68 protein-coding genes and 2 pseudogenes (1 of these 70 running past the window's edge) are annotated in these 52,784 nt (G+C 69.6%); 18 read left to right on the forward strand and 52 right to left on the reverse strand.

Going from position 1 to position 52,784, the window contains the following annotated elements; translation table 11 throughout:
• Positions 1 to 115 precede the first annotated feature (115 nt).
• Positions 116 to 1,324, reverse strand: coding sequence for an RNA-guided endonuclease InsQ/TnpB family protein (locus ACFV3E_RS36575; protein WP_500539416.1), 1,209 nt, complete (start codon positions 1,322 to 1,324; stop codon positions 116 to 118).
• Between the two features lie 25 nt (positions 1,325 to 1,349).
• On the opposite strand from ACFV3E_RS36575, the pseudogene ACFV3E_RS36580 reads away from it, so the two are divergent.
• Positions 1,350 to 1,547, forward strand: a pseudogene (locus ACFV3E_RS36580) (transposase); the annotation flags it as partial.
• An 80-nt stretch (positions 1,548 to 1,627) separates the two neighbouring features.
• Here ACFV3E_RS36580 and ACFV3E_RS36585 read toward each other — a convergent pair.
• From ACFV3E_RS36585 to ACFV3E_RS36645, 13 genes and pseudogenes are all read right to left on the reverse strand, one after another.
• Positions 1,628 to 2,134, reverse strand: a pseudogene (locus ACFV3E_RS36585) (DNA polymerase III subunit beta family protein); the annotation flags it as partial.
• Between the two features lie 96 nt (positions 2,135 to 2,230).
• Positions 2,231 to 2,974 (reverse strand): hypothetical protein, encoded by a 744-nt coding sequence (locus tag ACFV3E_RS36590; protein ID WP_500539257.1) that lies wholly within the window; start codon positions 2,972 to 2,974, stop codon positions 2,231 to 2,233.
• Positions 2,975 to 3,059: 85 nt separating this feature from the next.
• The gene (locus ACFV3E_RS36595) at positions 3,060 to 3,446 is read right to left on the reverse strand and encodes a DUF6205 family protein (protein ID WP_500539259.1); all 387 of its coding nucleotides are present in this window, start codon (positions 3,444 to 3,446) and stop codon (positions 3,060 to 3,062) included.
• Between the two features lie 39 nt (positions 3,447 to 3,485).
• Positions 3,486 to 3,743 carry a hypothetical protein gene (locus tag ACFV3E_RS36600; protein ID WP_500539261.1) on the reverse strand — a complete coding sequence of 86 codons (258 nt, stop codon included), beginning with the start codon at positions 3,741 to 3,743 and terminating at the stop codon, positions 3,486 to 3,488.
• Positions 3,740 to 3,919, reverse strand: coding sequence for a hypothetical protein (locus tag ACFV3E_RS36605; protein WP_500539263.1), 180 nt, complete (start codon positions 3,917 to 3,919; stop codon positions 3,740 to 3,742). The genes ACFV3E_RS36600 and ACFV3E_RS36605 overlap by 4 nt, the downstream gene beginning before the upstream one ends.
• Entirely contained in the window at positions 3,919 to 4,239 is a 321-nt protein-coding gene (locus tag ACFV3E_RS36610; RefSeq protein WP_500539265.1) for a hypothetical protein, read from the reverse strand. The genes ACFV3E_RS36605 and ACFV3E_RS36610 overlap by 1 nt, the downstream gene beginning before the upstream one ends.
• A 117-nt stretch (positions 4,240 to 4,356) precedes the next feature.
• Entirely contained in the window at positions 4,357 to 5,166 is an 810-nt protein-coding gene (locus ACFV3E_RS36615) for a hypothetical protein (protein WP_500539267.1), read from the reverse strand.
• Positions 5,163 to 5,651: a hypothetical protein gene (locus ACFV3E_RS36620; RefSeq protein WP_500539269.1), complete on the reverse strand. Its 489-nt coding sequence runs from the start codon at positions 5,649 to 5,651 to the stop codon at positions 5,163 to 5,165. The genes ACFV3E_RS36615 and ACFV3E_RS36620 overlap by 4 nt, the downstream gene beginning before the upstream one ends.
• Positions 5,651 to 6,052: a hypothetical protein gene (locus tag ACFV3E_RS36625; RefSeq protein ID WP_500539271.1), complete on the reverse strand. Its 402-nt coding sequence runs from the start codon at positions 6,050 to 6,052 to the stop codon at positions 5,651 to 5,653. Before ACFV3E_RS36625 ends, ACFV3E_RS36620 begins: the two co-directional genes overlap by 1 nt.
• A complete protein-coding gene (locus ACFV3E_RS36630) occupies positions 6,049 to 6,729 on the reverse strand; it encodes an ASCH domain-containing protein (protein ID WP_500539273.1) in 681 nt (226 codons plus the stop codon). The genes ACFV3E_RS36625 and ACFV3E_RS36630 overlap by 4 nt, the downstream gene beginning before the upstream one ends.
• Entirely contained in the window at positions 6,726 to 7,235 is a 510-nt protein-coding gene (locus ACFV3E_RS36635; RefSeq protein WP_500539275.1) for a hypothetical protein, read from the reverse strand. Before ACFV3E_RS36635 ends, ACFV3E_RS36630 begins: the two co-directional genes overlap by 4 nt.
• Positions 7,214 to 7,486 carry a hypothetical protein gene (locus tag ACFV3E_RS36640; protein ID WP_500539277.1) on the reverse strand — a complete coding sequence of 91 codons (273 nt, stop codon included), beginning with the start codon at positions 7,484 to 7,486 and terminating at the stop codon, positions 7,214 to 7,216. The genes ACFV3E_RS36635 and ACFV3E_RS36640 overlap by 22 nt, the downstream gene beginning before the upstream one ends.
• A 204-nt stretch (positions 7,487 to 7,690) precedes the next feature.
• Positions 7,691 to 8,365 carry a GGDEF domain-containing protein gene (locus tag ACFV3E_RS36645; protein ID WP_500539279.1) on the reverse strand — a complete coding sequence of 225 codons (675 nt, stop codon included), beginning with the start codon at positions 8,363 to 8,365 and terminating at the stop codon, positions 7,691 to 7,693.
• Positions 8,366 to 8,864: 499 nt separating this feature from the next.
• On the opposite strand from ACFV3E_RS36645, the gene ACFV3E_RS36650 reads away from it, so the two are divergent.
• Positions 8,865 to 9,263 carry a hypothetical protein gene (locus tag ACFV3E_RS36650; protein WP_500539281.1) on the forward strand — a complete coding sequence of 133 codons (399 nt, stop codon included), beginning with the start codon at positions 8,865 to 8,867 and terminating at the stop codon, positions 9,261 to 9,263.
• Here ACFV3E_RS36650 and ACFV3E_RS36655 read toward each other — a convergent pair.
• The 5 genes from ACFV3E_RS36655 to ACFV3E_RS36675 all read right to left on the reverse strand — a co-directional run bounded on the left by ACFV3E_RS36655 (position 9,245) and on the right by ACFV3E_RS36675 (position 12,245).
• On the reverse strand, positions 9,245 to 9,700 hold the full coding sequence (locus ACFV3E_RS36655; protein WP_500539283.1) for a hypothetical protein: 456 nt from the start codon (positions 9,698 to 9,700) through the stop codon (positions 9,245 to 9,247). The two genes, ACFV3E_RS36650 and ACFV3E_RS36655, sit on opposite strands and share 19 nt — an antisense overlap.
• Before the next feature lie 96 nt (positions 9,701 to 9,796).
• Positions 9,797 to 10,594 carry a hypothetical protein gene (locus ACFV3E_RS36660; protein WP_500539285.1) on the reverse strand — a complete coding sequence of 266 codons (798 nt, stop codon included), beginning with the start codon at positions 10,592 to 10,594 and terminating at the stop codon, positions 9,797 to 9,799.
• Between the two features lie 94 nt (positions 10,595 to 10,688).
• Positions 10,689 to 11,045 (reverse strand): hypothetical protein, encoded by a 357-nt coding sequence (locus ACFV3E_RS36665; protein ID WP_500539287.1) that lies wholly within the window; start codon positions 11,043 to 11,045, stop codon positions 10,689 to 10,691.
• A gap of 436 nt (positions 11,046 to 11,481) precedes the next feature.
• Positions 11,482 to 11,895: a hypothetical protein gene (locus ACFV3E_RS36670; RefSeq protein ID WP_500539289.1), complete on the reverse strand. Its 414-nt coding sequence runs from the start codon at positions 11,893 to 11,895 to the stop codon at positions 11,482 to 11,484.
• Between the two features lie 179 nt (positions 11,896 to 12,074).
• A complete protein-coding gene (locus ACFV3E_RS36675; RefSeq protein ID WP_500539291.1) occupies positions 12,075 to 12,245 on the reverse strand; it encodes a hypothetical protein in 171 nt (56 codons plus the stop codon).
• 86 nt (positions 12,246 to 12,331) lie between these two features.
• On the opposite strand from ACFV3E_RS36675, the gene ACFV3E_RS36680 reads away from it, so the two are divergent.
• Positions 12,332 to 13,423 (forward strand): IS630 family transposase, encoded by a 1,092-nt coding sequence (locus tag ACFV3E_RS36680; protein ID WP_500539418.1) that lies wholly within the window; start codon positions 12,332 to 12,334, stop codon positions 13,421 to 13,423.
• Positions 13,424 to 13,550: 127 nt separating this feature from the next.
• Here ACFV3E_RS36680 and ACFV3E_RS36685 read toward each other — a convergent pair whose 3' ends face one another.
• The 4 genes from ACFV3E_RS36685 to ACFV3E_RS36700 form a co-directional block, all read right to left on the reverse strand.
• Positions 13,551 to 14,147, reverse strand: coding sequence for a hypothetical protein (locus ACFV3E_RS36685; RefSeq protein ID WP_500539293.1), 597 nt, complete (start codon positions 14,145 to 14,147; stop codon positions 13,551 to 13,553).
• 189 nt (positions 14,148 to 14,336) lie between these two features.
• Positions 14,337 to 14,927, reverse strand: a complete 591-nt coding sequence (locus ACFV3E_RS36690; protein ID WP_500539295.1) for a hypothetical protein — start codon at positions 14,925 to 14,927, stop codon at positions 14,337 to 14,339.
• A 30-nt stretch (positions 14,928 to 14,957) separates the two neighbouring features.
• A complete protein-coding gene (locus ACFV3E_RS36695; protein WP_500539297.1) occupies positions 14,958 to 15,566 on the reverse strand; it encodes a DUF6919 domain-containing protein in 609 nt (202 codons plus the stop codon).
• Positions 15,567 to 15,661: 95 nt separating this feature from the next.
• A complete protein-coding gene (locus ACFV3E_RS36700; RefSeq protein WP_500539420.1) occupies positions 15,662 to 16,030 on the reverse strand; it encodes an RRQRL motif-containing zinc-binding protein in 369 nt (122 codons plus the stop codon).
• 288 nt (positions 16,031 to 16,318) lie between these two features.
• Here ACFV3E_RS36700 and ACFV3E_RS36705 point away from each other — a divergent pair, with 288 nt between their 5' ends.
• The gene (locus tag ACFV3E_RS36705; RefSeq protein ID WP_500539299.1) at positions 16,319 to 16,546 is read left to right on the forward strand and encodes a hypothetical protein; all 228 of its coding nucleotides are present in this window, start codon (positions 16,319 to 16,321) and stop codon (positions 16,544 to 16,546) included.
• Positions 16,547 to 16,560: 14 nt separating this feature from the next.
• Here ACFV3E_RS36705 and ACFV3E_RS36710 read toward each other — a convergent pair whose 3' ends face one another.
• From ACFV3E_RS36710 to ACFV3E_RS36780, 15 genes are all read right to left on the reverse strand, one after another.
• Positions 16,561 to 17,283, reverse strand: coding sequence for a hypothetical protein (locus ACFV3E_RS36710; protein WP_500539301.1), 723 nt, complete (start codon positions 17,281 to 17,283; stop codon positions 16,561 to 16,563).
• A 118-nt stretch (positions 17,284 to 17,401) separates the two neighbouring features.
• Positions 17,402 to 17,743, reverse strand: coding sequence for a hypothetical protein (locus ACFV3E_RS36715; protein WP_500539303.1), 342 nt, complete (start codon positions 17,741 to 17,743; stop codon positions 17,402 to 17,404).
• Positions 17,744 to 17,830: 87 nt separating this feature from the next.
• Positions 17,831 to 19,234 (reverse strand): P-loop NTPase family protein, encoded by a 1,404-nt coding sequence (locus ACFV3E_RS36720; protein WP_500539305.1) that lies wholly within the window; start codon positions 19,232 to 19,234, stop codon positions 17,831 to 17,833.
• The gene (locus tag ACFV3E_RS36725) at positions 19,231 to 20,055 is read right to left on the reverse strand and encodes a hypothetical protein (RefSeq protein WP_500539307.1); all 825 of its coding nucleotides are present in this window, start codon (positions 20,053 to 20,055) and stop codon (positions 19,231 to 19,233) included. The genes ACFV3E_RS36720 and ACFV3E_RS36725 overlap by 4 nt, the downstream gene beginning before the upstream one ends.
• Before the next feature lie 101 nt (positions 20,056 to 20,156).
• Positions 20,157 to 20,690, reverse strand: coding sequence for a hypothetical protein (locus ACFV3E_RS36730; RefSeq protein ID WP_500539309.1), 534 nt, complete (start codon positions 20,688 to 20,690; stop codon positions 20,157 to 20,159).
• An 11-nt stretch (positions 20,691 to 20,701) separates the two neighbouring features.
• Positions 20,702 to 21,727 (reverse strand): hypothetical protein, encoded by a 1,026-nt coding sequence (locus ACFV3E_RS36735; RefSeq protein ID WP_500539311.1) that lies wholly within the window; start codon positions 21,725 to 21,727, stop codon positions 20,702 to 20,704.
• Positions 21,728 to 22,635: 908 nt separating this feature from the next.
• Positions 22,636 to 22,992 (reverse strand): hypothetical protein, encoded by a 357-nt coding sequence (locus ACFV3E_RS36740; RefSeq protein ID WP_500539313.1) that lies wholly within the window; start codon positions 22,990 to 22,992, stop codon positions 22,636 to 22,638.
• Between the two features lies 1 nt (position 22,993).
• The gene (locus ACFV3E_RS36745) at positions 22,994 to 23,500 is read right to left on the reverse strand and encodes a hypothetical protein (protein ID WP_500539315.1); all 507 of its coding nucleotides are present in this window, start codon (positions 23,498 to 23,500) and stop codon (positions 22,994 to 22,996) included.
• Positions 23,501 to 23,667: 167 nt separating this feature from the next.
• The gene (locus tag ACFV3E_RS36750; protein ID WP_500539317.1) at positions 23,668 to 25,344 is read right to left on the reverse strand and encodes a DUF2637 domain-containing protein; all 1,677 of its coding nucleotides are present in this window, start codon (positions 25,342 to 25,344) and stop codon (positions 23,668 to 23,670) included.
• 231 nt (positions 25,345 to 25,575) lie between these two features.
• On the reverse strand, positions 25,576 to 25,845 hold the full coding sequence (locus ACFV3E_RS36755; protein WP_500539319.1) for a hypothetical protein: 270 nt from the start codon (positions 25,843 to 25,845) through the stop codon (positions 25,576 to 25,578).
• Positions 25,846 to 26,036: 191 nt separating this feature from the next.
• The gene (locus ACFV3E_RS36760) at positions 26,037 to 26,174 is read right to left on the reverse strand and encodes a hypothetical protein (RefSeq protein WP_500539321.1); all 138 of its coding nucleotides are present in this window, start codon (positions 26,172 to 26,174) and stop codon (positions 26,037 to 26,039) included.
• 162 nt (positions 26,175 to 26,336) lie between these two features.
• On the reverse strand, positions 26,337 to 26,594 hold the full coding sequence (locus tag ACFV3E_RS36765) for a WhiB family transcriptional regulator (RefSeq protein WP_500539323.1): 258 nt from the start codon (positions 26,592 to 26,594) through the stop codon (positions 26,337 to 26,339).
• Positions 26,595 to 26,650: 56 nt separating this feature from the next.
• On the reverse strand, positions 26,651 to 26,872 hold the full coding sequence (locus ACFV3E_RS36770) for a DUF5999 family protein (RefSeq protein WP_500539325.1): 222 nt from the start codon (positions 26,870 to 26,872) through the stop codon (positions 26,651 to 26,653).
• Positions 26,873 to 26,978: 106 nt separating this feature from the next.
• A complete protein-coding gene (locus ACFV3E_RS36775) occupies positions 26,979 to 27,152 on the reverse strand; it encodes a hypothetical protein (protein WP_500539327.1) in 174 nt (57 codons plus the stop codon).
• A 578-nt stretch (positions 27,153 to 27,730) separates the two neighbouring features.
• Positions 27,731 to 28,108, reverse strand: coding sequence for a hypothetical protein (locus tag ACFV3E_RS36780; protein ID WP_500539329.1), 378 nt, complete (start codon positions 28,106 to 28,108; stop codon positions 27,731 to 27,733).
• Positions 28,109 to 28,252: 144 nt separating this feature from the next.
• On the opposite strand from ACFV3E_RS36780, the gene ACFV3E_RS36785 reads away from it, so the two are divergent.
• The 11 genes from ACFV3E_RS36785 to ACFV3E_RS36835 all read left to right on the forward strand — a co-directional run bounded on the left by ACFV3E_RS36785 (position 28,253) and on the right by ACFV3E_RS36835 (position 37,457).
• Positions 28,253 to 28,591: a GntR family transcriptional regulator gene (locus tag ACFV3E_RS36785; protein WP_500539331.1), complete on the forward strand. Its 339-nt coding sequence runs from the start codon at positions 28,253 to 28,255 to the stop codon at positions 28,589 to 28,591.
• 613 nt (positions 28,592 to 29,204) lie between these two features.
• Positions 29,205 to 29,948 carry a hypothetical protein gene (locus tag ACFV3E_RS36790; protein ID WP_500539334.1) on the forward strand — a complete coding sequence of 248 codons (744 nt, stop codon included), beginning with the start codon at positions 29,205 to 29,207 and terminating at the stop codon, positions 29,946 to 29,948.
• Positions 29,935 to 30,534, forward strand: a complete 600-nt coding sequence (locus tag ACFV3E_RS36795) for a cysteine hydrolase family protein (RefSeq protein WP_500539336.1) — start codon at positions 29,935 to 29,937, stop codon at positions 30,532 to 30,534. The genes ACFV3E_RS36790 and ACFV3E_RS36795 overlap by 14 nt, the downstream gene beginning before the upstream one ends.
• Positions 30,531 to 31,442 carry an NAD(P)/FAD-dependent oxidoreductase gene (locus ACFV3E_RS36800; RefSeq protein WP_500539338.1) on the forward strand — a complete coding sequence of 304 codons (912 nt, stop codon included), beginning with the start codon at positions 30,531 to 30,533 and terminating at the stop codon, positions 31,440 to 31,442. The genes ACFV3E_RS36795 and ACFV3E_RS36800 overlap by 4 nt, the downstream gene beginning before the upstream one ends.
• 1,604 nt (positions 31,443 to 33,046) lie before the next feature.
• Positions 33,047 to 33,706 (forward strand): hypothetical protein, encoded by a 660-nt coding sequence (locus ACFV3E_RS36805; RefSeq protein ID WP_500539340.1) that lies wholly within the window; start codon positions 33,047 to 33,049, stop codon positions 33,704 to 33,706.
• Positions 33,703 to 34,533: a DciA family protein gene (locus tag ACFV3E_RS36810; protein WP_500539342.1), complete on the forward strand. Its 831-nt coding sequence runs from the start codon at positions 33,703 to 33,705 to the stop codon at positions 34,531 to 34,533. Before ACFV3E_RS36805 ends, ACFV3E_RS36810 begins: the two co-directional genes overlap by 4 nt.
• Positions 34,534 to 35,105: 572 nt before the next feature.
• Positions 35,106 to 36,215, forward strand: coding sequence for a restriction endonuclease (locus tag ACFV3E_RS36815; protein ID WP_500539344.1), 1,110 nt, complete (start codon positions 35,106 to 35,108; stop codon positions 36,213 to 36,215).
• Positions 36,216 to 36,308: 93 nt separating this feature from the next.
• The gene (locus ACFV3E_RS36820) at positions 36,309 to 36,563 is read left to right on the forward strand and encodes a hypothetical protein (protein ID WP_500539346.1); all 255 of its coding nucleotides are present in this window, start codon (positions 36,309 to 36,311) and stop codon (positions 36,561 to 36,563) included.
• Positions 36,564 to 36,573: 10 nt separating this feature from the next.
• On the forward strand, positions 36,574 to 36,828 hold the full coding sequence (locus tag ACFV3E_RS36825) for a hypothetical protein (RefSeq protein WP_500539348.1): 255 nt from the start codon (positions 36,574 to 36,576) through the stop codon (positions 36,826 to 36,828).
• Positions 36,829 to 36,979: 151 nt separating this feature from the next.
• On the forward strand, positions 36,980 to 37,204 hold the full coding sequence (locus ACFV3E_RS36830) for a hypothetical protein (protein WP_500539350.1): 225 nt from the start codon (positions 36,980 to 36,982) through the stop codon (positions 37,202 to 37,204).
• Positions 37,194 to 37,457, forward strand: a complete 264-nt coding sequence (locus ACFV3E_RS36835) for a hypothetical protein (RefSeq protein ID WP_500439620.1) — start codon at positions 37,194 to 37,196, stop codon at positions 37,455 to 37,457. The genes ACFV3E_RS36830 and ACFV3E_RS36835 overlap by 11 nt, the downstream gene beginning before the upstream one ends.
• A gap of 21 nt (positions 37,458 to 37,478) precedes the next feature.
• Here the strand turns inward: ACFV3E_RS36835 and lexA are convergent, their stop codons facing one another.
• Positions 37,479 to 38,189 carry a transcriptional repressor LexA gene (gene lexA / locus ACFV3E_RS36840; protein WP_500539352.1) on the reverse strand — a complete coding sequence of 237 codons (711 nt, stop codon included), beginning with the start codon at positions 38,187 to 38,189 and terminating at the stop codon, positions 37,479 to 37,481.
• Positions 38,190 to 38,451: 262 nt separating this feature from the next.
• Here lexA and ACFV3E_RS36845 point away from each other — a divergent pair, with 262 nt between their 5' ends.
• Positions 38,452 to 38,766: a hypothetical protein gene (locus ACFV3E_RS36845; RefSeq protein ID WP_500539354.1), complete on the forward strand. Its 315-nt coding sequence runs from the start codon at positions 38,452 to 38,454 to the stop codon at positions 38,764 to 38,766.
• A gap of 433 nt (positions 38,767 to 39,199) precedes the next feature.
• On the opposite strand, the gene ACFV3E_RS36850 is transcribed toward ACFV3E_RS36845, so the two are convergent.
• Together ACFV3E_RS36850 and ACFV3E_RS36855 are read right to left on the reverse strand one after the other, a co-directional pair.
• Positions 39,200 to 39,340: a hypothetical protein gene (locus ACFV3E_RS36850; RefSeq protein ID WP_500539356.1), complete on the reverse strand. Its 141-nt coding sequence runs from the start codon at positions 39,338 to 39,340 to the stop codon at positions 39,200 to 39,202.
• A 393-nt stretch (positions 39,341 to 39,733) separates the two neighbouring features.
• Positions 39,734 to 40,189, reverse strand: coding sequence for a hypothetical protein (locus ACFV3E_RS36855; protein ID WP_500539358.1), 456 nt, complete (start codon positions 40,187 to 40,189; stop codon positions 39,734 to 39,736).
• A 202-nt stretch (positions 40,190 to 40,391) separates the two neighbouring features.
• Here ACFV3E_RS36855 and ACFV3E_RS36860 point away from each other — a divergent pair, with 202 nt between their 5' ends.
• Together ACFV3E_RS36860 and ACFV3E_RS36865 are read left to right on the forward strand one after the other, a co-directional pair.
• Positions 40,392 to 41,768, forward strand: a complete 1,377-nt coding sequence (locus tag ACFV3E_RS36860; protein WP_500539360.1) for a DUF2637 domain-containing protein — start codon at positions 40,392 to 40,394, stop codon at positions 41,766 to 41,768.
• A gap of 77 nt (positions 41,769 to 41,845) precedes the next feature.
• Positions 41,846 to 42,091: a hypothetical protein gene (locus ACFV3E_RS36865; protein WP_500539362.1), complete on the forward strand. Its 246-nt coding sequence runs from the start codon at positions 41,846 to 41,848 to the stop codon at positions 42,089 to 42,091.
• A 239-nt stretch (positions 42,092 to 42,330) separates the two neighbouring features.
• Here the strand turns inward: ACFV3E_RS36865 and ACFV3E_RS36870 are convergent, their stop codons facing one another.
• From ACFV3E_RS36870 to ACFV3E_RS36920, 11 genes are all read right to left on the reverse strand, one after another.
• A complete protein-coding gene (locus ACFV3E_RS36870) occupies positions 42,331 to 42,792 on the reverse strand; it encodes a hypothetical protein (protein ID WP_500539364.1) in 462 nt (153 codons plus the stop codon).
• Between the two features lie 93 nt (positions 42,793 to 42,885).
• Positions 42,886 to 46,371, reverse strand: coding sequence for a LysM peptidoglycan-binding domain-containing protein (locus ACFV3E_RS36875; protein ID WP_500539366.1), 3,486 nt, complete (start codon positions 46,369 to 46,371; stop codon positions 42,886 to 42,888).
• Positions 46,372 to 46,393: 22 nt separating this feature from the next.
• Positions 46,394 to 46,834, reverse strand: a complete 441-nt coding sequence (locus tag ACFV3E_RS36880; RefSeq protein WP_500539368.1) for a TadE/TadG family type IV pilus assembly protein — start codon at positions 46,832 to 46,834, stop codon at positions 46,394 to 46,396.
• An 8-nt stretch (positions 46,835 to 46,842) separates the two neighbouring features.
• On the reverse strand, positions 46,843 to 47,295 hold the full coding sequence (locus ACFV3E_RS36885) for a TadE/TadG family type IV pilus assembly protein (protein ID WP_500539370.1): 453 nt from the start codon (positions 47,293 to 47,295) through the stop codon (positions 46,843 to 46,845).
• A complete protein-coding gene (locus tag ACFV3E_RS36890) occupies positions 47,292 to 47,738 on the reverse strand; it encodes a TadE family protein (protein WP_500539372.1) in 447 nt (148 codons plus the stop codon). The genes ACFV3E_RS36885 and ACFV3E_RS36890 overlap by 4 nt, the downstream gene beginning before the upstream one ends.
• 7 nt (positions 47,739 to 47,745) lie before the next feature.
• Positions 47,746 to 47,952, reverse strand: coding sequence for a hypothetical protein (locus tag ACFV3E_RS36895; protein ID WP_500539374.1), 207 nt, complete (start codon positions 47,950 to 47,952; stop codon positions 47,746 to 47,748).
• Positions 47,953 to 47,977: 25 nt separating this feature from the next.
• Positions 47,978 to 48,859: a type II secretion system F family protein gene (locus ACFV3E_RS36900; RefSeq protein ID WP_500539422.1), complete on the reverse strand. Its 882-nt coding sequence runs from the start codon at positions 48,857 to 48,859 to the stop codon at positions 47,978 to 47,980.
• Positions 48,856 to 49,833: a type II secretion system F family protein gene (locus ACFV3E_RS36905; RefSeq protein ID WP_500539376.1), complete on the reverse strand. Its 978-nt coding sequence runs from the start codon at positions 49,831 to 49,833 to the stop codon at positions 48,856 to 48,858. Before ACFV3E_RS36905 ends, ACFV3E_RS36900 begins: the two co-directional genes overlap by 4 nt.
• Positions 49,830 to 51,215 carry a TadA family conjugal transfer-associated ATPase gene (locus tag ACFV3E_RS36910; protein WP_500539378.1) on the reverse strand — a complete coding sequence of 462 codons (1,386 nt, stop codon included), beginning with the start codon at positions 51,213 to 51,215 and terminating at the stop codon, positions 49,830 to 49,832. The genes ACFV3E_RS36905 and ACFV3E_RS36910 overlap by 4 nt, the downstream gene beginning before the upstream one ends.
• Before the next feature lie 85 nt (positions 51,216 to 51,300).
• Entirely contained in the window at positions 51,301 to 52,122 is an 822-nt protein-coding gene (locus tag ACFV3E_RS36915; protein ID WP_500539379.1) for a CpaE/TadZ family protein, read from the reverse strand.
• Positions 52,122 to 52,784: the 3' portion of an SAF domain-containing protein gene (locus ACFV3E_RS36920; RefSeq protein ID WP_500539380.1), read on the reverse strand. It continues 84 nt past the right edge of the window; 663 of the gene's 747 nt are visible here — the last part of the coding sequence; the start codon falls outside the window, past its right edge; it ends in the stop codon at positions 52,122 to 52,124. Before ACFV3E_RS36920 ends, ACFV3E_RS36915 begins: the two co-directional genes overlap by 1 nt.

Here is a 52,784-nt window from a genome sequence, read left to right on the forward strand (position 1 = left end):
CACTCGGCACCACTCGCGTCTCCCATCTCGCACGCCTCACCCTTGCGGCATGACCCGCTCCCGAGAGCCGATTTACGACTTTCCCAACGGAGTCCCTGAGGGGGGAGATTCCCGCCTACCGCGCCGTTGAAGGCTGCGGTGTCGGGTGGGTTCCCGCTTCGCTGCGCGGTGCCGGGAGGATTCCGGGTCTTACCTGCGCTCCACGGGCTGACACGGCCAGTCCGGCCGCCTTGGCGACGTTGACCGCCGCGTTGATGTCCCGGTCCAGGACCGCCCCACACGCCCCGCACGTCCACACACGGAGGTGCAGGGACTTGGGGCCGTCCTTCACACCGCACCGCGAGCACACCTGGGAGGTCGGCTCGAAGCGGCCGATCTTCACCAGCGTGCGCCCGTACCGGGCGGCCTTGTACTCCAGCATGCTCACGAACGCCGACCATCCGGCGTCGTGGACGGACTTGGCCAGGCGCGTGCGGGCGAGTCCCTTGACCGCCAGGTCCTCCACGGCGACCGCTTGGTTCTCGCGGATCAGCCTGGTGGAGAGCTGGTGGTGGAACTCGCGGCGCGCGTCCGCGACACGGGCGTGTGCCCGAGCGACCTTCAGCCGGGCCTTGTCCCTGTTCCTGCTGCCCTTCTCCTTGCGGGACAGGTCCCGCTGCGCCTTCTTCAGACGCTTCTCCGCCCGGCGCAGGAAGCGCGGGCTGTCGATCTTCGTGCCGTCCGAGAGGACCGCGAAGTGCCCGAGCCCGAGGTCGATGCCCGCCTCGGGCGTCGTCTCCGGCAGCATTTCGGACGCGTCGGTCTCCACGACGAAGCTCGCGAAGTACCGGCCCGCCGAATCCTTGACCACGGTCACCGTGGACGGCGTCGAGGGCAGCGTGCGGGACCACTTCACCTTGAGATCGCCGATCTTCGGCAGGCGCAGCTTCTTCCCAGGGGTGATCGACCAGCGGGCGTTCGCCGTGAAGCGAACGGCCTGCCGCGTGTCCCGCTTCGACTTGTACCGGGGTGCGCCCATGCGCGGGCGCTTGCCCTTCAGCCCGTCGAAGAAGTTCCGGTACGCGGTGTCCAGGTCGCGGAGGGACTGCTGGAGGACGACCGCGGAGACCTCGCCGAGCCAGGCCCGTTCCGGGGTGTTCTTCGCCCCGGTGATGAGCTGCTTCGACAGGTCCCCGGCTTTCGGGAACGGCATTCCTTCGCTGCGGGCGGTCTCCCGAGCGCGAAGCGCGTCGTTGTAGACCACCCGCGCACACCCGAACGCCCTCGCCAACGCGGCGCGCTGACCGGCGCCCGGGTACAGGCGAAAGCTGTACCGAAGCTGCACGCGGATCACGATACATATTTGACTTATGGCTATCGATGGGAACATTCGTACGAGTCGTCGCTGTGTTTTCCGCATGCATGTCCACTTGGTTTTCGTGACGAAGTACCGGCACTCCGTTCTCGCCGACCGACATCTGACACGCTGTGAGGAGATCATGCGAGCCGTGTACGAGAACTTCGAGGCCGAGCTGGTCGAGTTCAACGGCGAAAACCACCACGTGCACACAGCTGAGGTCGAAGCAGCTCTCAGATTCGCTTCACCACCGGGCTGAAGCCCGGTGCACTGCGAATAGACCCGGTAGCGGTCGGTGGCGACCAGCGTGAGCTGACCGTCGGCGACGGCAAGCCCGATGCCGGTCAGGATCGGCACCGTGTCGTCGGTGCCTGCGGCGAGTGCGACCTTGGCGACAGCCGCGGCGAATTCAGCCGCGTCGACCGTCCCTGACGCGGCGGGCGGCGCCGGCAGTGACGGGTACTCGTCGAGGGGGAGTGTCGGAAGAGCGAAGCGGCAGTTGCCGTACTCCACAGTGAGATTGCTGTCGTCGGCGTGGAGCGTGACCGTACCGCGGGCCCGTTTGGCGATGTCGGCGAGCAGCCGGCCGGGCACCAGGATTTTCCCTGGTTCGGCGAGGTCCACGGGGGTGGCGACCTTCAGGGAGGTCTCGTAGTCGAAGGCCGAGACGGTCAGTTGCCCGCCGGTCGCTTCGAGCTGTAACCCTGCGAGTACGGGCACGGGCGGGTGTGTGGGCAGGACGCGGGCGGCGACGCCGACCACGTCACCGAGGGCGCCGTGGGGGATGGTGAGTTTCACTCGGGACCTGGTCCTGTTCTGCCGCTTGGGCGGCGTGGACGAGCTGAGGCCCCGGACCGTGTGCGGTCCGGGGCCTCAGTGGAGTGGGGGAGTGCGTCAGCGTTCCTGCGTGCCGGCCGGGGCGGCGTTGGCGTGGGAGATTTCGAAGGCGGCGGCCTGCTCGGCGGCGTCCAGCGCCGCTGCGATGTCGTAGGCGTGGGCGGCGGTGAGACCGGTCTCGCTCATCGGGACCCAGCAGCCGTCCAGCCATACCTGGGCGTTGGTGTTCGCGCCGTCGGTGACGCACCACGCATCGCGGGCGAGGCTCTCGCGGCGGATGACGACCTCGCCGTATCCTCCGCTGCGGTATCCGACCGGGACGCGCACCTCGACCGCGTGCCGCCGCAGGGCGTCCAGCTCAGTCTGGTCGCGGGTCGTGGGGGAGGAGCCCTGCGCCGCGGTGGCGTCGGGGAAGGATTGGTGGGTGTTGGGAGTGGCGGCCTCGGCGAGGACCGCGCTGCCCCGGGCCACCTGAATCAGGTCCTCGAAGGTGGTGTTGTGGGGGAGCGGGACGTGCTTCTCCAGCCAGCACGTTTCGAACTGCAGGTCGCCGCGGCGGTACATGTGGTCGAAGTGCTGGGCGAGCGCGGCGGCCGCCGCGGGGTCGGCGGACTGCAGGGACAGCAGCAGGCGGGCCGCGTAGGCGGCGAGGTTCGCGGTGCTGGACCGCCAGGCCTGGGCGCCGGGATCGCGGGGTTGGGGCGTCACCGCGGCGTCGAGGTGCATCTGCGTGAGGTCGAGGAGGACCTCGGCTGGCGTCGAGGCACCGGCGGGGACGGCGGCCGTGCGGGTGTCGGTCACGTGCTGTTCCTTTCGGTGGGCAAGCGAAGGAGGGAGCGCTGGTTGCCCGGTGCCTTGTCGGTGCGCCGGGCAGCCGTGGCGTGGGTCAGTCGGCGTCGTCAGGCCAGACAATGCGGGGCTCGACTCGGACGGCCTGGCCGTCGCGGACGTACACGCGCCACATGTCGGGGCCGTACTCGCCCTGGCAGTCGAGACGTCCGGCCCACTCGTGGCCGGGGAAGTCGTCGACCGCCTTCTGCACCTGGGCCAGGAGCTTGTCGGCGCGGTATTCGTCGATCTCCCGCATGACCAGGGCGGCAGACGTACGGCGTAGGAGCGTCCCGTCGGCGGTGTCGACGGTCTCCTCATCGATGACGAGCTGGAGGTCGGAGTCGCGCCGGTTGTCCGACGCGAAGGGGCTGCCATTGATCTCAGCCCAGGACAGGGGCGGGTCGATGGTGAACCGCCCCGTGACGCGGGTGGAGTTGCTCACGGAGGTGCCTTCCAGTGGGGTGCGGTGCCGGCCGGGGAGTCAGTGGGGGGCGTGACCGGCGGGCGCCGGGACGCGGCCGGTCGTCACGTGGCTGGTCAGGTGGGTGTCCCGGAGGACTTCCAGCACGGACCGCACGGGGTGCTTCTGGTCCCACCTGCAGTTGCCGCCGCTGCAGGTCGCCCGGAATGACGTCCGGCCGGTGCAGTCCTGCTGCGTGGGCTTGCCGCCGCGCGCGGTCCGGTGGTCGCATTCGGTGCCGTCGCCGTGGACAGGCATGATCGTGGCCACGTACCTCATCGGTGGCTTCCTTCCTTGCGGGGGCCGGTGACGGTGGTGTGCGCGGTGATCGGGAACTCCTGGATGCGGAGGTCGGCGGGCAGCAGTTCGAGGTCGTGGACCTTGTCGCTGCGGCCGAACTGCCGGGCGCGCAAAGTGCCGGTCTGCTCTCCGAAGAGGGCGGTGAGGCCTCCCATCAGCTCGCCTCACCGGCTGCGGTGACGAGCCCGCTCGAAGACGCGGCGGGTATGCGGGGGCCGGGCATGCCGAGATCCTCGGCCAGGGCCTGGCGGGCGGCCAGGTCGTAGACCGGGTTGTTGATGAAGGCCGCGACCTTCCGACGGTCTTCGCGGCGTTCGGCGAGTTCGCTCTCGGCGGACGTCAGGTTCGCCTTCAGCACCGTCGGGTTCTCGGACGGGGGCTTGACGGTGGGCCGTGTCGTCGCGGCGGTGGGGTGCCGTTCCGGGGACATCGTGGGTAACGGCGAGGCAGCGGCGGGTTGGGCGCTGTGCAGCATGGACGGTGCTCCTGGCGTGTGTTGTCGCGGGCTGGCATGGCTGCTGCCCCGGCCCGATTGGGCGGGCCGGGGCAGCAGGCGGCACGGAGGCCGCTGCGGGGGAGGGAGGTCAGCACGTCAGCTGTCGCGGGTAAGTTTCTGCTCGTACTCCGCGATCTTTGTGTCGACTTCACCGGGCCCGAAGGCGTATCCCACCCAGTAGCCGGATGGGCTCCAGACCGAAAGGTGGCTGCCTCCGAGGTCCGCCACGACGTACGAGCGGTCACGGGTGCCGTGGATGTGGTGCCAGTACAGGGACGCCGGACCATCGCCGATCACGCACAGGGCGGGTGCGTCGAGGACTTCCGTGCCGGTGGCTTCCAGCCACAGGGTGTCGCCGCTGGGCGACAGGCACAGGTGCCCCGTCAGCCGCAGGTGATGGCCTTCCTGCAGTTCCGTGAGGTCCTGTGCCAGCGCGGGGTCGCTGATCGCTACGGGCATGACGAGTTCATCGACGGGGTCGTCGGTCCAGGAGACGATCAGCCCCATGTGGGCGGCCGCTCCGGTGCCAGCGTGGACTTCACCGGTGACGTAGCCCTCCCAGGCAACACACGGCCCGCGTTGGGGTAGGCCCTGTCCGCTGGTGAAGTCCGGCACCGGCACGGTCAGGAGGCGTTCGACGCTGGTGACGTCGAGCCAGAACCCGTCGTCGGAGTTCGGAATGCGCAGAGTCCCCGTGACGCGAACGATGCAGCCGGACGTCAGTTCGCTTAGCACGACGCGGGCGAGGACCGGATCTTTGACGGAGCAGGGAATGATGAGCTGGGTGGCCGACTCCCCGGCGGACAGGACGACCAGGCGCAGCCGCGCCGTGCTGCCTGCATCGTCGCCTGCGGCGACCTCGCGGTAGACGATGCCGGTCCAGCAGACGGTCGGAAGCAGACTCATGTGGTGACCTCCTGTCGCGAGACGTGGGACGCGGAACCGTGCTGGCCGTCCGTCGCTGTGGTGTGCTCGCCGGACACGGGCATCAGGCCGGGTGTGTCCTCGCCGGTGATGCTGCTGTGGGCGACGATGTGCTTGGCTTCGTCGCTGCCGGCGTTGTCATCACTCGCGAGGTGCAGTGTTGCTGCTCGGGCGGCCGTATCGGTGGGGTACACCGGCGCGGTGTCGAGGCGATGGATCTTGAAGACGTGGAGCCAGAGACCGCCGTCTCCCGTGCCGTGCAGGTGCCCGGTGACCTGGACCAGGTCGTCGACTCGGAACGCGGCGGCGAAGAACTCGGCAGCCATCGCGGCGTCGTCGATGCGGCACGGCATGATCAGTTCGTCGACGCCGTTACTGGTCGGCGACACGATGACGCGGAACCGCACGCTTCGGCGCTCGGCGCCGCCGGTGATCCGCTCGTCCAGGTATCCCAGCATGGTCGTCATCAGGCCCTCCCGGACGGGACGGGACGACCACTGCCCGCGCGGCGGCTGCCGGTCGCGGCCGTGGCACCGCGCCTGCGCGGGCCGCGTACGAGGGTGCGCTGGGCGTCCTGCTTGGCCTCCTTGCGGCGTCGCCGTGCCGCAGCGCGCGAGTCCGCGATGCCCTTGGCCGTCAGGCACTTCGTGCAGGGCTTCTCACCGCGGGCGAGGCGAACTTCGGCGCCCTCGGCGGTGCCGCAGGCCGGGGTGACCTGCCAGGCGGCCGCCAGCGGGTACAGCTCGTGCGATTCGACGCCGGTACGCCGCTGGATCTGGTCGGCGCGGTGGTCATCGGCCAGCAGGGACAGGGCGACGGCCTGCGCGGCGGTGAGCTGCGGCCGGTCGTCGGTGGGGGAGGGGCTCATCGTTGGCTCCCGGTGGCGTATCGGATCAGGGGGAAGGTCTTGGCGACGGCGTCCAGGACGCGCTGGGTGGGTGGCCACAGGCGCTGCGCGCCGTCGCATGGCACGGGCGTGGGCAGGGGCCGGACGTTGGCGAGGCGCCAGTGGAACTGGTCGCTGCCTGTGTCGCCCCACGGGGCGCAGCACGTCCCGTTGGCCTGGTGGCTGTCGGCGATGGTCGCGATGGCGACGATGGCGCCGCGTACGGCGATGGCGGGGTCGGGGACGGCGCGGGCGATGTGCGGGAGCTGCTCGGCTGCGTGGTCGGGGTACTGGGCGGCGTGGATGAGCAGGGTTCCGCGCCAGTGCAGCGGCCAGCGACGGCTGATCACCTGTTGGTGGCCGTGGGCGATGCAGTGGGAGGACGGCGGCGGCACGGTGACAGCCAGTACGCCGTTCTTCGAATGCGACCTGTGCCGCGGAGACACCGGCCGCCGGGGCTTGGCTGCCCGTGACGGCAACGGGTGTACGGCGGCGGGCCGAGGCGTGGAGCAGTTGGCGATCTCTTCGAGGGCTGCTCGGTTGCGGGCGACCTGCCCGGCGGTGAGCGGCTCCCGGCCCGGGTGGTGCTGAGGTACGGGGATGACGCTCTCGGCGAGCAGCCGCTGCAGCATGTCGTCGTCGGTGCCGGTGCGCGTCATGACGGCGGTCCCTGCGGTTCGGCCTTCGCCGGGCGGTCGCAGGTGGGGAGCAGGTGCTCGAAGGGCTCCCACTTCTCCAGCTCGAAGAACCAGCTCAGGATCTCGACGCCGATTTCGGTGCCAGCGCTGTGATCGTTGGCGTGGGCTTGCAGCGGGCCGATCCGGGAGTTCTCGCCGGCGTCGTCGGCGTCGCCGTCCTGGTCGACATCGAGGAAGGCCACGACCACGGTGCGCCGGTTGCGCTCGAGGACATACAGGCGCCGGACGGGCATCTGCTCGGTGTCGGCGTCAGGGGTGCGGACCCAGGTCTGCCGGGTGGCGGCGATGACGTTCGGATCGCCAGCCTCGGCGTTCTCGGTGACGCGCTTGCAGGCCTCGCTGTAGGGCAAGCCGATGTCCGCCATCAGCTCGGCGACTGCGGCCGCGAGGTGGTCGCTGAGGGCCTGAGTCCCGATGAGAGAGCGAAGCGCTGCGATGTCAACGTTCATGCTGCGGCCGCCTTCCATTCCTGGTCCTCGCCCACGGGTTCGTCGCCTCGGGTCTGGGCCAGGAGGTGCTGCAGCGCGGACCCGCGCTGTCCCGCCTGACCGGGCATGCCGCAGTTCCAGCAGTCGGCCTCGGCTCCGGCCCACGCCACGCGGCAGGGCGGGCACAGCTGACCGGGCCCGCTCAGGGCCTCGCTGGTCTGGATGTCGGGGGGACTGCCTGGAGTGGGGGATCCGTTGGCAGGCTGCGCCGCGCGGGTAGGTGCGTGCATGATGTGGGTCTCCGTTCTGTACTGACGGTCCGGAGCGATGGCGGCCGCGTCCTTGCCGGGAGAGGGCCGCCATTCGCATGTCCGGGGATGACGCGCTGGTCTGCAGGGGTGCGGCCAGCGAGGGAAACGGGCGCGGCAGAACGCCGTGGTGTGCTGGCGTTGCCGCGCCCGGGTCGGCGGGTGGTGCGGGGGAGTGGCCTGATCTCAGGCGGCCGGAGCCATGTCGAGGGCGGTCCCGGGGCGTCCGGCGCGACGGCCGTTGACGGTCGTGGCAGTGACGTCCTCGGGGACGGCCTCGATGGGCTGGCCGGAGTGCTTGCCACGGAACATGGCAACGTCGGCGGCCCGCAGCAGCGACGAGAAACAACGGGTGCCGATGACGCCGGCGGTGGCGGCTCCGATCGACGCCGACACCATAGGGACCTGGTCGACGGGCTGGCGCAGCGCGTTCATCAGCTGCTGCAGCCGCAGCGTCCGGCGGGCGGGGGTGAGCGGCGCGGCGAACACGAATTCGTCCCCACCGAGGCGGCCCAACGCGGCGTGGCGGCCCGCCCATTCCTGGAGCCGGCGGGCGGTCGCGATCAGTACGGCATCCCCGGCCTGGTGGCCGGCGGTGTCGTTGACCTGCTTGAAGAAGTCCAGGTCGACGAAGCCGATCGTGACCTGGTCGCCGTAGCGGGCGAGCAGGGACGTGGCGTGGAGCGCGAAGCCGGGCCGGGTGAGCAACCCGGTGAGCGGGTCACGGCGGGCGCGGTCCAGGCGGCGCTGAAGGACGACGGCGTGGGCCGTCCACGCGGCGGCAAGCGGCACCGCGGCTGCGGCAGCGGCAGCCAGCGCGACACGGCCGGTCGGGGGCGCGAGCGGTAAGCGAGAGCTCATACTGGGGTTCTCCTTCTCGTACTCCGGGAGGGAACGGGACCGGGACGGACGGGGTTGGTTGCCTGTCGTCCGTCCCGGGACGTGCTGCAGGAGTTCAGGGACGCCGCGCGAGTGCCGACAGCACGTCGGGCCAGGCGAGTGCGACACGGCTGCAAGGCGCCAGCAGCGGCGGAGGTCCGCCGTGAACGGTGCGATGGCCCGGCGCGCCAGGGTGGCGGATCACGGTGCCGGGCCCCCGGCTCACCACCCGAATTTCGGGCCGCCATGACCGCGGCTGGCAAACTCCTGGCCAGCCAGGACCGCCCGGACCACGAAGAGGTGACTGCAGGGCTGGAACGATGCCGCACGCAGGCTGGGGCCATCAGCGCGAAGTAGCATCGTCATCGACGGACGTCTTCCGCTGGGTCGGCGGTCCTGAGGCGCCCCCCGGCCCAACGGCCCCGCGCACGCCACGCCGAATTACGTAGCAACGCCCGCGTTCGCTGCCTACTGTCGCCGCATGGCCACCGAGGACGAGAACCCAAGTCAGCCCGACATCACCACAATGCTCAAAGACCAGACCAGTGCCTGCAAGGCAGCACGCGACGCCATCGCCGCCGGCGGCGAGGTAATGCTCTACGACGGACAGGCGCCACAGTGGATGGTCCTCGGCATCGCTGCGACAAGGATGAAACGGTCGTTGAAGATCGGCCTGACGACCCTCGGCCTTGACGAGACCGTTGAGATCCTCCGCGCTCGGCACCGCGACGAGCGACTGCGTACCGGCAACGTCGTCGCAGCAAACCGATCTTGGTTCTTCACCCTGTACTTCGACGTCACCGGGACCGAGCTCCTGGCGTGCAGCGGCGTCAAGAACGAGCGGCCCTCGCGGGGAGACGGTCAGAAGCTCCAGCTGTAAAGGCCGCCACCCGTATTCGCCGCAGACGCTGCGAGGCGGGCAACGCCCTGCAAGACCGCAAGGAGATCATCGTCGGTCATATCGTCGCCGTCCTCAGACCGGAGCCGCATAATCCAGCGGCTCGCGAGATCTTCGAGTTCGGCGGAACTTGCTTTGCTGAGCGCTCGCGTCAGGCGCTTCGGCACAGCGAACACCTCAACGCCATCGTTCAAGGGGGCGGTGACCCACTCCGGCCACGGCCGCCACGTATAGAGCTGCTCAAGCGGCGGGGCCTCGACCGAAGGCGCCTCGAAGTACATGTCCCACTCGGCTATGGCAGTGTCCGGCTCAATAAAACGGCAGGTCACAGACTCAAAGCCCTCGCCAGGTCCCCTCAGGCGCGTCGAGGCGGCCGTCTCGTCGTCAGGGGCGAGGAAGAACACTACGTCGTGGGCCATTTGAGCATGATGGCAGTCCGCAGCAGACGGGGTGCTGCGTAGTCCGTCTCAGCGGTCTGATCGGCGGGCCACTTTGGCTGCGTATGCGGTCCTGAGCTATGGCAGCGGCACGTTCCACGCGAGGGCCCCGCCCTGCAGCCATTCGTCCGGGAGTTCGTCCTGCCAGATGCCGGCCAGCCACATGGGCCTGGCAGTCAGGTGCTCGCACAACACGAGGCTGACCGGTTCCCTCACCAGTGCGTATAACCGGTCGCCGGCCAGCGGGCTATGGGGCCCGAACTCCTGGTACAGCTGCTCAAGACGCTCCTGGTGCTGAGCGGCGAAGGCCTCCAGCCTCTGCGTGTAGTCGCGCCGGACATCCTGCGGCAGGGCCGCCCAGATGACCTCCAGCACCTCGCGGGACGGCTCGAGCTCTGCACCGGCGTAGTCCCGGCCGACGAGGTTCTGGAACAGCCGGAGTGCGACGTGCAGGACCTCAGCCACGCCTACCGCGCCGTTGCCGGGCGGGAGACCGGCGGCCGCTACGGACACAGCGGCCGGCGGCTCAGTTACCCGAGGCGTGTTCGCGGCCGCAGCCAGCCGGACCAGAATCGCGAGGGCGCGGTGGATACGCAGGCCGACACCGTCACTGATGGCGCTCTCGGCTTCCTGCAAGGCGGTGTCGACGTCGTCGGCATCGTCGAGGGCAAGCTCGATGAGAGGGAGCGTTTCGCGGGCGGTCGACACGACGGCGTCCAAGGCGCTCAGGATTCCGTCATCGGGGTTGTCCAGCGCGAGCAGCCGCAGGACCTCCAGCGAGGCCTCCACGCTGGTGACTTCCTGGCGAAGGCGGTGCAGTGCCGAATACACGGCCGTGGCGGCGGCCCGCACCCGGGCGGCGTCGTCGAGCGGCATGCGAGAGACGTCCTTTCTGCAGGTGGTGCCGGGTCACCGCGCTGCCCCGACCCGTCTTGGGTTCGGGCCGGGGCAGCACGGAGAGCGGGCATGCCTACAGTGCGGTCAGGGTCTCGGCCGGGATCTCGTAGACCCGGGTGACGTCCGGGTTGTCGGTCCAGTAGTCGGCGGCGTAGCGGACGAAGACCACCCGGAGGGCCTGCCCCTTGGGGGTGGTCACGTCGTACTCGTAGACGGTGTGCTTGCTCCGTGCCTCCCGGACGGCGCCTCGCACACTGCCGATGCTCATCTCCTCCGGGTAGGGCTGGAACCCGGCGCTGTTGAAGGTGGTGAACGCCAGGGCGTTCCCCGGGCGGGGTCCTTCGGTCATGAGCCGCTCGTGGTAGGCGGCGCGGGCCGCCTGGTACGCGGGCGACGGATGGGTACCGGTGGGCGTGGTCGTGGTGGCCACGTGGTCTCCTTCGTTCTTGGGGAATGGTGAGCGTTGACCTGAGCGCGTGGTGGCGGTGCGGGCTCAGGCCGGTGTGAGCTGGCGTGTTGACGAGGCGCCTTCTGCGCGGCCCGTCAACGGCGGACGTAGCGTTGCTGCCCCGGGTCCCAGCGGGCGTGCGTAAGGAGGCGGTTGGTGTCTTCGATGGCCCCGTCCGTGGCGCCGGCGCAGGGCACGAGCCCTCCATCGGAGTCGACGACCCACCAGTCCCACTGGCGGCACTCGGCGACTCCGACAGGCTCTCCGGTCCACTGCGAGAGGCAGTCCCCGTTGTGCTCGCACATCGTTCGCTGTCGGCCGGTCTTCGGACAGTGGGCGACATCGCATCCGGTCTCGTGGATTGCACCCGGCAGGACACGGCAGTCGGGGCACCGCGAGGGTTGTGCGGGGGCGCCGGTCATCGTTGATGCTCCGGCGAGCGGTCAAGCTGGGCGTTGGGCCGGGCGTGGTCACCATCGGCCGGCGGTGCCTCGTACGTGGCGGTGATGGCGTCGAGGGCTGCGCGGATGCGCCGTGCGTTGTCGAGGACGTAGGACCGGTGCTGCTCGAGCGTCACGGGCTGGCTGTGCAGCGCGGTCTCTTCCTCGGGGGTACCGGCAGTCTCCGCGAGGTGCTCCAGGTGGAGCATCGCTGCTGCAAGGCCCGTGATCAGCGGAGTCTCGACGCGCGCGATGTCGGGGACGCAGGTGACTGTGGTCGGAGGGGACTGGTAAACGGAGCTGGGCACAGAGCGTTCCGTTCCTTCACTGTCGGATGGTGGTGCCAGGACACCGCTCAGCGCGCCGAGCAGGTAGTGGCTTCGGGCGCTCACGACTTCTCCTTTTGTCCGGGTTGGTGGGTGGGGCCTGGTCGGGTGTGGCGTGGTGCTGGTCGGATCTACGGCCGTCAGGCCAGGGGGTGCGGGGGTCCTGACGCCCGGGCTACCGGCTGGCAGCGGGGGAGCAAGCTGGTGCGGCTACTCCTCGGGGCAGTAGTCGTCGCTGTGCTGCGTCAGCGGGTGCGGCGGCAGCTGCTGGCGTGGCTGCTGGCGGCCTGTTCCAAGTCACGGCTGCGGGGAAACTCGGTCTTCCCGCACCCGGTGCACGTCCACTGGGGGGTGCAGAGCATGCCGGATCGGGCGGTGACCTTCTTGCCGGCGGCGGTGGTGTACTGCGCGTACATTGCGTTCTCCTTTATGGTTGTTTGGCCTAGTGTCCTGAGTCGTTGTTTCGCTGCGTAAGTCGGTGGTGGTTCGGCATGATGGCCGGATGGCGAGGACGGGAAGGCCGAAGGCTGAGCTGGTACTGACCGACGATGAGCGCGAGACGTTGACCCGCTGGGCCAGGCGCCGGACGTCTTCGCAGGCCCTCGCCCTACGGTGTCGGATCGTGCTGGAGTGCGCGGGTGGGGCGTCGAACAAGGACGTGGCTGCTCTGCTGGATGTGGAGGCGCATACCGTCAGCCGGTGGCGGGGTCGGTTCGTGCGTGACCGGCTGGAGGGGCTGACGGACGAGCCCCGCCCTGGCGCCCCGCGGAAGATCACCGATGAGCAGGTCGAAGAAGTGATCGTCAAGACGCTGGAGACCACCCCGAAGAACGCCACGCACTGGTCGACGAGGTCGATGGCCGCCGAGGCGGGCCTGTCGCAGTCGGCGGTCTCCCGGATCTGGCGGACCTTCGGCCTCAAGCCGCACCTGGTGGACACCTTCAAGCTGTCCAAGGACCCGCAGTTCATCGAGAAGGTCCGTGACGTGGTCGGGTTGTATTTAGCGCCGCCCGAGCATGCGCTGGTGCTGTGCGTGGACGAGAAGACCCAGATCCAGGCCTTGGACCGGTCCGCGCCGGTGCTGCCGATGATGCCGGGGATGCCCGAGCGCCGCACCCACGATTACGTGCGGGGAGGGGTCACCACGCTGTTTGCCGCGCTGAACACCGCCACCGGTGAGGTGATCGGGCAGATCCATCGCCGACACCGGGCGGTGGAGTTCAAGAAGTTCCTCGCCCGCATCGACCGCGAGGTGCCGGCCGACCTGGACGTCCACCTGATCTGCGACAACGCCTCCACCCACAAGACCCCAGCCATCCAGCGGTGGCTGGCCGCCCGCCCGCGATTCCACGTCCACTTCACCCCCACCAGCAGTTCCTGGCTCAACCAGGTCGAGCGGTGGTTCGGGCTACTGACGACCCAACAGATACGGCGAGGCGTCCACAAGAACATCCAGGTCCTGGAGAAGGACATCCGCACTTGGATCCAGACCTGGAACGACGACCCCAAGCCCTTCATCTGGACGAAAACCGCAGACGAAATCTTCGAACGCCTCGCCGGATATCTGAACCGAATCAACAACTCAGGACACTAGTCAGCTGCCCCCACCCGTGAACGAACTGCGGGCGGGGCAGCACGGAGAGCGGGCAGTCATCGACTGGCACGTTCGGACTTCGACGCCTGGGCTTGCTGGATGCGCGCGAGCCGGGCATGGCCTGTCGCTACTGGTTGTTGCGATTGCGGTCGCCGACCTGGACGTTCACGTCGCCGGCACGGCCGAAGAGGCGGGTTCCGCCGGAGTCGACGGTCGGGGCGATGATGATCGTCTGCCGGACCTCCACCTCGCGGTCGCGTCGGGGGGAACCGGTGGACTTGGCGGACATGCGGCGGGCCGCGAATACGCTGCCGAAGAGCAGCACGGCCAGCACGAGACCGACCCTGAAGAGCATGGCCAGGACGTCCACGAGATCTCCCAGAGCCGGTTCGGCGATGCGTAGGGCGATCGCTCCACCGAGGGAGAGGGCGGTGAGACTTCCCGCGACCATGCCGATGGCCTTGGCCCAGGCGGGCATCGGCTCACGCGGTGTGGTGTCGACCGGGATCGGGGTGAGGTGGTGTTCCGTGGGACGGCCCCAGGCGATGCGGCCGTCGGGCAGTTGGACCTGCACGGCTCCCGGGACGGGGACCTGGTAGATGGTCACGTCCGGGTGCTCGGCTGCCACCATCGCCGTGCTCTGGGAGGGCCAGATCGCGGTGGGGACGGCGGGGACCGGGCGGTTGATCACCTGGTCCGTCGGCCGGTGGTGTTCGGGGTTCATCGGGCACTCCAAGACAGGTTGCGACGGCCTCGGGGCCAGGCCCACGAGGGGCTGGCCGGAGGCCATCTGAGGAATGTGTGAGCGATGCGTTGATGAGGATCGAGCAGCAGGCCGACGGCCTATTGCTGCGTTGCTCGCTCCTGAGGTGTTCGGCCGCTGGCGGGTGACGCCTGGTACAGGGCGCTGCTGTCAGGCGTCGAGTTGAGGGTTGGGCCGGTTGGTCAGGCCGGAGATCTCAGCGATGGCGTCGCCTGACAGGACGGTGTGGGCGGCCAGCGCGTGCGCCACGACTGTGATCTGCGGCCACAGGAGCTTCACCGTGCGTTCGGCGACCGCGCCGATCGTGCCCCAGGACCTGCCGGTAGGCAGAGTGCGCGTGGCGCATGCGTCCGGGGGCCCGTACGTGGCGATCAGGTCGAGGGCGATCCCCACATCGTGCGCGGCCCCGGACTCGCACTCTGCGGCACGTCCCGGTGTCCACAGGCCGGCCTCTCGTAGGAAGCGGTCCTGCGCGAGCTGGCCGGCGGCGCAGGCGGCGGTCAGACGCCACACGGAGACGCCGTCAGCGAGCCACCCCACGCGGCCGTTCACGGTGCCGCCCCAGCCGAGGTCATCGACCGAGACGGTGAGCTCGGCGTCGATCACGTGCACGCCGTAAGCCATGTGCAGGACCGCGTGTCCGGCCTCGTGGAAAGCGAGTGCGAGCAGCCCTTGGCGGTGAGGGAGCGGCGCCTCGCGGTCGGCTTCCCTCAGCGGTTGCGTGGCGGAGCGAGGTGTCATGGCCATCCTCGATAGTCGTGTGGGTCGTGCTCAGGTCGGCATGGGGGGCGGTGCGGTGACCTGCGCCAGGAGGTCCCAGAGCACCCCTCGCTGGCCGGGGTTGGGGTCGATGAGGGTGACTTGAGCCGCGCTGCAGACCGCGGTGAGGGCGGCCGGGTGGCAGCCTCGGAAGATCTGCCGAATGTTGCGGGCGTTGAGCGCGTCGCCGAACGTGAGGCGGGTGCGGTCGTCACACGTGATGACGGGCCGCCCGCCGCGGCCGCGACGGTCGTGAATGGTGTGCCGGATGACGGCGATGCCCGCTGCCGTGGCGGCCTGGGTGAGGCGGTGCAGGAGGGGCGGGGAGCTGATGAAGCCTTCCACCGCCGCGTGCTGCCGCCACACCCCTTGCCCGTCGATGGTGTCGTGGGCGCCGGGTTGTGAGCAGACCGTCAGGTAGCCCGCTCGGTTGGCTGAGGCAAGGGCGCCGGCCAGGTCGTGCGTTTCCGGGTCGGGGCCGTGGCCCGGCATGTGGCCGGGCTGACTGGCGATGGTTCCTTCGAGCCAGGCGGCCATCAGCGTCGCCAGGTCGGAGACCGTCCGGGCCGCGTTCCAGCGGCGGCGGTCAGCCCTGCTCATCCAGCCTGCTTGCAGAGACATGCGGGACTCCCACCCGATGTGAGGGAACGGATGTGGCGTCGGGGCAGCCGGGTATGGCGGCCGAGCGGCTGCCCCGAGCCGTTTTCTGGGCGGCGTTACGCCGCGAGGTCCTCCACGGGGGGATCCACGTAGTCGGCTGGGTCGGCCGGGATGCATTCCGCGCACTCCAGGCAGCTGCCGACCGTGCGGAGCGGGAGGCAGAACCGGTAGAGCCGCAGGCAAAGCGGGCACCGCTTCCGGGCTTCCAGCGCGATCGTTACCGCGCGCTGCTTCGCCGGTGTCATGGGCAGCTTCGGGACCGCCAGGTCGATCCGGTACAGCCACGCCATCCGGGTGCAGGGTCGAGTAAGGCCGAGGCACTTGCGGCAGCGAAGCTGAGCGACGGGGTCGTGACCGCCGGGCCGCGTCCTCGAGCGCGCAGTTGCCGGCGGGTGGCCAAGACGTTGAGCGGGGCGTTCCCCCAGTCGTACGTCTGTATGGCTCCGCCGGGCGAGGTATGGACGGCGGGCATGGCGTCTCCCTTCCGGGGGTCGGGGTCGCTGTGGTGGGCGCGCTGGCGGTACGGCTGGCGCGTGGCGGGAAGGACTCGACTGAGTCGGCTCTCCTCACCGCCCGTGCGTGACGGGCGGATCGGGCAGTCGTCAGGCGGTTGCGCGGACCCGACGGGTGCGGCACGTCGACCGGGTGTTGCTCTGTTCTCCGGCCTGGCGGTACGTCACGCTGGTACCGCACATGAGGGAGCGGGAAAGGGGGTGGCCGGGGTGGGGTGGTTCTTCCCCGACGACGGCCCCGTCGGGTTCGACGCGGTGATGGACGTCAACGGGTACACCTGGCAGGCCTTCACCGATCCGGACGGCGTGCTCGTCATCCAGTCCACCGATCCGGACCTGGAGGTCTTCGTGGACCGGGCGATCGTGGACGGCCATGTGTATCCGGCGTGGGTGGACGCGGACAGCCGCCTGATGGTTGATCTCGGCTGAGCGGGCGGGCCGCGTCAGTCCCTGTGCCTGTCGGGGCCCGCGCTGGTCGGCGTGGGGATGACGATCTCGTGCCGGATGTTCGGGCCCTCGTTGTAGATCGTCACCCGGCGGCGTAGCCGCACGCCGCGCAGAGCGATCGTGGACGTGAGCGTCCACGCCAGGACTGCCACCGCTGTCGCCACGGTGCGGGCGCCGTCCGGCGATGCGGCCCACACCATGCCGATCGTCGCGGCACCCCAGACGGTCCACGTCAGGCGCATCGCGTTGCTGCGGGTGAGGAACCCGAGGATCAGCGCCGCCAGACCGGTGAGCTGCCACATTGCGTAGAGAGTCGAGGCGCTGACCGTCAGGCCCTGACTGCCAGCGGCCAGGTAGGCCCGGACGGGACGGTCGATGACCGCCCGTACCCCGGAAGAGGTGTCGTCGCCGACCTGAACCTGCGGGGCCGCGGTCAGGAGCCGCGTGAAGAGCGACCACAGGACGGCGCCGGCGCCGTAGAGCACCAGAACGACCAGGCTGAATCCGACGCCGGCGATGACGCCCTTGATCCAGTGGGCCATGCCGTGCCATCCGCGGATCGGTGCCTGTCGGAGGTCGTCCCACAGGCGATGGACCGGGCTGCCTTCCGCCCAGGTGGCGTTCCACTGCGCGGCGACGATCGCTCGCCAGCCTCGGCGGCCGGGGGGCGGTGTCGCCTTCTGCGAGGGGAGGGTGCGGGTCTGGCCGTTGGTCGGCATGGTCGGTCAACTCCATGGTCGTCGGGATGCGATGCGTGGTGCTGCGGCATGGGGAGCGGCATCTGCTCCGTGTAGCCGGTGTGGTGTTGGTCAACGGCTGCTGGTGCCGGCTTGCCGCCTACGCGCGGCCGTGACGCTGCGGCGCGTTGCGTGTGGCGGCCGGCCCGCGCTGGGATGCTTCGATGGCGGCCAGGCTGGGGTACTGCAGCCGCAGCTGCGAGTGCTCCGGCTTGAGGCAGAGGCCGGGCTTGCGGCCGGTGTGCACCAGGTCCAGCAGTAGGTCCAGCACCTGCTGGGAGTCGCGGCCGAGCAGCGGCATCTCGTCGATGACGATGACCTCGGGTGCGGGCGTCGGGCTCTGGCAACGCTGCCGTTCACGCAGGATCATCGCCGCGGCGGCCGGGAGTCGTGTGCTGCGCTCGGTACCTGAGTTGTCAGTACTGTTCGAGGTAGTCGTCATCGTCCTGCCTTCCGAACTGACCGGGGGTGTTCCGCCTGCCGGGCAGGCCGAACACCCCCGTGGATGGGAGAGGGATGCCGCGTCGGCTCACCGCAAGGCGGTGAGGGCGTTGCGGATGGAGCCGAGCTTGACCTCGCGGCCGCCGTCGGCGTTGACCGCTTCCCAGACGTCCTGGGCGTCCATGGGCCCGTCGGTGGACTCCAGCACGGCCGTGACGCGCTCGCTCACGGTCCGAGGACGCTGCGACGGCCCGCGGTCGGGACCCGCGGTGGCCGCGAATCCGCGCTGCGGCTTGCCTGCGCCGGCGGGCGCGTCGTCGTCGGCGCCGTCTTCCTCGTCGCCGAACGCGGCCCTCATCGCCTCCGGCCCGTCCAGGCGTTCTGCGTAGGCCTCGCCTGCGGCAGCGTGGGAGGCGACCTCCAGAGGGGTCGGCGCCTCGTCGCCATACAGCTTGAGCATCTCCGGGTCCAGGCCTTCGACCGGCTCGGTGGATCCGACGGTGAAGAACCTGAACCGCGCGTCAGGGCTCGGACCGGCCAGGAGGTAGCCCTGGCCTTGGGTGCCGGACCGCTCCTCTTCTGCGAACTCGTCGAACTGGGAGACCAGCTTGACGCCGCCCGAATACTTCGGGATCGGTGCGAGGGCTTGCCCCGGGGGAAGCAGGCCGTCGGACACCAGCTGCTTCATCATCGTCGACGTCCAGCGCAGCAGGATGACCTCGCCGTCCTTGAGCATGCTGCGCAGGGTGTCGCTGCCACCCAGCTCTTCCAGGTGGCCGGCCTGCGCCGACAGGTGAACGCCGATGCCCAGGGACCGGCCGGTGCGGCCGATGTCCTTGATGTAGAACGTGGCCTCGGCCCGGTACGGAGCGCCCCGCTCCAGCAGCCGGTTCGCTTCGTCGATCCGCAGCGAGATCAGCGGGTCAGGCCGGTTCAACAGGAACTTCGACCGGCCGGCCTGCGAGTAGCGGACCTGCCGGTCCTGCATGATCAGCCACACGGTCTTCAGCTGCGCCATGGCGCCTTGCTGCGTGGTGACGAACCAGTCGACGTTGTCGCGGGCCTCGGGGACGGACTGACCGCCCTTGAGGTCGGACAGGAACGTGACGATCCCCGACCGCTTCTCCGCAGCCAGGATGATCTGCAGGCCCGTCGACTTGCCCGCACCGGTGGTCCCGAACAGCAGTCCGCGCTGCGCGGATCCTGCGCGAGGGTCGAACAGGCGCATCCGGGCCGGGCGGCCGTTGTGGTACCGGCCGACCCAGATGCGGCCCTGGGCGTCCATCGCGAGCTCGCGCGGGTCGGGCAGCTGGACGTACCGGAGAGGGTCGTAGGGGTAGATGGTGACCAATGCTCTGCGCATGCCGTCGGTCTCCACCGAGAGCCGGGCGGGGTCGTCGATCCCCAGGAGATCAGCGAGCCGAACCGGGTCGTAGGTGATGACTTCACCAGGTGGTGCTTCGACGGCCAGCTCGATGATCCTGTTACTCACGGCTCACCCAGTACCTTGTCGATGTCGATGGCCCGGACGCTGGTGATGACCGTTCCGGGCATGCCCTTGGGCGCGATGTCCTCGGTCCACACGTCCTTGAAGTCGCCCATGGTCCGTGGAGGCGTGCCGAGGAGGAGCTGCTTGAAGCCGGCGCCGCGTCCCGGGATCGGGTTGATCCGGATCTGGTCCTCGGGCCAGTCCAGCGCAGCGGACAGCGCCGCCTTGTTCACGGCGGGGACGGGCTGACCGGCAACCGTCGCGTAGATCACTGCGCGCAACGAGTGCGGCCCGGTCTTCTCCACGTCGGTCAAAGCCGTGTACGGCGCGGCGCCTTCGGAGCGGCCCGCGTTAGCGGCCCACCACTCGGCCACCGGGTGGGTGGACACCGGGATGTGGGTGGCGGGCACCACGTCGTTGGTCTCCGTAGCGTCGGCCTTCGCCGACGGCTCACGGTCGGCCAGTACGCGTGCGAAGAGCGCCGGGCGCCACCGCCACACGATGCCGGTCCACGCGGCGTCCATCGCCAGCTCCCACCAGTGGGTGCCGCCGACGAAGCGTTCCACGGTGAGGAGGATCGCCGCAGACACGGGCGATGCGGCGTACACGCAGGCGCACACGTCCATCTCGCGGCCCTTGGTGAGGGTCAGCGACCAGGCGGCGGCCCAGCCGGTCGCGGCGAGAGCCGCGGCGAGGGAGGGGGCGTACCAGTCGGGCTGGAACGCGGTGCCCACGAGCGCGGCCGTTCCGGCCATGGTGGCGAGTCGTCCGCCGCGGTGGCGGATCACGGCAAAGCGACCGGTCACCGGTCCCAGGGGGGTCAATGGTCTTCTCCTTCACTACGTCAGGGGTGCGTACGGACAGCCCGAGGGCGACGGACACTCGGTGGTGTCCGCCGCCCTCGGGTTCCGAGCAGGGGGGTTGGTCAGCGGTTGTTGCTGTAGAAGATGCGGTTCGCCATGTCCACGGGCATGCGGTGCTTAGAGTCGACGACAGGGCCGTACTCGGCGGCGTGCGCGTCAGCGGTCTCCTGGAACAGCGTGGACATCTCCTCGACCTCGCTGGCCATGGCTTCGGCGTCTTCCAGCACGGTTCGCATCATGGTGGCCGCGTCGCGGTGCTCGCCGGTCGTGAGCTCATCGACGTCGAGTTGCGCGGCCAGGTCGGCGATCCCGTTGACCTGCTCGCCGCAGGCCTCCACGTACTGGTATGCGGAACGGACGGTCTCCGACAGGCCCCGCAGGGCGACGCTGGCGGCGGTCAGTTGCGTGAGGAGGACGGTGTAGCGAACTCCCTCGACCAGGACGCTGCCGACCACGGCCAGGGCGTTGCCCGCCGTTTCCAGGGCCCCTCTGCCGCCGTTGTCTTCGCCTTCGAAGCGCGGTGCGCCTCCGGCTCCGGGTACAGGCATCGCGTCGTGCTCTTGGCCTTCCGGGCGCGGCTCGACGTCGCCGGGCATGGGCCCTCCTTTCACTCGTCGTGGTAGCTGGCTTCGGCCGGGGCGCTGTGACCCATGTCGCGGGTCGTGTCGGCAAGGTCCTTGTGTCGCGCGGCCGCGTTGGCGCCGGCTGTCTCAATGGCTTCGGCGGCCAGCGGGATCTTCGCCGCGAGTCCCTGCGCGAGGGCCTGCACCCTCTCTGCCTTCTCGAAGAGCAGCAGGCACCACCCCGGGAGGATGCCGGGGATCTTCAGGCGCAGGATCTCGGCGTACAGAACCTCCAGCCTGTTCTGCAGATCCTCGGCGCCCTCCCCGGCACGAGCGGCACCGTCCGCGCCCGCCCTGATCTCCTCCGCCATGTCGGCGTCGCTGTCGATCAGGTCGTGGATCGTCAGTTCCGCGTCTTCGTCGTACTGGGTGTTGTCCTTCGAGCCGGGCACAAACGCTCCTGTCCTTGCTGCTCGCAAACCTCTCGCGGGTCGGGACCTCGGGCGCTGGGGAGGATCGTCGATGCGCTCCACGGTGATCGTCACGCCGTCCCTGTAGCCCCACCCGGGCGGCGGCCCGAAGGGGCCATCGCCTCCCGGACCGGGGCTCGGTGTGCTCGTTGGTCCTTCACCCGGGCCGCCCTGGCCGGCGTCGTCTCGTGGCGTTGTCGTGTCGCCATCGGTCTTCGGCCCGGTGCCGCCGCCAGTGTCCGTGGGCGCGGCCTTGGGCGGAGGCGCCGTGGCGCCGTCGGCGCCGTCGGACGGTGCCTTCTCCTCACGGGCCTTGCCCTTCTTCTTCAGGTCGACCTTCGGGCCGGTCCGCTTCCTCAGGTCGACCTTCGGCCCCGACGTGCCGCCCTTCGCCGAATCGGTATCCGGCTTCGGGCTCTCGTCCGCGGTCTTCGCTGGGTCGGTGGAGACCTCCGGGTCCTTGGGGCCCCCCTCCCGGATCCAGGTGGCGATGCGTCCGCGGATCGCCCGCCGGATGTCGTCGTCCTCCTTCTTCTTAGGCGGGGGCTGGCCCTTGCGGATGCGGTCCGCTACGCGGGCGCGGACCGCTTTGCGGATCACGGCGTCCTCGTTCGGTGGCTTCGGCCCGTTCCGGATCCGGTCCGCCATTCGATCGCGCGCTGCCCGGCGCAGCGACGGACTCTTCGTGGAAGTCCGGTCAGCGCCGTGCCCGGGGGCGCCACCAGCCGCCCTGGAGGCCTGCGAAACGCGTCCGGCAGCAGGGGCCCGTGACGCGTCCGAACGGCCACCAGAGGCCCCGCCAGGGCCCTTTCCGGGGCTCTTGTGCGTTGCGGGTGACTTCCCCGAACCGCCCGACCGGAATGTCGACGGGGCCCCACCAGAATTCCCCTGACGGCCGCCGGGACGGCCGCCAAGTCGGGAATTCCCGGGACCTCGGGAATTTCTTCCGAATTCCGGTCCGCTCGCGATATTACGGCCCCCGCCGCCACCCCCGGAACCTCCCTGCGGGAGGCTCCCGGGATTTCCGGCAGCGGGTTTCGCCTGCTTTCCTACGGCCCGCAGGTGATCCTGGCGGGCCTTGAGGTAGGTGGCGACGTTATAGGCGCCACGTAGCGCGGCCACCGTAATTCCGGCCATCATCGCCGCCGACATGGCGGCCATGTCCTGCCCCTGTGCTTCCCCGTCGAAGTCGGCATCGCCCTCGGAGGCCAGACCGGCCGTCAGGTCGGGGGCTTCGGCGACGTCCAGAGAAGCCGGCGGAGTCAGTGGGGTCAGGTCGGGGAGCACAGGGAGGTCCTCGGCCGGCGGGGGATTGGCCCCCACCAGTGCGGGAACGCGGAGCCTGCCAAAGCCGAGCACGGCCCCGCCGGTGTCGTCATCGGCCATCGGCCGCTCTCCTTCGCTTGTCACCGTCTGCAACTTGACAGCGGGTCTTTCGCGCGCGTACGCGCGCGCATACGTAAGACCGCCGATTCAGGCGGCGAAGTGATGATGATGAACGCGTAGCGTCACGACATGTGAGCCTGGGTCCACGGCCTCAGTAGCCGCACCAGATCGGCCCACAGCGCCACATCCTGAGTGGCGAGCTTGCGGGCCAGGTCGCCCAGAGTGCGGGCCCGGTCGGCGTTCGAGGTGTTCGCCGCCAACCGGCCCTGCCAGTAGACGACCTGGGCGTCAGACCCCAGCAGCGAGGCATGGGCCTCGGTCCAGGGCTGCAGCAGCCGCACCAGATCGGCCCACAACTCTTCATTCTGGTTCGCCAATTGGCGCGCCAATTCCCACAAATCGCGGGCAAGGTCGGCATCCGTATTTGCCGAATCCAGCCTTTTCCCCCATGTGGCGATCTGTTTTTTCGTAAGCGCCAATTCAGGCGCCCTTCACGATGTCCATGAAGGACTTGCCTGCCTTGGTTTCGTCCGAGGAATCCGTGTCGTTCACCGTGATTCCCTTGTCGCCCCGGGCGTTGTTCATGAGCCCGCCGAGCGCCGTGGCCGCCTTGAACGTCCGCGAATTCACCGCCTCGGCGCGGCCGTTCCTCTTTTCGAGGGCCTTCTGCTTTCGCTTCGCGGGCAGGACGACGTAGCGGGCCTCGTAGCTCCTCTCGAAGCGCCGGGCCTCCTTCATCGCCTCGAGCATCAGGGCCTCCATGCGGGCCAGCGGGCGCGCGGTCCGGCGGGCCCGCAGCGACGCCTCGCCCCACTTGTCGCCCGGGAACTTGATGGTGGCCAGGTCGTCGCGGGTCTCGGCGTGCAGCGCGCGGATGTCGTCGGCGATCGCGCGGAACCTCTGGCGCTGCTGGTTGGTGTAGATGGCGACGCCGCCGGGCTTGAACAGGTCGTCCGACGTCCAGCGCCGGCTGTTGTTGGTCTCCACGGGTGTCTGTCCTCCTGGGCTGGGCTGGTGGGATGGTGGGGCGGGTGCGACCCCGTGGGTCGGCACCAGTGGCGCTGGCATTCGCGCTCGGCGCCTTCACCGAGTCCCCGAGGTGTTGACGGCATCTCGGGGGCCGGTGGATACGCCGAAGGCCGTATCAGTGCAGGTCAGGCCGCTGCGGAGTCGGTCTCCGGCAGGGCGTGACCCTCTTCCTTGAGGTACTCGATGGCCCGGGCCCGTCGGACGCTGGCGGTGCTCTGGGAGACCCCCAGTTCGTCGACGATGACCTGCAGAGTCACGCGATCGACACCACGGGACTCGATCATCCGGGCGATCCTGCGCGCATCCCGCTCCGGCAGGCTCAGCCGCGCCTCAGCTTCCGCTTCGGCGATGGCCCGCTCGGTTTCGGCTTCCTGCAGGCGGATTTCGCTCGTCCGAAGCTTCTCCTGAGCAGCGACACGTTCGGCCGCGACCCGCTCGGCATCGGCCTTCGCGGCTTCGGCTTCGGCTTCGACAGCGGCCTTGAGCGCTTCGGCAGTCCGAAGTTGCGCTTCGGCGGCGGCCCGCTCGGCTTCGGCAGCTTCGGCCTGCTGCTGCTGGGCGACCTTCTTTGCTGCTGCCTCCGTTTCGATCCGCTTCGCCTCGGCTTCCGCTGCCTGCTGCTGGGCGGCAGCCTCACGCCGGCGGAGCTCCTCCTGCCAGTTGAGCTGCTCGTTCTCGCGGTCGTGGATCGCCTGGAGGCGCTCAGCCTCCGTCTGGTCGCGCAGCTTCTGCGCTTCCCTTTCGGCCTCCGCTTCCCTCAGCTGGACCTGCCCTTCGGACTCGCGGAGGTCAGCTTCGACGGCCTCCTCAAGTTGCTTTCGGGCACGCTCCAGTCGGCCCTGGGCGACCATCTGCTCCTGCATGGCGCCCAGCTTGGCGACCTCGATCCTGGTGTTCATTTCGATCCTGCGGAGCTCTTCTTCGGATTCCCGGAGGCCCCTCGAAGTCTCGGCTTCGAGTTCCCGGAGTCGTGCCGCCTCCGCGCGGGCCGCGGCGGCTTCCGCTTCGCGAACCGGGATCTCCAGAGCTTCGTCCACGCTGAGCCCGAAGCGGGCCATCTTGATCGGGAGGAGCTCGTCCGGCGGGGTCTTCCAACGCCAGGCGTGTCGGCCGTAGCGCTTGCGGAGCATCTGCCGGTAGATCGTGATCTCGCGCTGCCGGTTGACGACCTGCTGGTAGTTCGGCAGGTCCCACAGCCGCATGCGGCGGAAGAGGAACCAGGTCGGCAGCGGGGAGAGAAGCCAGCGGAACAGTGGCGGGGAGCCGTATTCCTGCTCCCCGGCCAGGATTGCGGCCATGCGCCCGATGCAGTGCCGGGCGGCCTCGACCGCGACGATGAACAGAACGGGGATGACGCCGTGCATCGCGGCCGCGAGCGGATCTGCGGTGAGCGGACCATCGGGGGCCGCGGCGTTGAAGACGACGGTGGCGACCGTCAGGCCGTGGGCGAACCATCGCAGGAACGGCAGCCGGATCCGTCGGCGCAGGAGGTAGAGGTCCATGGCGAGCAGGACCAGGATTCCGGCGTCGATGCCGACCGGGAAGGCGTAGGCGAAGGAACCGAAGCCCTTCGACACCGCAAGGTGTCGGAGGGCGTTGTATGAGCCGGTGAAGCCGATGCCGGCCAGGACCACGCCGCCAGTGGCGGCCGTGATGGCTAGTGCCCGCATCGTTCGCGGGTCCTTGGCCGGCTTGGACACCTGGGTGGGCCGGGCTGCGGACACCTCGGGAGCGGGATCAGGCGGCGGTGACTCGTGCTCCACGATTCGTTCGTCGAGCTGCGGAGTGCTGAGGGCGGGCATGGAGGAACTCCTTCCAAGGTGAGGTGAGGTGTGAGCGGGAGCCTGCGAATCAATGGGCAGCACGTTCTCGCCGTAGCCAACCCCCCCGGCAATGTGGTCGAAAGGGCGGGCGTTGTTGCGTACGGCGCTGGCTGTAGCCGAGCTCCCGCAGTCCTGTCTGGCTCCCCTCAGCTCTGCCCGTACGGCGCGAGGCCGGGACGGGCAGGGGAGGCAACCGACAGGGGCACCGAGTCAGCCGGTGTAGTAGGCCCCCCAGTACCGCTCGGGGACCTCGCCGGCGCGGAAGTCAGCGGCTTCCTCTCGGTAGTCCTGGGCGTGGTCGCGAGCGACCTTCGCTGCTGCTGCGGCCTGGGCGCGGGTGGTTTCTGAGTTGGTGGGATCAGCTGCGTCGCGGTCGCCACTAAGCGCCGCGGCCTCGCAGCGTGCCGCGCACCTCTCGCGGTCCTCGGCCAACTCGACGAGCTCCGCGTCGGTCAGTTCGGTCACGAGGCGTTCGGCCACTGCGGCCTCCAGGATTTGTAGGGGTGTCTGTCTGGCTCCCCTCGGCCCTGCCCGTACTGGCGCGGGGCCAGGACGGGCAGAGGAGGCAACCGACAGATCCATTCAGTCGTCGTTGCCGATCGGCGGTTCGGTGCTCGGGGGCGGTGTCGTGATCGGCTCGTGTTCTTGGCTGCCGTTCACGCTGTAGTCGCTCACCGCTGGCCTCCACGGGCGCGGACGTCGTTCTCGCTGCGCCGATTCGCGTCGTCGACCTTCCGGGAGAGGTCCTTGTCCTGCTCTTCCGTGAGGGGCGAGACGCCAGCGGACAGCACGACTGTCATGATGTCCATGGGTTCTGGTCTTCCTTCCTCTTGGTTCCGGGGCCTGTGGTCTTTGGGGGCGGCCACCCCCGAAGACCGACCCGTTTTGACCGCTCGCGGGTACGAGCGGCCGCGGGCGTCGACATCCGAACTGAGATGCCGGCGCCCGTGGCCACTGGTGCTGGAAGGCGGTCAGGAGGAAGCGGTGCGGGCGCGGTTGCGGGCCGCGCGTCGCTTCATCGCGCGGCGCTCGTCCTCGCTCAAGCCGCCCCACACCCCGCTGTCCTCGCCGGTCTCCATGGCCCACTGCAGGCAGGTCTCCATGACGGGGCAGCGGCGGCAGACGGCCTTGGCCTCTTCGATCTGCAGCAGGGCCGGGCCGCTGTTCCCGATCGGGAAGAACAGGTCGGGGTCCTCCTCGCGGCACACCGCGTTGTGTCGCCAGTCCATGTGGGTGTTCCTCTCTCGCTGTGCTGCGGATGCGGTGCTGCTTCAAGGTGCGGTGCTCAGGCCGCCGTGATAACGCGGTCGGCGGTGAGCGAGCGGTGCGGGGCGATGACCTGCCCGTCCGGCAGGAGCTCACCGGTGTCTTCGAAGAGCAGGACGCCGTTGCACAGGAGGCTCCAGCCCTGTTCGGGGTGGTGGGCCATGATCTGTGCTGCTTCGCGGTCCGGGGCCCCGGCAGCGGGGCACGGCGGCTGGTGCGGGCAGGGCCGAGATGCATTCACGAGCAAGTCCTTTCGTCCGGTCCGGTGATGCTCGGTACGAGCAGCCGCGGCCGCCGTCACCCGATGAGTGACGGCGACCGCGGTCGTTCGTGCCGGGGACTACCTGCTACTGCTGCAGCCTTTGTGCCTCCTGCTCGAGCCCACCGATGCGGTTGGCGAGCACCTGGCGCTGGGAGCGCGACAGGCTGCCGCCGAGCAGCTGCTGACGGGCGGCGGTGAGCTGGTCACTGACCTGCTGCAGCGGGGTGCGGGGGTCACAGGGCTTCGGGATAGCGGTCATGGCAGTTACCTTTCGTGCTACCGGTAGATGCGGAGTGGCTCGCCAAGCCCTCGTGTCCGTGACGGGCACAAGGGTGCGGCGCAGGACGCTGCGCGTCGGTGGCCTTGATCAGAGCTGGTTCTGCCGCGGTGTGCGGGGCGGCATCCCAACGCTCTCCACCGTCACCGGACCGACGAGCGGGCCGGTGACGTCTGGGCAGCGCAGGGCTGCAAGTGCAAGTCGCGGTCGCTTCATCCGCGTGGGTCACCTTGTGGGGCTGGAATCCCTCAGTCCTCACATCGGGAGGTGACGTGCCCGTGGTGCTGCGCGATATGGATCTGCACCTCAGTCCCGCTCGCCCGAGGAATCGCTCTCGGGGTCGTCGCGCCGCCGGCGTTCGTGCCCTCGGCCAGATCCGGTCTTTAGAGTCGTTTCGCCCAGAGGGCTCCTCGACTGGTCTCCACTCACCTCAGCCGGTGTGGTCACGGCCGTCGTACATGTGGTGGATCACGCTGTGGAGTTGTGAGCTGGGGCCGAGGGATCCGGCGCCCATCACCGGCGCCGCCCGTTCAGGGGCGGTTCCGGCGAAAGGCGCCGGATCACACGCTGAGCAGCTGCTGAACGGGGCTCTTGCCGCTCCGGGTCTCGCCCGCGCACAGCACGCTCTCGGGCAGGTCCTTGTAGAGCGGGCCCACCGGCGCACCGACGATCCGCAGGCCCTGGGGGACCTCGGGGCGGTCGCCCTCCGGCGTGATGTCGAAGATGACGCGCTTGGCCTTCACGGCCAGGTCGTCCCAGTCCGGCAGCCGGGGCTGTTCGAGCGCCTGTACCCACACCTCCTGGGTCACCTCGTCGACGAGGGCCAGGTCGAGACCGGCGTCGCTCAGCAGCGTCGCGGAGTGGGCGGCGAGCCGGGCGGAGTACCGGCGGTACAGGCCCTCCACGTGGCCGGCCATGGCGTTGGTGCTGCAGTTCATGGAGGTTCCCCTTGCTGTAGAGGGAGGAAGTCGGGCACTGTGCCGACATTGCTAACTTAGCTGATACAGTCGCAGCTGTGTCAAGTGATCTGACGGAGTTAGGGAAGCTAGCTAGGTGGAGAGGGCCGCTCTACGATGTCGCTCATGACCAGCGAAGGTGTGCAGCCATACATGCGGATCGTGGGAGACGTCAGAGACAAGATCCGCAGTGGACAGCTCGCGCCAGAAGAAAAGCTCCCCAGCACGCGGGAGATGGCCGACGCCTACGAGGTGGCACTCGGCACGGTGCAGAGCGCCCTCAAGGAGCTCCGGAATCTCGGATTGATCTATTCCATCCAGGGCCGTGGGACCTATGTCAGCGCGGTCCCGCCAGTGGTTGAGGACGACGCGACGGCCCGCGCCTTGCGGAGCATCGAGCGTCAGCTCGCCGATCTTGCGAGGCGAGTGCAGATCATCGAGGGAGAGCGCGAGCAAGGCCGGTAACGGCGTACCGGGACGTGCTGTCTGCATGTCAACTCTCGCTCTCCACACGGATACGGGTCTGGCATCACACAGCTTTCGGTTTCGGAGTCGTGTGCGAGAGGACCTGGTGTAGCGCTGGCGTGGAACCAGCGTGGAACTACGACGGATCAGCCCTGGCCGAAGGCAGCTGAGGGGGTGTGTAGTGATCGCCGTGGATACATGGACAGGTGGGAAGGCATCCCTCCTGCGCCAGGTGAAAAGGGACTCTGTCCGCGACTTCGCCGGGCGCCTAGGGGTCAGCCCGCGGACCGTCAGCAAGTGGCAAGAGAGGCCAGACCGAGAGTGCCGTCCTTCGACGGCACAGCTCCTCGACGTGGCCTTAGCCCGTTGCACCCCGGATGAGCAGGAGGCCTTCAGCCTTCGACTGGCCGGGCAACAGGGCGAGTTGGTTCACTCCCCGGCGCCTGGCGGCCGGCCGGGCCCCTGCACTGTCGTCTCCCATAAATTTCTGCCTGTGTACGTTGGCCCGGCACTCGGCTCGGTCTACGCAGCTGCCGCCCCACGGCCGCCGGGGCCCGCTGGCCTTGACCAGCGCGTGCTTCCTGCGCTTCACCGATCAGCCCGAGCCTCGACTGTGCATGTCTACGCATGCGGCGTCGCACTGTTCCATCTCGAAGAGCACCGTCAGGTGGACTCGATCACCGAGCTCGCTCTGTGGCGCTACGGGTCCTACCCGCGAGATCGCGCCTGGGTCCAGATGCGTCTCACTCAGCTGCTGGGTCAGCATGCACCGCACGGAAGCCAGGCTGTGGCTGCCGCCTCAGTTCCGGAACCCGAGTACGTCCTCTCCGCCTACGAACTGCGGGAGCACTCTTGGCGAGGGGACGGCCTCGACACCGCGCTCCAACTGCTGGCCACGCCGTCCGTCCTGGTCAACAGGCAGGACCCGGGCAATGTCCTACCTCTCGGCCACGGAGTCGAGGATGTCAAGTTCCACGGGGGCTGGGCGCACCCCGAGGCTGTACCGTTCGGCGGCGGCGTATCGCCCGGCATTGCGGCCTGGTCCGGCGTCGCCTACGACCCGCGTCCAGACGAGCGAGCTTTGACGATGTCTCAGGTCGTCGCCCTCGAAGTGGACGCGCAAGCACTCTGGGCACTGTCCTCTCATGTCCTGAGCATGATCGAAAACGGCCAGGACCCCGTGATGCCGCCGTCCTACGGTTGGCGCTTCCTGCGTAGCGCGTACTTCCGGCTGACCACTGCGCGCCCTACGGAAACGGCGCAGCATCGGGTCATGCGAGAGGCCATCCTGGCAACCAGCGAACTTCCTGATCGGCTGCGAGCCGCCCAGGATGCTCTACGTGATGGCAACCCGTGACAGTGACATGGAAGGCGGACTGGTGGGTCCTCGCTCGACGGCGCTGATCGTCATCGATGTTCAGCGCGGCTTCGTCAACGGCCACAGCCGCGGCGTGATACCCGCGATCGTGAACGTGGTGAAGCAGTGGCACAGTGCTGGCGCCCCGATCGTGTTCGCGCGGTTTCTCAATGCGCCAGGATCGCCGTACGAGACCATCACCGGCTGGACCAAACTGCGGACCGCAGAAGAGCGGGAGCTCATCCCAGAGCTGTCGGCCTACGTCGATGACGCCGCTGGCGTCATCGACAAGCCTCAGTCGTCCATCTTCACTGCCGAGGGAACTCGTCTTCTCCAGGGCGGCGGGTGGACTGACCTCGTCATGTGCGGCATCGACACTGACTCGTGCGTTTACGACTCAGCCATCGCGGCCTACCACGCAGGCTTCCGCCCGTGGGTCGTGACAGACGCTTGTGCCTCCACCGGCGGCCCCGAATATCACGACGCAGCGATCATGCTCGCGGCACGCAACATCGGGTCCTCGCAGCTCGTGACCACACACGACGTACTCACCCATATTGGCAACCCACCTGGAGGTCCTAGGTGAGCACCTCAGCGCAGGAAGCCGACGTGATCGTTGTCGGAGCCGGGCCGGCGGGCGTATCCGCGGCCGTAATGGCCGCCAGCCTGGGCCTACGGACCACGGTTGTCGAAACGCTACGCGTCGGCAGCAAGCTGCACCTCATCGGCGCTCTGGAGAACGTGATGGGCGGATGGGCGACTGGCCCCCAGCTAGCTGACGCCCTCATCAACGACCTGGACCGGCTACAGCAGGCTGGCCGGTGCTCCATGATGAACGCCCGTGCCATCAGTGCTTCAGCAAACGAAGACTACGCAGAGCTCGTCCTGTCGGACGGACACGCTCTCACCGCCGGAACCATCATCGTCGCCACCGGGGTCGCAGCATTGACCCCGGTAGAGGCCGCCTGGATCCGCGCTTCCGAGGGACTGCAGCCAAATCCCCTCTGGCGAGCAACCCCGGCTGATCTCACTGGCTACACGTACGTGCTTGGTGCCGATCGTCCTCTCGGAACGTGGCTTCGTGCTCACCCGACAGCTACGGCCAAGCTGCACGTCCTCGTCCCGCCGGGCGACGACTACAAGGCTGCGGAAGTTGCTCACGATGAGCGCGTCCGCCTCGTGTCCGTCGACCACGTGAACATCGCTGCTTCTACGCTCGGCGCCGGATGGACGGTCGACGTGACCGATCGTGCTGGACAGAGGAAGGTCTACGCCGTCGACACGCTACTGACCAATCTCGGAAACCGGCCGGCTGCGCTGGAAGGGCTTGAGCGCAGCGCCGACGGCTACTGCCCGACCTCCCTGCAACATCCCCGTATCCGCATCGCTGGCGATCTGCGATCGGCGCAGTACCAGAGGATCGCGACGGCGCAGGGATCCGGAGCCGAGGCGGTGCTGGCTTCGTACTACGCCAGCGCCCTACAGGGCGCATAAGGGAGGCAGGTGCGATGGCTCTCGGTCTTGGAGCAGGCGGCTTCCTGACGGCGTGTGGGAGTTCCACCTCAGGGACGACACGTGGGCCCCGGCAGGCTCTGTGGTACCTGCCGGGCGGTACAGTGGCCTGCGAGATTGATCAAAAAGAATGTGGCCCCATCGACCTTGAGCAAGTCGAAATTGGGGCCACGTGGCCGACTGACCTCTGCGACAAGGTCCTTCGGCCTGCCGAGCCTTTCAGTAAGGGAAAGGTGATCGACATGAGTCAGGGTACCCGTACCCGCCGACTGTCACACAGCACCCCGCCGTGGGGTCAGCGCCGCACACAGACGCGCTGGTCCGTCGGTGGGGTGTTCGTGCTGCCTCATGCCGCCCCTGGATGCACCCCTGCTGTCGAGGGGGCTCAGATGACGTAGGTCTAAGGGCGGCTTGACCGCCCGGGACGCTGACCTTCTCAGTGACGCCAATCACCGAGGCTCAGCGCCCCCGTGCCACCGAGGAGGTTCGCAGCCTCCCCGAAGGGGTTGTCCGTCCGGTTGCCGCCGGCCGAACGATTCGATCTTCAGGTTCTCCAACCTGCGAAGCACCCGAGAGGGGCTCCGTCGTGCCCTCATCCGATAGACGAGGACGGCTGCCATTTTGCACGACGGATTGGCGGCGCGCCAACGTTGGCGTGCCCGCGTACTGATTTCGACCCCTAAAATTCTCCGGCTCACATCACCCGGTGAGACGAACATCACACCCGGCTGGGTCGTCGTGTCCCTCCTCTCGATGGGGGAGTGGCGGTGACCGCCGGGATGCAGCCCGCCTACGGTGCGGCGCCGGACGGCTTCGCCAGCGAGCCAGTAACGACCACCAGCTGGTGGTACCCCCTGCCGGTGGAGCACGTCTCGGTCCACGTTGCTGAGGCAGAGCAGTGGGTGCACACCACGCCTGGCCGGATCGTTATCGACGGCTACTCGTGGCTGCAGGCGGTGCACTGGGTCGCTGGATCGGGCGTGTACGTGCCGTCGCGCCGACACGGCCCCCGCGTCTTCGGCGCGACCACGGTGCGCGTGGCGCGGGTGATGGCGGAGTTGTCGCCGTGCCGACCGGGGATTGAGTACCTGGTGCGTCGAACTGGCTTGTCGGAGAGGAGCGTCCAGTACCACATGGAGATGCTCCGGGAAGCGGGCCTGCTCGCCTACGTGCTGCGCGGCACTCGGGTGAAGGGCGGCCCTGCTCAGGCCTCGGAGTTCGCTCTCGTCATCCCTTCAGCCTTCGACGCTGCTCTCGGCGTCCGCACGGTCGGAGACGGGGTGCGGCGCCGGATGGTCGGGGTCGCGGACTGTGCACGGAAGCTGATGGGCCATCTGGCGAAGGTCGCTGCGGACCGACCGCGTAGGCCTCGCTCTCGTACCGACGGGAGTGCCTCGACCCCGACCCGTCGACCCGTCGCGAAGGCACCTGCGCGACGGGGGCGTTGCACCCCAATAGGGGGTTCTACCTGCACGTCTTCTACTACCGGTACTTCCCCCTCACCCTCTGAGGAGATCGCAAGCGGGAAAACATCTCGCTCCACCCGCACTTCGAAGACCTGCGGCAGGGCCGCGGGGGGCAACCTGGTGCGCCGCCGCTTCCAGCTGGCCGGCGAGCTGGTCCGCCGGGTCCCGTGGATGGGCCGCGCCTCAGTGCCCCGGATCGCCTGGATCGTGCGGGAGGTCTCCGACGCGGGATGGACCGCGGATGAGGTCATTGCCTGGCTAGCCAGCGGCGACGCCCCTGGCCGTGTCCACCGACCATCCGGTTTCCTAGCCCGCCGCCTGCACGGTGCGACGGCAGTGTGGCCGCACGCCGCATCTCGCGAAGCCGCCGTGGAGCGCGTCCGCGACAGTCGTCGCGCCGAGCACGCCCGTCACGACGACTGGGGTGGCGAGGTGAGCTACCCCTGTGCCCAGGCTGTCGCTACGGGATTCCGCCGTGCCGTCGACAAGGCCCGGGTGCGGGCAGCCGCCGTGGGCCGCGCTGCCGAACCCCTCGAGGAAGTACCGGCGTTGGCTGCCGACGACACCGGCCGCATCGACCTGGACGGGCTGACCCGGCAAGAGGTCTTGGACCTGCGGACTCTCGCTGCCAAGAACCCCGTCCTGATTGAGGCGGCCATCGATGCGCTCGGCGAGGACGACGCCCGGCGCCTGTACACGCACCAGGTCGTCGACCAGGTCCTCCGGCACCGCAGTGGCGGAGGACGAGTGGTCCTGCAGCAGCGATGGGAGGCGGCATGACCACACCCGAGCCCAGCGGCATCGACCTCGCCCGCGTAGCACTGCGGGCCGCGCAGGAGGATGCCAAGCGGCGCAGCACATCGGCGTCGACGAAGCGCAGCAGGCGGCGAACCGGCGCGGCACCGGCCCGCGGCGCGGGACGTGATCCCGTCGGTCTCGGAGCAGCGATCAGCAGCCTCGTCGCAGCCCGCGGCTGGGAGACCCCGGTCGTCGGCGGCAGCCTGGTCGACCACTGGGCCACCCTGGCTCCGGAACTTGCCGCCCACGTGGCCGTCCTGACCTGGGACGAGTCCACCGCCACCCTAGAGCTGCTGGCCGACTCACCCGCCTACGCCACCCAAGCCCGCCTTCTACAGCAGACGTTGCTGCAGCGCATCGCTGACACGGCTGGACCCGAGGCAGTCCGCACCATCAAGGTCCACCAACCCGGCAGCACCACCCGCACCCCGGCCCGCCCGGCAGCTGCGGTCACCACCGAGTCACCGATCGCGGCCCCTGTCGAGCCGGAGCGCCCGGGGCGGTCCCGAGCCGACGCGCCAGCCGGGTATCACCTCGCGCTCGCTGCTGCCCAAGAAGCTGCCCGCGCCGCCGAACGGTCGGGCTTCGAGCAGGAGACACAAGAACGGGCCGCACAGCACGATGCCGCGCTGCGCCTCAGCCGGGAACCGGAAGAATCCTTCGTCGACGGCCAGGCCGCTATCGAGGCCGCGTGCCCCCGCACTGCGAGCAGCGACGACGCACGGCTGCGCGCCCTGGCCTTCAAGCGGGGTGAACGCGAAGGCAGGTTCCCCGCCGCACGGCCAGCGCGGATGGACCGAACGGCATGAGTCAATGCCCGTCCATGGGCGAGGACGGTCCCGCACAACTCGCGTGACCTGCTGGGAAACCGACCGGGCTCGCCATTGGCCGCCCTAGAATCCGATCATCTTGAGCTCAAGGGGGAGCCATGTCGAGTGTCGGGGAACAGCTGGACAGCCCGTCTGCGAACGGCCAGGATCAGTCGACAACGTCAGGTGTGCCCTTCGAGACAGTGATCTCCAGCGTTTGGCGTAGCTATCCGATCAAGGCTCCTGTATCTGAGGGTGCTTGCCCGCCGGATCGGCCGGATGCCGTACGCCTGATCAGGCTCAGACACCTGAGCCGGGACGGTGAGATCGCCGAACCGGACGAAGACACCGACATCTGGCGGAACGATGTACCGGAACAATTCCACCTCCGAGCCGGAGACCTTCTGCTATCCGAAGTGGTCACCGGACACCCCAAGGCAGCTCGTGTAGAGGAGTCAGACCTGCCCGCGGCAGCTGTCGGTAGCCTCCTCGTCCTACGCCCCGTCACCTCATTGCCGCTAGACCACGCTCGCCTGATCCTCGTCTTCTTGCGCTCGGACAGCGTTGGACGCTTGGCCTACGGCACGGCCGGGCTCCAGCGGCTTTCGCTCAGAGACCTCCGTGCCCTGACGTTGCCTGCAGCCGATCAGGCACTCTCGGCAGCGCTGAAGGAACTGAGCACAGCTGGCGGGCGGATGAGTAGCTGGAGCGCAGAAGCAGCGAGCCTGGCCAACTCCGTCTACGACACCGGGTCCAACCCCGAGAACGCGCGACGCTCCATCATCGAGGCTGGCCAGCTCACCCGTCTCCGAGCGGAAGCCGCAGCCCAGCTTGACGAACCGGGCTACATCTTCCGCACCCGACTTCCGTACCCCATCGCGTTGCGCTGGCGAGAAGTCGAGGCGCGGCTCAGCGCCAACGACACAGGGCCCGCCTACGACGCCGTTCTCGAAGCAGCGGAGGCACTTCTCGGGTACGGCGCTCTGGTCGCGGCCGCCCTCGCTCACGAAGCCGGCATAAGTCTCTCCTCCGTAGCGGATCTACAACGCAAACTGTCCGGAGGCGCGGGCGGCCCAGGACTGGGGGACTGGACGGTGATCCTGCAGCAAATTGGAGGGGCAAGGACCCGGCGTGGCCTGCCTCAGGACAACCCCCTCCACGAGCTGGGAACCCTTCTCAGCAGTGCTGACGTCCAGCAGGCACGCAGCCGGCTGGCAGACCGCCGCAACGCCAGAGCGCACGGGCGTGCGCTCGACGCAGTCACCCTCCCCGCGGCGCTGCAGGAGGCACGCGGTGACCTGGAGCTGCTGCTGGGACATGCACGGTTCCTCGCTGACCTGCCCCTTGTGCACGTGACGTCCGTGTCGTGGAACGCCTACCAGGCGGAGGCTTCGATCATGTTCCGGCGCCTGATGGGCGACCATCCCGTCGTACCCACCTCGACGATGAAGCATCCGAGCAACACGATCGAGAGCGGCAGTCTGTACCTGGTCGACCGCGACCGCGGCCTGCACCTCCTGCGACCCTTCCTCACGATCGAGGTGTGCGAGACATGCCACAACTGGTCGACTTTCCACGCGGATAAGGAGAGGGGGCAGCTCGTCCAGAAGAGCCTTGAGCACGGTCACCACTACCCGTACAACGCAGACACCCGGGTCCTCCAGCAGGTCGGTCTGCTCTGACCAGAGGCTGACGGCAGGGCTCAGCGCCATTCGCGTTGACGTGCCTCGCCGCTTGGACAAGGCTGATCAGGCACGATGTGTACGGAGGCAGGCATGGCAACCTACGAGCGAAGCCGCGCGTGGATAGTGCGCGCTGGCGAGTCGACCACGCACGTGGCGCTGGACGCCTGGGCCCATGGACAGATCACCGTGCGAGTCGATACCGCCTTGATGACCAGGATCACCGGCCTGCCCAAAGGCCGCCTGCGCGGAGTGGCCCTGACCGTCCTGGTCAATCCGGCAGGGATCACCGAACGAGAGGCCGATGCTCACGACTGGGCGCTGCCGGCCGCTCGAAGCGCGGCCTGACCCCGAGCCGATGACCACCACCTTCATCGCGTACCTGCAATTCCACCGCGGCGGCCCGACCGTCACCGGCAGCTGGGACAACCACGACACGGCGCTGCGCGCCTACCGAAGCTACGTCGGTCTCTATGGCAACCCGGACCCGGACTCAGAGGTGATCATTCAGTTGCTGGAGGAGACCGACGGCCACGGCAAGGTCCTCAAGCGGTGGACCCGGGACGGCGAGGTCGACGGCCCTGCCGAGGGACCTGACGAATCCCCCGTGTGAGGGGAAGGGCCAGTGGACGATCACGGCATCCCAATTCAACCCCGGTCGGATTTCCCGTACCGTGGTGGCACGCACCCAGCGTGCGTGCCACCACCGGCCGCGTGACCGCCAGCCACGACCCGGTCCCAGCTCCATCCCAGGAGACGCCGCGATGACAGCACAGCACCCCGAGTCCGTTCCCGAAGGCCTCGAAGAGGGCCAGCCGGAAGCGCTGCTTGCGTCCGCGGCCGCCGAACGCGAGTCTGCGGAAGCGCTGGCTGGTGTCCTGGAATACATCGCTGCGCACGGCGTGCCTGCCTTGGAGGACTGCGTGCCGGCCGCCGAGGCGCACAAAGCGATGTGGGCCCGGGTCAGTGGGGCGGGGCGTGTCGCCTAGTCACTCCCGGCCGCGCAAGGCGGAGGTCTTCTACAGCCCCCTCGCGCACAGCCAACTGGAGAAGATCAGCACGGTTCAGCAGGCGAGCGCGGTCGAGCGGGCCCGCGGGGCCCTGGAGGCCCGACCGGACATCGGCGTGCTGAGGCCCGACGGCCTGCGGGACTACCGCGACGACGAGTCCGGCGTCCGTTTCGTTTACTTTTTGACTATTCGGAATACGATCATCATCGTGGCCTATCTCGAAGTCGACTGAGAGCCGCTGCCGACGGCCTGGTCACAGGGCACGCACCACCGCTACGACCTTCCCCAGGACGGTGGCGTTCTCTCCCTCGATCGGAGCGAACGCTGGATTCTCGGGCAGCAGCCATACCCGGTCGCGCTCCCGCTTCAGCCGCTTCACGGTCGCATCGCCCTCGATGATCGCAGCCACGATGTCACCGTTGTTCGCCGTCGGCTGCTGCCGCACCGTCACCCAGTCCCCGTCGCAGATCGCGGCGCCCGTCATGGAATCCCCGGCCACCTGCAGCGCGAACAGCTCGCCATCACCGACCAGTTCACGCGGCAGCGGGAAGAACTCCTCTACGACCTCCTCGGCCAGGATCGGGACGCCCGCCGCGATCCGACCCAGCACCGGCACGAACACCGGCGCTGGCAAAACCGGCATCTCCAGCCCCGGTTCAACCAGCTCGACGTCGCCGCCGGTGCGCCGCTGGACCCAGGACGCCCGTACCCGGTAGGTACGAGACCGGTGCGGGTCCTGCTCCAGGACGCCCTTGCGCTGCAACGCCATCACCTGGTGCGCGACCGATGACGTGCTGGCCAACCCCACCGCCTGACCAATCTCCCGCATCGACGGCGGATACCCACGTCGGGCCACGGAGTCCACGATGACCTCGACAATGTGGGCCTGGCGACTGGTGAGCCCATCAGGGCCCACAGTCTCCCCAGCCGGCCGACCGGGACCTGCACCGCTGGCAGCACTCATACCGGTACCTCCCCATGTGCCGATCTTGCCACCGTATCCGGCTGACCAGCCAAAACGGAACACCTGTGCAGGTCAACCGCCTCGGCCAGCGCAGAGCGGAGCACACGAGGAAGGCTCGGCGCGTCGGGGGCCGCGCCGAGCCGTTCCGGACTATCGAACCGGCAGGCAGCCTCACGTGCAGCCCCACCACACCCAACCGGGTCCCGCCCGGCCCCGTTGGCTGCCACCGACGCCGCGCCCCAAGTCGCTCGTTACACAGTCCATGCCGACAACCTCTGCCCCGGACTCGCTGGACGCGGCCGCCGCTGGCCTGCTGCAGGACTACCACGCCGGAACCTGGCTCCCTACCGACGACGAACGCGGCCTCGCGGACGGCCTGGCCCGCACGCGCTGGAGCGAGCACTCCCTGCGGGCCGGCCTCCGCGGCGCCTCGCCAGCCGTCACCGACGGCCGGCTCGGTGACGTGCTCGACCTGGCGGTACAGGTCCTCGCCCAGACACCCGCGGCCGCCACCGACGGCACCCTGCTGCAGGTCCGAGTCCTGGTCGACGCCCTGACCAGCGCGTTTTCGCCCTGACGCCGCTGTACGAGCGAAGCGCCGACACAAGGGGCCGCGGACAATGGTGCTGGACCTCGGCGCAGGAAGGCTGCAAAGAAGGCTGCGAAACTGAAATGGTGAATCACTCCCCGGACCGATTTCGCGGCGAGCAATCACGTGTGACACTTCCACACCCATCCTGAATTCCCAGGTCGGACGGGAATTCACGGAGACAGGTTCGCAGAATGGTCGCGCAGGAAGGTTCGCAGATTGGTCTCCGCGGAATGGTCAGACGCGAGAAATCTACCCTCACACCGGGTAGAGTCTGCGACAAGGGAGTGCGCACATGCGCACTCGGGGACCGCCACCCCGAGGAGCCTCCCTGCAAATGGACGGGGGCCCGCCACTCCCGAGAGAGCGAACGAGCCCCTTTGCTGGTGGCCCCGGGCCGATTAGAGCGGCCCGGGGTTCATCAGCCCGCCTTCGCAGCGGCCACGACGGCCGCCGCTGTGGCGATCACCTGCGCCAACAGCAGGACGTCTCGACGCCACGACCAGCTGCGTCGAGGCTTCCGCTTCAGCGAAGGTTCTTCTCCTTCAACATCGACACTCACGCAAGGTTCCTTTCTCTGGCGGGGCTCACCGATCGTTCGCCCCTGGATGCGGCATCCGGGCCAGATGGCCTGGCCCGGATGCCGCGCCCGAAGGGCGTGCGACAGCGGTGACGCCAGTTCCTTTGCGAGCGCCGATATTGACCTTAGAGCATGCGAAGCGACCCGATGGACCGGATAGTCGAAAGCCGCCTACTTTTCTGGCCGATGACTATTTCCCAGAACGAACCCATCGAATGCCTGCTCGAAAACGATATGGCGCGTGCTATCAGTCGGCCCGTGGCAGCGCAACGTCATCTCAGCGGGCTCCCGAGGGAGCTTCGCCTAGTCCGGCTCTCCAGGGGCGTGGCCGAGCGGGGCCGTCCCGCACGACACGCTCGCGCCCCTCGAGTCTGGCTACACGTAGCTAGCCAGTTGGAGCGCCACTGCTTCGGTGACGACCCCAGCCTTGACCGCCTGGACCACTTCGGCAGGCAAGTAGGACAGTGCGGGTGAGTCACAGCCCGCGACCGGCAGGTAGTCCTCGTCGTAGACCGCCGCGTGCACTGCAGCCAGGGCTACATGGTCAGGCGGCGGTACGAGCGCCGCGAGGAGGCACTCGCTGATGGACTCCGCTCCATCGGAGCAGACATAAGCCCACGACCAGCCGGTCAACGGAGACCACCGAAGCTCCGTACTGATAGTCCGGTCCTCCTCGGCGTCGTACGTGCCGTCGAGGAGGAGGATCGTCGCTCCGAAAGCGGACGGGCCGCCACCCTCGGGGAAGCGTGCGTACCACACGTTTGGCGATGCGAGCCGTCCCAACTCGGCGACCACGGCATCGATGTACGGAGCGTAGAAGGGCCGGTCCATGTCTCAGTAACGGCACGGCACGCCCATGGTTGCGTTCCGTCCGGCAGACGGGCTAGGACACCCGGCGGTGCGGCTTCGCTGGGCGTATGAGCCTGCTGTCGCGGCATCGTGATGCCCAGGGGGGTGAACCATGCGACCCCATCGTGAGAGTGTTGGCCTTGGCTACAGCGTGTGACAGAAGAAGCAGGAGGGGCCGCCGGTCGTGGAGGGGGCAGCACAAGACACCGAGCAGCTGGGGCGTACCCAGCGGATCCTGATCGGTGTCGTCGTGATCGGCGCGGTCATCATCGCCGCGATCGGCTTCGCCGGCTCGTACGCCGCGGTGCGGGAGCTGGCGCTGCGCAAGGGCTTCGGCGCCTTCGCGAACGTCTTCCCGATCGGCGTCGACGCCGGGATCGTGGTCCTGCTCGCGCTCGACCTGCTGCTGACCTGGCTGCGCATCCCGTTCCCGCTGCTGCGCCAGACCGCCTGGCTGCTCACGGCCGCGACGATCGCCTTCAACGGCGCGGCGGCCTGGCCCGACCCGCTCGGCGTCGGGATGCACGGCATCATCCCGATCCTCTTCGTCGTCTCGGTGGAGGCCGCGCGGCACGCGATCGGCCGGGTCGCCGACATCACCGCCGACAAGCACATGGAGTCGGTCCGGCTCGCGCGCTGGCTGCTCGCCCCGACCGCGACCTTCCGCCTCTGGCGGCGCATGAAGCTGTGGGAGCTCCGCTCCTACGACGACGTCATCCGCCTCGAGCAGGAACGCCTCATCTACCAGGCGCGGCTGCGCGCCCGGTACGGCCGGGCCTGGCGCCGTATGGCCCCTGTCGACGCCCTGATGCCGCTGCGGTTCACCCGCTACGGCATCCCCTTGACTGAGACGGGCCCTGCGGGCTTGGCCGCGGCCGGGATCGAACTCCCCGCCGCGTGGGAGCGCCCGGCCATCGAGCCGGCTACGCCCGAGGAGACCGAAGGATCGGTCGTACGGCACCTGCGGCCCGAGCCGGCGCCGCTCCCTGAGCCGAGCGTGCCGGCGCAGACCGCGGCCGCCACCGAGGCTCCGGCCCGCCGCGTCACCGTCACCGTCGCTGTCCCCGAGGTCGGCCCGGAGCCGGAATCCGAGACGGAGCCCGAAGCACCCGGCCCTGCGCAGGTGCCCGCAGCGGAAGAACCAGCGCCCACCGACGGCCAGGTCCCGCAGCTCACGACGGTCGACCGCTACTACCGCGTCTGGGACGAGTACCGGCGTGCACACGGCCTGGCCATCACCGACGACAAGCAGCTGACGGACAAGGTGCTGTCAGCTCACCTTGCCACTCTCGGGATGACTGGCCGCGGCGGTGCCCCGGTCAGCCCCTCCACCCTGCGCCGCTACCTGCCCGCGTTCCGGATCTACGCCGTCTGGCACGAGCACCTGGAGCGCGACGGGGTCGCCCCGGACGAGTACCTCCTGGCGCAACTGCTCACCGCGCGCGGGATCGTCGCCCAGTACAACGCCGTCTACACCCCGGGCAAACTCGAGCCGTTCGTGGCAGACTTCCCGCGCCGCCGTGCTGCACTCGCGGCCGACCAGATGCTGAGCGACGCCTGATCGTCGAACACGCATTTGGCGGGTGTGGTGTCGGTCGCTTACAAAGGACATAACCGACGCATCGGAGGAAGCGCCGTATGACCGACGGGGCAAGCCCCGCTCCCCGCGCCAACGCCGTCCTGGCCCGCGACTGCGAACACTGCCGCGGATGGGGAACCATCGTCACCGACCTCGGCCACCACGAACTGTGCCCGCACTGCCAGCCCGCGGGCGAGCAAGAGCCCACACCGGCACCCTCGCACACCACCCGGCCCCCAGGCGGAGCGCGCTACGCCTCGCCCCGCCGGTGGGGCCGCCGCACACAGCGGGGACGCGTCGGCTGACACCCCCGCGAGAACCGAAGGGGCTCCTGCCGCGATCATCGCGGCAGGAGCCCCTTCGCTTGTGCTGACTACCAGCCCAGGTCGCCGAAGCCCCAGGTGCTGTCACCGGCGGCCCACGTGCTGTCGCTCATGGTTGTCCCCCCTTTCTCTTGTGCAGGTCAGGACACGCTATGTCGATCATGGCTGTGTTGTCACTGCGGCCGCGGAAGAAGGCACCCGTCCGACCTGGGCACTCGCGCTCAGGGGCGACTGAACGTGGCGCCGAACAGGGAAGGACTCTCGCGTAGGACCTCGGCCCGCGCTTGCGCTTCTCCCCTCGGCGGGCAGTTCACCCACGTAGCCAGCACCCGCGACACCGCGGCGCACACCGCCTGCACGTGCACTGACAGGTCCTCATCCACAGCGCCGTACCCGCCGTCGGAGAGGTTCGGGCCGGTCACGACAGCCGTCCCGTAGAGCCCGTACGGCAGCCCGGTGCCGCGCCAGGTGCTGGCCAGCGCCCACGCGGCGACGTTGAGCTGCCGGGCTGGGCTGAGGGAGCCCTGGCCGTGGACGTGGATGAGGGCGCGCCGGTGGTAGACCGCGCCGTCGACGGCGCCACTGAGCAGAGCGCGCAATACCTGGCGTTGCCTGGTGTAGTCCTCGGGCAGCTCGAACGGCTGCACCACTCCAGTGACTTCAAGCCGCAGTGCGGCGACCATGACTTACCTCCCCCGTATCGGCGTTAGGCTGATCGGCAGTGGGTGTCGGCCGCGTTCCCCCGTCGCGGCCGGCACCCGCTTCCGTGTGTCGTGTCAGGCGCCGCCGGGTGCGGCCGCCAGGTCCCCGGACTCCTCCAGCACTGCGGCGATGGCGTGCTCGGTGCGCGCGTCCATGGAGATGTCGTAGGCCCGGGTGACCTCGGTGACCCGCGCCACCGCTTTGCGGGCCCCCGAGTGATTGCCGGCGGCCTGCTCGATCGCGATCCAGTCGCGGTAAAGGACCTCGGCGGTCTCATCGATGTCCAGGCCTCGCAGCACCGCGCCCCGGGCCGCGTCCCAGTCCGGCGCGTCACCTGCGCAGTGCCAGGCGGCGAGCGTGTGCACGACGTCGACGATGCGGGACAGCATCTCCTGCTGCACGGACACCGCCCACGGATACTCCTGGCCGTCGAACGGCCGGCCTCGCACCAGCGCCAGCGCGGCTTCCAGGTCCGCCATGCCAGCCGCCGGGCCCGCGGCCAGGCCCCGGGTCGCGAGGTCCTGGAAGGTCGCCCAGTCCGAGCGGATCGACGCGTCGAACGCGTATCCCGAGCCTGCTCTGGGCCGGGGCAGGTACGGCTGGCCGTCCGGAGTGGCTCCGCATCGGGCCCGGATCTCCGACAGCCGGGACTGCAGGGTGCGAGTCGTCCACGGCGAGGCCGGGTCCATGAACGTGCACAGCGCGTCGGCGTTCCTCCCGGGTTTGAGGTAGATCAGGGCCGCGAGCGTCTCCAAGCGCGGGCCATGCCCGGAGCCGGTGATCCCGGACACCTGCAGCGAGCCGAGCACATTGATCTCAGGAGCCTTCGGGCCGGACGGCTCAGGCATCGACGCCACCTCACCTGCGGCCCCGACGACCTCCCCGCTGTCCACGGCGACGACACCATCCTGGTCCTCCGGCCCAGTACCTGAGTCTGGGCCGGACGGCGCAGTTGCTTTGACCAGGTGGATCCGGCCTGGGTCGGCGGTGGCCAGCAGAGGCGGGAACGGAGTGCCTGCCTCGGTGCCCGCGTCGGCGTCGTCGGCGATCGGGTGCAGCAGCATAGGATGCGGCGCCGGCCGCGAGGTTGCGGCAGCGTGAGCGTGGTCCTCGGCCAGCTGCCACGCGCCCGTCGCGCGGTCCGCGGGCTGATCCGCGACGTCGAGAGCGTGGACCAGTTCCCGGTACTGCTCATCCGTCAGCCGCTGCAACTCCACCGAGCCAGCCGCCAACTGAGGGAAGACCGCCGTCGTCGTCCCGGCGACAGGAACGGCGCCGGCGTCAGGGAAGGCCTGCCGGGTCGCCGGGGTCTCGGGCAGGACCACGGTGACCGGCAGGTGCCGGGCGGCGGCGATCGCGTCGGCGAGCTGCCAGACCTGCTCGGGATCGACATCGGCCGCACAGATCAGGATCCATGGCAGCGGCTCCACCGCCTGGTCCTCGCCGTGCTGATACACCTCCACCAGCAGCGCCCCGAGATCGGAGACCACCGACGCCAGATGCGGCATCGCCCGCAACCGGCCCTTCGGCAACAGCCCCGCCAGACGGCTTCCCAACCCCACGGTCAGGACCTCAGTGTGGTCACTCCACGCGCTGGTGCCCGCCTCCAACGCCAGCGCCCGGCCCACGGCCAGAACATCCTCCGGCGTCCCGTCCAGCAGCAGACCGCCGGTCTGGAAGAGGTTGATCAGCACCAGGTCGCCGGACTCGGCCGCGCCGAGGGTGACCAGCCCCGGATACGGCGCGGGAACCTCCCGCGCCTGCTCCGCCAGCAGCAGCGGCAGACCGCTGTCCAGCGCCCAAACGCCGGCCGACTGGCCCGTCGTGAACGGCGGGGCCGGGTCGGCTTCGGGGTCGTCGACGACCAGGTGCACTGCGCCGGACGCGGTGACCCGGGCACCCTGCACCACGGGGACCTGGTCGCCGGACTCGGCCGCACGGTGGGCCAGGGTACGCAGCACGGTGTCCAGCAGTGCGACGCCGGCTGGCTCGCCTGCGGCCTGCAGGATCTGCTCGGTCCGGGTCGGGTCGTCGTCGATCGCGATGGTCTCGCCCGCCCGGCGCCGGCGCTGCTGCAGAATCCGCCGCACCCCCAGTGCCCCCGTCAGCAACGCGGCCAGCAACGCACCGATCCCGGCCATCAGCACGACCTGCCGCTCCATCCCGGAATCCGGCGTGGTGTCAGCACGCCCTGCCGGGGCCAAGTCTGCGGAGGCCGGCGGCGCGGGAGGCGCCGACAGTGAAGCCGGTGCCTCGGCCGCGGAGGGCGCCCCCGACCGCGGCGACCCGGGCGGGGTAGCAGCGGTCGGTTCCGTGGACGCGCTGGTGCGCTCCGTCGGCCGTGCGGGGTCAGGAGCCCTGTCGGGCACAGCAGTCTCAGCCGGGCGGGTCGGCAGCGAGGTCTCCCCGTTCGGCGCTGCGACCGCTGGCGGTGTCGCAGCTGCGGTAGAGGGTGCCGTCTGCGGAGCTGTGGAGGGACTCGCCGTAGGCTCGCGCTCACCGGGAACGTCGGCGTTGCCTGGCGGCGTTGTGCGGTTGCGGGGTTGCTCGGGGTTGTCGTGGTGCGGCCTTGCCGGTGCAGCGTGGCTTCCCGCGCGCGGGAGGTCGAGGTGTTGGCCGGGGTAGATGAGGTCGGGGTCGGTGAAGTGACCCCCACCGGGCTGGGCTTCGCCCCGGTTGAGACGGAAGATCGCCGGGTAGCGGTCGGCGTCACCGAGTTCGTCTTCGGCGATCTGCGACAGGGTGTCGCCCGGCCGCACCGTGTACGCCTCCGGCCGGGTTTCCTCGAGGGCACTCCCACGGCCGCCCTGCGCACGGGGTCCGGTGGGCGCGGCGTCGTCGGGCAGGAGCAGCACCCACCCGGGCCGGATCGGATCCTCCGCCCGGAAAACGGTGCCGTCGGTCATGGTGCGTCCCTCGTTGAGGGCAGCGATCTCTTCCCAGCGGTAGCCGTCGCCGAGCCGGTCCTCGGCGATCGACCACAAGCTCTCCGCCGGACGGACCGCCCGCACTGTATGCGTGACCGTCCCGTCCTGCTGCTCTGCCTGAGCAGTCGCGGCCGAGGTGGCCGCGGCATGTCCGCCTTGGGCGGGAGAACTGGCGGCCGCCGCGGTGGTGGTGACAGTGTGGGCGGGGGTCGGTGAGGCCAGAGCAGTGCCGGTGGGCAGCGCGACCAGGATGGCGCCGACCAGTGCGGCGGCCGCGCGCTGGCCGACCAGCAGCCGTAGCCTCGGTGCGGTCCGGCCGCGCAGCTGAACCGGGACCTCGACAGCTACGGCGGCCGCGAAGCCCGCCCACCCGGCCCAGCCCGCCACGGCGAGGGCCAGCAGGAACACCTGACCGGAGTCCTGCGTGCTCAGCAGGTTGCCCAGTGCTTGGATGCCGGGCGGGCCGACGATGGCGGTGCCCCACCACAGCAGCATCGGCAGGCCGAGCAGAAGTGCGCCCAGCAGCAGAAGGCTCGCGGCCGCGCGCGCGACCGCGCCGATGGTGGCGCCACGGGTACGTGCCTCGCGGGTGGGTGGTCTGCGCGGCGGACGGACAACAGATGGCTGTGGCATGGCGGGTGGCCCTTCTCGTGGGCTATTCGGGCTGGTCGACGCCGTGCAGTAGCGTCGCGGTGCCGTGCCCGGTGACATCCATGGAGCCGATGCCGATCACGAGCAGGAACCGGGTGGCGTAGGTGGTGGTGACGACGACGGTCAGCTCGCTGCGGTCCGGCGAGACGCGCACGATTCCGTGGACGCCGGCCTGACGCAGGTACTCCGAGGCGGCGGCCTCGGCGGCCGCAGGGTCGACGTGGATCGCGGTGCCGGTGACAGCGTCGGTGGGATCGAGGGCTTGGCCGCCGGCGCGGGCGGCTTCCAGCGCGAGGGCGTCGGCGCGTTCGGTGGCACGCAGCTTGCCGCCGCCGTCCAGGACTAGCCCGGCGATCGCGAGCAGCGCCACGGTGCAGATCGCGACGAACACCGCGATCCCGCCCTGGTCTCCCCGCCGCAGGCGGCGCCCAGCTGATCCGAGCATGGCCCGCGTCATGCGTCCCGCCTGGCGCGGAAAGCATCCACGACGCTGGTGAACGAGCTCGTCAGCGTCTTGGTTCCGGGAGCTCCCGGCAGCAGCAGATCCGACAGGTCGACGGTGCAGCGGACAGTGACGGTGACGTAGCCGACCTGGCCGACTGGCACAGACAGGCCCGAGGCGTCGACGTCCACGTCGGTGCTGGCGCAGTGGACGCCTTGGTCTTCCAACGAGCGGGTGGCAGCGTCGGCAGCCGCGGACTGAGCGGCGAGCTGGGTGCGTTCCAGCGAGGCGGCGCGGGCTGCGTCCTCGGCGGCCGCATCGGCCTTTCCGCCGGAGACGGCGAGGCGTCCAGCGGCGATGGCCAGGCACAGGAACGCGATCAGCAGCGGCGTGACGATCGCGGCCTGGACCGCCTCACTTCCCCGGTCGCCCCGCAGCCGTGGTCGGTGCGTCGGGCGCGTCATGGCCTGGTCCACCGTTCGCGTGGGCCGGTGGCGGACGCGTCGATGTGCAAGCCTCCGATACCGGGCAGCAGGGAGGGAGCGGTGCCCGTCACCGTGACCCGCACGGACTCCGTGCCGCTGCCGACCGTGGTGACGGTCGGGGCCCGGAGGCTGTCACCGGCGATTCGGCTGAGGACCTCTCGCGCTCGGGCGGCGCCGTCAGCATCGGTGGCCTGGTAGGTGCGGGCGGCGGTGACGCCTTCACGTGCAGCCGCCAGGGCGATGTTGCGTGCGTGGAACCACATGCCGGCTTGCACCACGGCCAGGGTGAGCAAGATGACGAACGGGAACACGATCGCCATCTGGATCGAGGCCTCGCCCCGGTCCCCACGCCGCCTGGCCGTAGCCGGCACCCGACGGGCGACCCCTACCGCGCTGCTGCTCGTGCCCGTTGCCCTGGCCATCGTCTGGTCAGATCCCGTTGAGCAGGCCGTTGTACTTGCTGACGATGACGCCGATGGTGCCGGCGATGGCCAGCGCGCCGCCGACGGCGGCGACCCAGATGATGACGGTGGTGATGGAGATGTCGCCGCGGTCGCTGCCGCGGGCGCGGCCCTGCTCGAGGCGGCCGCGCACCCACAACACAGCAGCAGTCGCGGCGCGGGTCAGGGGATTCATCTTCGGGCGCTCCTTCGGCGTGTGGTCAGGTCGTGAGGATGCGGATGACCGCGGGGAAAGCGATGAGAAGCATGACCAGCACCGCGAGCAGAGCGCCGGGGGCGGTCATCTTCTCGCTGTTGGCATTCGCCTCTGCGGCCTGCGCGGCCAGCAGTTCGGTGCGCAGGTTCCGGGCGCGGGCGCGAAGCGTGGCGTAGACGGCGGCGCCGTCGTCGGTGGACTGCCGCATGATGGCCGCGAGGTCATCCAGCGCCGGCAGGTCCAGTTCGGCGGTGAGCCGGGTCAGGCTTTCCCAGTGCGGGACCTTGTCCACCCGGGACTGCATCAGGGCCTGCTGGATCCGGGCGAACGCCCAGCCGTCTGCGACCTGCGCTGCCTGTTCCAGGGCCTGCTCGGCGGAGACGTTCCCGGCCCGGCGCAACGCGACCAGGTCCAGGTATGCGGCCATGGCGTGCGCGAACTCCTCCCGCGCGCGCCGGGCCTGGTCGCGCAGGGCGAGATCGGGAGCGAACCACAGCACCGCGGCGAACAGCACACCGACCACGGCCGGCAGATACAGCGGCAGGCCGAGCAGCAGCAGCGGAATCCCGGCCAGTGGCGGCATCAGTAGCCCTGCGCCGGTGAGCGCGGTCTTCGTGAGCAAGAACCGGCCCGGCGACGTGCCCACCAGCGCGAGGTTCTTCCGGGGAATCCGGACCCCGGGAAGGCTGCCGACGTGGTCGACCAGCCACGCCCCCCACCGCTCATGGCGGTCGGCGCTGTCCAGCTCGGGGGTCGGGGGAGCGGGGTGATTCATACGCTGCAGCGCTGGGCCCAACGCGGGTGCAGGCTTGAGGAGTTCCTTGACCAGCAGCGCCATCCCAGCGCCAACCGTGGCGCCGGCCAGCAGCGCACCCACCGGGATCACCACGCCTCCTTACCGGCTGACCTGGACGGACCGGGTACGGGCTCCACGTCACGGTGCGATGGGTGAGTGAGCCTCTGCGAGGGGGCGGTGACGCGGCTGCGCGTGTCGGCGATCAGGAACCGCGGCACGGGGTGATGGTCGGCGAGTTGCCGCATCCACACCAGCACCGCCACGAAGGCGGCAGCGAGCAGCGCCAGGACCAGCTGGCCGAGCAGGGAACTGTAGGGGGCGGTGTAGCCGGGGATGAGGAATCCGAAGGCGACCACACCGAGCGTGATCAGGGTCATCCACCGCACGGTGGTGCGGGGCTTGGCCCGGTCCGCTTCGATCTGCCGCCGCTTGGCGACCTCCTCATGCACCGACGCCGCCAGGTCTTCCAACGCCTGCGCCAGCCCCGGGCCGCGATCGGCGGCGGACAGCACCAGGGCGCCGACGACCTTGTCCGCGGTCACGTCGTCGAGTGCGTCACCGAAGACGCGCAGCGCATCGTCCGGCCGCCAGCCGACAGCGAGCCGGTCGACCAGTTCGCCAACCTCGCCCGCAATGGCCTCCGGCACGCCCTTCCCGGACAGAGCGAGAGCTTCGTCCAGGCCGCGGCCGAGCCGCAGCACGTTCGACAGCCGCTGCGTCCAGTCCCCGAGCGCCTCCAGCCGGGCGATCCGAACGCTCGCGCCCTTGGTCGGCGCCAGCAGCCACGGAACCCCCGGCACGGCCAGCAGCACCAGCACGCCGGCCACGAACACCCCCGTCACCGCCCACACCGCAGCGCTGGCAATGGCACCGGCAGCGAGCCGGGTCCTGCGCTGTTCCAGCGCCCGACGTCCGGCACCCGCAGCCCCTGCGGTCTGTATCCGGGACCACATGGACGGCGTTCGGGGAGCATCGGTGCCGGTCACGCCGACGACGATGCCGACCAGCCCGGCGACCAACGCGGCGCCGGTGATGCCCCACAGCAGCAGTCCCGCGCCGTTCACGACGCCTCCCGGATCATCAGCTGCAGCTGGGTGGGCCAGGTGCCGGCCGGTTCGTCCAGGAGTTCCGGGGCGAAGCCGGCCCGCCGAAGGTCAGCGACGCACCGCGGGTGCATCATCGGCATCGCTCTCGGCTCGTCCCATTCCGGGCGCGGCCCGAAGATGAGGTTCGTATCGGGGCGGCCACCCTCGCCGATCCCGGTGACCTCCAGCACGTGGGACACGAACCGGTGCCGATGCCCGCCGATGCGGGTCTCATCGATGGAGGTGACGAAGACGATGAAGTCCAGGCCGTTCGCGGTCTGCCGGTACGCCAGCGCTTCGCTCATGTTCGCCTGCGCGAGCAGGTAGAGCTCGGCGATCCGGTCGAACACCACGTTCGGGTGGATCGCGTGGAGCGTGGACAGGTTGCCGCCCTGCCCGTTGGTCATGGCCTGGAGCATCGCCACGATCTCCGGGCCGCGGACTTCACCGACCACGATCCGCGCCAGCGACATGCGCAGCGCCCGGTACATCAGGTCCATCAGCGTGATCTCACCAGCGCTGCGGCCGTCGACCCGCTCACCGTTGGACTCCCGGGCCTCCATCGGCACGACCTGCTGGTGAAAGCCGTTCTCGTGCGCGAACAGCTCGTACTCCGTCTCCAGCGTGGCGAACCGCTCTTGCGGGTCGATCTCCCGTAGCAGTGCACGGAGGAGAGTGGTCTTCCCGGCGGCCTGCCCGCCCACGACCATGACGTTCTTCTCCGCCCGCACGCACGCGGACAGGAATGCCTGCAGCGTGGTGTCGAGCATGCCCCGGGCGACCAGGTCGTCGAGGCTGGCGTGGCGCATGGAGTGTCGGCGGATCGTCACATACGTCCCTGGCGTGACGTCGATGACTGCCTGCAGCCGCGATCCGTCGTCCAGTCGCAGAGCGAGGAACGGGTCTGCGGTCGACAGGCTTCGTTCCGACTGGCCGGTGGTGCGGCGTGCGAGATCGCGCAGGAGCTCGCGGAGCTCGTCGTCGGAGTCGGCGACCGGCGCGACGTGGGCGCGGCGGCCGTCGGTGAAGTCCAGCACCACGGTGCGGTAGCCGTTGATGAAGATGTTCTCCACCGCCGGATTGTCCAGATGGGCCTGGAGCCGGCCAGCGCGGAACTGCAGATCGAACACCGCCTGAGCGATCGCCGCGTCCTCTGTCGGCCTGGTGGCCTGCCCGCAGCGCACCGCCTCGGCGTCCGACCAGATCGCGACCTGCTCGTTGATCAGCGCACGTCCCTGCTGCTCCTGCGCGGCCGCGGTCATCCCCGGCCGGGCCCGCAGCAGCTCCCCGAGCCGCTCACCGACCTCCTTCTTGATCAGCCGCACCGCCGCGTAGTCGACCACGCCCGGAGGCCGCGGCATGGGACCTCGCGCCACAGGGCGCAGCGGCGTCGGCTGTGCCGCAGGGGACACAGCCGGTGGGAGCCCGGGCTGGTGGTGCACAGGTTCAGCGCGCACCGGTCACCGCCCTTCCCTCGAGGGAACTCCGCGCCGGGACGGACAGGCGGGCCCGGCGGGTGGCGACCAGTTGCCGGATCCGCGTGGTCGCCGACCGAGCAGCCCGCATCAGCTCTGACACCTCGAACTTCCGCGGCTGGTCCGCACCGTCGGACAGCACCGCGGCCTCACTCGGCCGCCACGGCAGCACCGCCACCACCTCCGCCTGGAGCTGCCGCTGAACCTCGGCGGCCGGGAACGGCCCAGCGTCGACCAGCAGCAGCCGGACCTCCGCCGTGGTGCCGAGCTGCTCCCGCAGCGCGGCGAGACGGACTTCGGCACTCTGCAAGCCGCGCAGGGTGTTCCGGGCGACCAGCAGCACCACGTCGGCGCGCTGCGCGAGGACCTGCGACGGGCCGAACGCCCCGCGCCGGCCGAGGTCGACCAGCACGTCATGTGCGTGGGCTTCGATCCCCGCGAACATCGCAGACAGCGGCTTCCACACCGGGCTCATCGAGGAGGCGTGTGCCGGGTCGTACAGGCCGGGCAGGACCAGCCGGTCCCGGGTGCCGGCGTCGGTGACGTCGACCAACTGCCGCCAGAACGCCTCACCGAGCTGACCCTGCCGCGCCGCGAGCGCGAGGTTCCGCAGTCCGTGCGCACCACCGAGGGTCCCTTGCAATGCTCCGGGCAGGATCGCCCCGCCGTCAAGGTCGCACTCCGCCAGCACCACCCGATGCCCACTCTCAAGTGGCCAGGTCAGCAGCAGCGCCATCGCCGTGGTCGTGACACCCGGCGCGCCGAGGCCTCCGGCGAGCGCGATGACCGCCATCACGAACCGTCCCGGGCGACCACGACCAGGGCGACGTTCCCGGTCGCTGCCCGGGCGGCCAGCGCGGGGCCGTCGGTGGCGGGCACGGCGACGTCGACGACCACGGCTCCCGTGGCGGTCGCGGGCCGGCCGACCGCGACGACCTTCGCCGACAGCGTCACCGGCTCCACTCCGTTCTCCGCCGTGGGGCCGTTGCCGTTGGTCGCGGTCCGGGACGGCGCGCCGTTGGGGTCGGGGGTGGACACGATCAGCACCTTCTCCCCGGGCACCAGAGGCGTCGCCGGAAGCTGGGACGGCTTCACGCTGACCCCGACCAGCTGCTCACCGGGCCCGAGCAGGGACTGGTCCGTGACCTGTGACGGCGCGAGCAGAGAGCCAGCCTTCAAGTCGGTCGCCGCGCGCTGCCCAACCAGCCCGCCGGCTCGGGATGCGTTCACGGACCGCACAGCCGGGTCCAGGGCGATCGACGCTGTCGCGAGGTCGGCTTCGGTGATGCGGGTGCCGACCGGCACGTCACGGGCGACGACGACCACCGCGGTGCGGTGACCGGAGCTGGAGTACAAGACGGCGCCCGACAGGCCCCCGGCGGCGATGAGCGCGACCGACAGGGCGATCAAGCCCGGGCGGCGCCGGCGTTGCCGGACCATCCGCGGTGCGGCGAC

The organism is Streptomyces sp. NPDC059718 (assembly GCF_042733315.1).
GTDB lineage: Bacteria > Actinomycetota > Actinomycetes > Streptomycetales > Streptomycetaceae > Actinacidiphila.

Bases quoted from the DNA above. Each gene is read 5' to 3' on its own strand.
- ACFV3E_RS36600 (WP_500539261.1), bottom strand. From the start codon at position 3,743: ATGAGGTACGTGGCCACGATCATGCCTGTCCACGGCGACGGCACCGAA.
- ACFV3E_RS36605 (WP_500539263.1), bottom strand. From the start codon at position 3,919: ATGGGAGGCCTCACCGCCCTCTTCGGAGAGCAGACCGGCACTTTGCGC.
- ACFV3E_RS36610 (WP_500539265.1), bottom strand. From the start codon at position 4,239: ATGCTGCACAGCGCCCAACCCGCCGCTGCCTCGCCGTTACCCACGATG.
- ACFV3E_RS36615 (WP_500539267.1), bottom strand. From the start codon at position 5,166: ATGAGTCTGCTTCCGACCGTCTGCTGGACCGGCATCGTCTACCGCGAG.
- ACFV3E_RS36620 (WP_500539269.1), bottom strand. From the start codon at position 5,651: ATGACGACCATGCTGGGATACCTGGACGAGCGGATCACCGGCGGCGCC.
- ACFV3E_RS36625 (WP_500539271.1), bottom strand. From the start codon at position 6,052: ATGAGCCCCTCCCCCACCGACGACCGGCCGCAGCTCACCGCCGCGCAG.
- ACFV3E_RS36630 (WP_500539273.1), bottom strand. From the start codon at position 6,729: ATGACGCGCACCGGCACCGACGACGACATGCTGCAGCGGCTGCTCGCC.
- ACFV3E_RS36635 (WP_500539275.1), bottom strand. From the start codon at position 7,235: ATGGAAGGCGGCCGCAGCATGAACGTTGACATCGCAGCGCTTCGCTCT.
- ACFV3E_RS36640 (WP_500539277.1), bottom strand. From the start codon at position 7,486: ATGCACGCACCTACCCGCGCGGCGCAGCCTGCCAACGGATCCCCCACT.
- ACFV3E_RS36645 (WP_500539279.1), bottom strand. From the start codon at position 8,365: ATGAGCTCTCGCTTACCGCTCGCGCCCCCGACCGGCCGTGTCGCGCTG.
- ACFV3E_RS36650 (WP_500539281.1), top strand. From the start codon at position 8,865: ATGGCCACCGAGGACGAGAACCCAAGTCAGCCCGACATCACCACAATG.
- ACFV3E_RS36655 (WP_500539283.1), bottom strand. From the start codon at position 9,700: ATGGCCCACGACGTAGTGTTCTTCCTCGCCCCTGACGACGAGACGGCC.
- ACFV3E_RS36660 (WP_500539285.1), bottom strand. From the start codon at position 10,594: ATGCCGCTCGACGACGCCGCCCGGGTGCGGGCCGCCGCCACGGCCGTG.
- ACFV3E_RS36675 (WP_500539291.1), bottom strand. From the start codon at position 12,245: ATGTACGCGCAGTACACCACCGCCGCCGGCAAGAAGGTCACCGCCCGA.
- ACFV3E_RS36680 (WP_500539418.1), top strand. From the start codon at position 12,332: ATGGCGAGGACGGGAAGGCCGAAGGCTGAGCTGGTACTGACCGACGAT.
- ACFV3E_RS36685 (WP_500539293.1), bottom strand. From the start codon at position 14,147: ATGAACCCCGAACACCACCGGCCGACGGACCAGGTGATCAACCGCCCG.
- ACFV3E_RS36690 (WP_500539295.1), bottom strand. From the start codon at position 14,927: ATGACACCTCGCTCCGCCACGCAACCGCTGAGGGAAGCCGACCGCGAG.
- ACFV3E_RS36695 (WP_500539297.1), bottom strand. From the start codon at position 15,566: ATGTCTCTGCAAGCAGGCTGGATGAGCAGGGCTGACCGCCGCCGCTGG.
- ACFV3E_RS36710 (WP_500539301.1), bottom strand. From the start codon at position 17,283: ATGCCGACCAACGGCCAGACCCGCACCCTCCCCTCGCAGAAGGCGACA.
- ACFV3E_RS36715 (WP_500539303.1), bottom strand. From the start codon at position 17,743: ATGACGACTACCTCGAACAGTACTGACAACTCAGGTACCGAGCGCAGC.
- ACFV3E_RS36730 (WP_500539309.1), bottom strand. From the start codon at position 20,690: ATGCCCGGCGACGTCGAGCCGCGCCCGGAAGGCCAAGAGCACGACGCG.
- ACFV3E_RS36750 (WP_500539317.1), bottom strand. From the start codon at position 25,344: ATGCCCGCCCTCAGCACTCCGCAGCTCGACGAACGAATCGTGGAGCAC.
- ACFV3E_RS36760 (WP_500539321.1), bottom strand. From the start codon at position 26,174: ATGGACATCATGACAGTCGTGCTGTCCGCTGGCGTCTCGCCCCTCACG.
- ACFV3E_RS36765 (WP_500539323.1), bottom strand. From the start codon at position 26,594: ATGGACTGGCGACACAACGCGGTGTGCCGCGAGGAGGACCCCGACCTG.
- ACFV3E_RS36775 (WP_500539327.1), bottom strand. From the start codon at position 27,152: ATGACCGCTATCCCGAAGCCCTGTGACCCCCGCACCCCGCTGCAGCAG.
- ACFV3E_RS36780 (WP_500539329.1), bottom strand. From the start codon at position 28,108: ATGAACTGCAGCACCAACGCCATGGCCGGCCACGTGGAGGGCCTGTAC.
- ACFV3E_RS36785 (WP_500539331.1), top strand. From the start codon at position 28,253: ATGACCAGCGAAGGTGTGCAGCCATACATGCGGATCGTGGGAGACGTC.
- ACFV3E_RS36795 (WP_500539336.1), top strand. From the start codon at position 29,935: ATGGCAACCCGTGACAGTGACATGGAAGGCGGACTGGTGGGTCCTCGC.
- ACFV3E_RS36810 (WP_500539342.1), top strand. From the start codon at position 33,703: ATGACCACACCCGAGCCCAGCGGCATCGACCTCGCCCGCGTAGCACTG.
- ACFV3E_RS36820 (WP_500539346.1), top strand. From the start codon at position 36,309: ATGGCAACCTACGAGCGAAGCCGCGCGTGGATAGTGCGCGCTGGCGAG.
- ACFV3E_RS36825 (WP_500539348.1), top strand. From the start codon at position 36,574: ATGACCACCACCTTCATCGCGTACCTGCAATTCCACCGCGGCGGCCCG.
- ACFV3E_RS36830 (WP_500539350.1), top strand. From the start codon at position 36,980: ATGACAGCACAGCACCCCGAGTCCGTTCCCGAAGGCCTCGAAGAGGGC.
- lexA (WP_500539352.1), bottom strand. From the start codon at position 38,189: ATGAGTGCTGCCAGCGGTGCAGGTCCCGGTCGGCCGGCTGGGGAGACT.
- ACFV3E_RS36845 (WP_500539354.1), top strand. From the start codon at position 38,452: ATGCCGACAACCTCTGCCCCGGACTCGCTGGACGCGGCCGCCGCTGGC.
- ACFV3E_RS36855 (WP_500539358.1), bottom strand. From the start codon at position 40,189: ATGGACCGGCCCTTCTACGCTCCGTACATCGATGCCGTGGTCGCCGAG.
- ACFV3E_RS36865 (WP_500539362.1), top strand. From the start codon at position 41,846: ATGACCGACGGGGCAAGCCCCGCTCCCCGCGCCAACGCCGTCCTGGCC.
- ACFV3E_RS36870 (WP_500539364.1), bottom strand. From the start codon at position 42,792: ATGGTCGCCGCACTGCGGCTTGAAGTCACTGGAGTGGTGCAGCCGTTC.
- ACFV3E_RS36875 (WP_500539366.1), bottom strand. From the start codon at position 46,371: ATGCCACAGCCATCTGTTGTCCGTCCGCCGCGCAGACCACCCACCCGC.
- ACFV3E_RS36880 (WP_500539368.1), bottom strand. From the start codon at position 46,834: ATGCTCGGATCAGCTGGGCGCCGCCTGCGGCGGGGAGACCAGGGCGGG.
- ACFV3E_RS36885 (WP_500539370.1), bottom strand. From the start codon at position 47,295: ATGACGCGCCCGACGCACCGACCACGGCTGCGGGGCGACCGGGGAAGT.
- ACFV3E_RS36890 (WP_500539372.1), bottom strand. From the start codon at position 47,738: ATGGCCAGGGCAACGGGCACGAGCAGCAGCGCGGTAGGGGTCGCCCGT.
- ACFV3E_RS36895 (WP_500539374.1), bottom strand. From the start codon at position 47,952: ATGAATCCCCTGACCCGCGCCGCGACTGCTGCTGTGTTGTGGGTGCGC.
- ACFV3E_RS36910 (WP_500539378.1), bottom strand. From the start codon at position 51,215: ATGCCGCGGCCTCCGGGCGTGGTCGACTACGCGGCGGTGCGGCTGATC.
- ACFV3E_RS36915 (WP_500539379.1), bottom strand. From the start codon at position 52,122: ATGGCGGTCATCGCGCTCGCCGGAGGCCTCGGCGCGCCGGGTGTCACG.